Annotated in this window: 58 protein-coding genes and 2 pseudogenes (1 of these 60 cut by a window edge); 43 read left to right on the top strand and 17 right to left on the bottom strand. The window is 63.2% G+C overall.

What is annotated here, in order from left to right; genetic code table 11:
* Both AB4Z24_RS08095 and AB4Z24_RS08100 read right to left on the bottom strand, forming a co-directional pair.
* A pseudogene (locus tag AB4Z24_RS08095) lies at nucleotides 1-1,218 on the bottom strand (recombinase family protein) (its annotated part extends 423 nt beyond the left edge of the window); the annotation flags it as partial.
* 450 nt (nucleotides 1,219-1,668) lie between these two features.
* Entirely contained in the window at nucleotides 1,669-2,721 is a 1,053-nt protein-coding gene (locus AB4Z24_RS08100) for a Fic family protein (protein ID WP_441707283.1), read from the bottom strand.
* A gap of 313 nt (nucleotides 2,722-3,034) precedes the next feature.
* Between AB4Z24_RS08100 and AB4Z24_RS08105 the strand changes: the two genes are divergently transcribed.
* Both AB4Z24_RS08105 and AB4Z24_RS08110 read left to right on the top strand, forming a co-directional pair.
* Nucleotides 3,035-3,703 carry a DNA methyltransferase gene (locus AB4Z24_RS08105; protein WP_441707285.1) on the top strand — a complete coding sequence of 223 codons (669 nt, stop codon included), beginning with the start codon at nucleotides 3,035-3,037 and terminating at the stop codon, nucleotides 3,701-3,703.
* Nucleotides 3,704-3,732: 29 nt separating this feature from the next.
* Nucleotides 3,733-4,161 carry a hypothetical protein gene (locus tag AB4Z24_RS08110; RefSeq protein ID WP_441707287.1) on the top strand — a complete coding sequence of 143 codons (429 nt, stop codon included), beginning with the start codon at nucleotides 3,733-3,735 and terminating at the stop codon, nucleotides 4,159-4,161.
* A gap of 162 nt (nucleotides 4,162-4,323) precedes the next feature.
* On the opposite strand, the gene AB4Z24_RS08115 is transcribed toward AB4Z24_RS08110, so the two are convergent.
* Both AB4Z24_RS08115 and AB4Z24_RS08120 read right to left on the bottom strand, forming a co-directional pair.
* On the bottom strand, nucleotides 4,324-5,241 hold the full coding sequence (locus AB4Z24_RS08115) for a LysR substrate-binding domain-containing protein (RefSeq protein WP_441707289.1): 918 nt from the start codon (nucleotides 5,239-5,241) through the stop codon (nucleotides 4,324-4,326).
* 18 nt (nucleotides 5,242-5,259) lie between these two features.
* Nucleotides 5,260-6,495, bottom strand: a complete 1,236-nt coding sequence (locus AB4Z24_RS08120) for an MFS transporter (protein ID WP_441707291.1) — start codon at nucleotides 6,493-6,495, stop codon at nucleotides 5,260-5,262.
* 112 nt (nucleotides 6,496-6,607) lie between these two features.
* Here AB4Z24_RS08120 and AB4Z24_RS08125 point away from each other — a divergent pair, with 112 nt between their 5' ends.
* The 27 genes from AB4Z24_RS08125 (at nucleotide 6,608) to AB4Z24_RS08255 (ending at nucleotide 28,661) form a co-directional block, all read left to right on the top strand.
* Nucleotides 6,608-7,123 carry a winged helix-turn-helix transcriptional regulator gene (locus tag AB4Z24_RS08125; RefSeq protein WP_441707293.1) on the top strand — a complete coding sequence of 172 codons (516 nt, stop codon included), beginning with the start codon at nucleotides 6,608-6,610 and terminating at the stop codon, nucleotides 7,121-7,123.
* Nucleotides 7,116-8,468 (top strand): pyridoxal phosphate-dependent decarboxylase family protein, encoded by a 1,353-nt coding sequence (locus AB4Z24_RS08130; RefSeq protein ID WP_441707295.1) that lies wholly within the window; start codon nucleotides 7,116-7,118, stop codon nucleotides 8,466-8,468. Before AB4Z24_RS08125 ends, AB4Z24_RS08130 begins: the two co-directional genes overlap by 8 nt.
* A gap of 213 nt (nucleotides 8,469-8,681) precedes the next feature.
* Complete coding sequence (locus tag AB4Z24_RS08135; protein ID WP_441707297.1) at nucleotides 8,682-8,942, top strand: helix-turn-helix domain-containing protein; 261 nt, start codon at nucleotides 8,682-8,684, stop codon at nucleotides 8,940-8,942.
* Between the two features lie 104 nt (nucleotides 8,943-9,046).
* On the top strand, nucleotides 9,047-9,310 hold the full coding sequence (locus AB4Z24_RS08140; RefSeq protein ID WP_441707299.1) for a DNA -binding domain-containing protein: 264 nt from the start codon (nucleotides 9,047-9,049) through the stop codon (nucleotides 9,308-9,310).
* 119 nt (nucleotides 9,311-9,429) lie between these two features.
* Nucleotides 9,430-9,741, top strand: a complete 312-nt coding sequence (locus tag AB4Z24_RS08145; protein ID WP_441707301.1) for a transcriptional regulator domain-containing protein — start codon at nucleotides 9,430-9,432, stop codon at nucleotides 9,739-9,741.
* Nucleotides 9,742-9,832: 91 nt separating this feature from the next.
* Entirely contained in the window at nucleotides 9,833-10,177 is a 345-nt protein-coding gene (locus AB4Z24_RS08150; RefSeq protein ID WP_441707303.1) for a DUF2285 domain-containing protein, read from the top strand.
* A 137-nt stretch (nucleotides 10,178-10,314) separates the two neighbouring features.
* Nucleotides 10,315-10,584, top strand: coding sequence for a helix-turn-helix transcriptional regulator (locus tag AB4Z24_RS08155; protein ID WP_441707305.1), 270 nt, complete (start codon nucleotides 10,315-10,317; stop codon nucleotides 10,582-10,584).
* A gap of 11 nt (nucleotides 10,585-10,595) precedes the next feature.
* Nucleotides 10,596-11,480 carry a replication initiator protein A gene (locus tag AB4Z24_RS08160; RefSeq protein WP_441707306.1) on the top strand — a complete coding sequence of 295 codons (885 nt, stop codon included), beginning with the start codon at nucleotides 10,596-10,598 and terminating at the stop codon, nucleotides 11,478-11,480.
* Between the two features lie 208 nt (nucleotides 11,481-11,688).
* A complete protein-coding gene (gene parA, locus AB4Z24_RS08165; protein WP_441707308.1) occupies nucleotides 11,689-12,327 on the top strand; it encodes a ParA family partition ATPase in 639 nt (212 codons plus the stop codon).
* Nucleotides 12,324-12,578: a ribbon-helix-helix protein gene (locus AB4Z24_RS08170; protein ID WP_441707310.1), complete on the top strand. Its 255-nt coding sequence runs from the start codon at nucleotides 12,324-12,326 to the stop codon at nucleotides 12,576-12,578. Before parA ends, AB4Z24_RS08170 begins: the two co-directional genes overlap by 4 nt.
* Complete coding sequence (locus tag AB4Z24_RS08175) at nucleotides 12,575-13,096, top strand: DUF2840 domain-containing protein (RefSeq protein WP_441707311.1); 522 nt, start codon at nucleotides 12,575-12,577, stop codon at nucleotides 13,094-13,096. Before AB4Z24_RS08170 ends, AB4Z24_RS08175 begins: the two co-directional genes overlap by 4 nt.
* On the top strand, nucleotides 13,093-13,662 hold the full coding sequence (locus AB4Z24_RS08180; protein ID WP_441707313.1) for a S26 family signal peptidase: 570 nt from the start codon (nucleotides 13,093-13,095) through the stop codon (nucleotides 13,660-13,662). Before AB4Z24_RS08175 ends, AB4Z24_RS08180 begins: the two co-directional genes overlap by 4 nt.
* A 2-nt stretch (nucleotides 13,663-13,664) precedes the next feature.
* Nucleotides 13,665-14,396: a lytic transglycosylase domain-containing protein gene (locus AB4Z24_RS08185; protein ID WP_441707315.1), complete on the top strand. Its 732-nt coding sequence runs from the start codon at nucleotides 13,665-13,667 to the stop codon at nucleotides 14,394-14,396.
* Between the two features lie 244 nt (nucleotides 14,397-14,640).
* Nucleotides 14,641-16,380 (top strand): relaxase/mobilization nuclease domain-containing protein, encoded by a 1,740-nt coding sequence (locus AB4Z24_RS08190; protein WP_441707317.1) that lies wholly within the window; start codon nucleotides 14,641-14,643, stop codon nucleotides 16,378-16,380.
* 29 nt (nucleotides 16,381-16,409) lie between these two features.
* Nucleotides 16,410-18,395, top strand: coding sequence for a conjugal transfer protein TraG (locus AB4Z24_RS08195; protein WP_441707318.1), 1,986 nt, complete (start codon nucleotides 16,410-16,412; stop codon nucleotides 18,393-18,395).
* A 10-nt stretch (nucleotides 18,396-18,405) separates the two neighbouring features.
* A complete protein-coding gene (locus tag AB4Z24_RS08200; RefSeq protein WP_441707320.1) occupies nucleotides 18,406-18,828 on the top strand; it encodes a CopG family transcriptional regulator in 423 nt (140 codons plus the stop codon).
* A gap of 171 nt (nucleotides 18,829-18,999) precedes the next feature.
* Nucleotides 19,000-19,977 (top strand): P-type conjugative transfer ATPase TrbB, encoded by a 978-nt coding sequence (gene trbB, locus AB4Z24_RS08205; protein ID WP_441707322.1) that lies wholly within the window; start codon nucleotides 19,000-19,002, stop codon nucleotides 19,975-19,977.
* Nucleotides 19,974-20,306 (top strand): TrbC/VirB2 family protein, encoded by a 333-nt coding sequence (locus tag AB4Z24_RS08210; protein WP_441707324.1) that lies wholly within the window; start codon nucleotides 19,974-19,976, stop codon nucleotides 20,304-20,306. The genes trbB and AB4Z24_RS08210 overlap by 4 nt, the downstream gene beginning before the upstream one ends.
* Complete coding sequence (locus tag AB4Z24_RS08215; RefSeq protein WP_441707325.1) at nucleotides 20,306-20,581, top strand: VirB3 family type IV secretion system protein; 276 nt, start codon at nucleotides 20,306-20,308, stop codon at nucleotides 20,579-20,581. The genes AB4Z24_RS08210 and AB4Z24_RS08215 overlap by 1 nt, the downstream gene beginning before the upstream one ends.
* A 10-nt stretch (nucleotides 20,582-20,591) precedes the next feature.
* Nucleotides 20,592-23,030, top strand: coding sequence for a conjugal transfer protein TrbE (trbE, locus tag AB4Z24_RS08220; RefSeq protein ID WP_441707327.1), 2,439 nt, complete (start codon nucleotides 20,592-20,594; stop codon nucleotides 23,028-23,030).
* Nucleotides 23,027-23,785 (top strand): P-type conjugative transfer protein TrbJ, encoded by a 759-nt coding sequence (gene trbJ, locus AB4Z24_RS08225; RefSeq protein WP_441707329.1) that lies wholly within the window; start codon nucleotides 23,027-23,029, stop codon nucleotides 23,783-23,785. Before trbE ends, trbJ begins: the two co-directional genes overlap by 4 nt.
* A gap of 8 nt (nucleotides 23,786-23,793) precedes the next feature.
* Entirely contained in the window at nucleotides 23,794-24,105 is a 312-nt protein-coding gene (gene trbK-alt / locus AB4Z24_RS08230) for a putative entry exclusion protein TrbK-alt (protein WP_441707331.1), read from the top strand.
* A gap of 4 nt (nucleotides 24,106-24,109) precedes the next feature.
* On the top strand, nucleotides 24,110-25,486 hold the full coding sequence (trbL, locus tag AB4Z24_RS08235; protein ID WP_441707332.1) for a P-type conjugative transfer protein TrbL: 1,377 nt from the start codon (nucleotides 24,110-24,112) through the stop codon (nucleotides 25,484-25,486).
* On the top strand, nucleotides 25,486-26,169 hold the full coding sequence (gene trbF, locus AB4Z24_RS08240) for a conjugal transfer protein TrbF (protein WP_441707334.1): 684 nt from the start codon (nucleotides 25,486-25,488) through the stop codon (nucleotides 26,167-26,169). Before trbL ends, trbF begins: the two co-directional genes overlap by 1 nt.
* Nucleotides 26,166-27,215 (top strand): P-type conjugative transfer protein TrbG, encoded by a 1,050-nt coding sequence (gene trbG / locus AB4Z24_RS08245; RefSeq protein WP_441707336.1) that lies wholly within the window; start codon nucleotides 26,166-26,168, stop codon nucleotides 27,213-27,215. Before trbF ends, trbG begins: the two co-directional genes overlap by 4 nt.
* Complete coding sequence (locus AB4Z24_RS08250; RefSeq protein WP_441707338.1) at nucleotides 27,212-28,414, top strand: TrbI/VirB10 family protein; 1,203 nt, start codon at nucleotides 27,212-27,214, stop codon at nucleotides 28,412-28,414. The genes trbG and AB4Z24_RS08250 overlap by 4 nt, the downstream gene beginning before the upstream one ends.
* 1 nt (nucleotide 28,415) lies before the next feature.
* The gene (locus AB4Z24_RS08255; RefSeq protein ID WP_441707340.1) at nucleotides 28,416-28,661 is read left to right on the top strand and encodes a DUF2274 domain-containing protein; all 246 of its coding nucleotides are present in this window, start codon (nucleotides 28,416-28,418) and stop codon (nucleotides 28,659-28,661) included.
* A 13-nt stretch (nucleotides 28,662-28,674) separates the two neighbouring features.
* On the opposite strand, the gene AB4Z24_RS08260 is transcribed toward AB4Z24_RS08255, so the two are convergent.
* Genes AB4Z24_RS08260 through AB4Z24_RS08270 form a run of 3 tightly spaced genes read right to left on the bottom strand, consistent with a single transcriptional unit; the run spans nucleotide 28,675 to nucleotide 32,343 of the window.
* Nucleotides 28,675-29,601, bottom strand: coding sequence for a LysR family transcriptional regulator (locus AB4Z24_RS08260; RefSeq protein WP_441707342.1), 927 nt, complete (start codon nucleotides 29,599-29,601; stop codon nucleotides 28,675-28,677).
* Between the two features lie 15 nt (nucleotides 29,602-29,616).
* Entirely contained in the window at nucleotides 29,617-30,792 is a 1,176-nt protein-coding gene (locus AB4Z24_RS08265) for a multidrug effflux MFS transporter (protein ID WP_441707344.1), read from the bottom strand.
* A gap of 3 nt (nucleotides 30,793-30,795) precedes the next feature.
* Complete coding sequence (locus AB4Z24_RS08270; RefSeq protein ID WP_441707346.1) at nucleotides 30,796-32,343, bottom strand: MFS transporter; 1,548 nt, start codon at nucleotides 32,341-32,343, stop codon at nucleotides 30,796-30,798.
* Between the two features lie 181 nt (nucleotides 32,344-32,524).
* Here AB4Z24_RS08270 and AB4Z24_RS08275 point away from each other — a divergent pair, with 181 nt between their 5' ends.
* Nucleotides 32,525-33,382, top strand: a complete 858-nt coding sequence (locus tag AB4Z24_RS08275) for a LysR substrate-binding domain-containing protein (protein ID WP_441707348.1) — start codon at nucleotides 32,525-32,527, stop codon at nucleotides 33,380-33,382.
* A 177-nt stretch (nucleotides 33,383-33,559) separates the two neighbouring features.
* On the opposite strand, the gene AB4Z24_RS08280 is transcribed toward AB4Z24_RS08275, so the two are convergent.
* Nucleotides 33,560-35,023 carry an MFS transporter gene (locus AB4Z24_RS08280; RefSeq protein WP_441707350.1) on the bottom strand — a complete coding sequence of 488 codons (1,464 nt, stop codon included), beginning with the start codon at nucleotides 35,021-35,023 and terminating at the stop codon, nucleotides 33,560-33,562.
* 75 nt (nucleotides 35,024-35,098) lie between these two features.
* Here AB4Z24_RS08280 and AB4Z24_RS08285 point away from each other — a divergent pair, with 75 nt between their 5' ends.
* Nucleotides 35,099-35,755, top strand: coding sequence for a TetR/AcrR family transcriptional regulator (locus AB4Z24_RS08285; protein WP_441707351.1), 657 nt, complete (start codon nucleotides 35,099-35,101; stop codon nucleotides 35,753-35,755).
* A gap of 4 nt (nucleotides 35,756-35,759) precedes the next feature.
* On the opposite strand, the gene AB4Z24_RS08290 is transcribed toward AB4Z24_RS08285, so the two are convergent.
* Together AB4Z24_RS08290 and AB4Z24_RS08295 are read right to left on the bottom strand one after the other, a co-directional pair.
* Entirely contained in the window at nucleotides 35,760-36,899 is a 1,140-nt protein-coding gene (locus AB4Z24_RS08290; RefSeq protein WP_441707353.1) for an MFS transporter, read from the bottom strand.
* Between the two features lie 20 nt (nucleotides 36,900-36,919).
* A complete protein-coding gene (locus AB4Z24_RS08295) occupies nucleotides 36,920-37,717 on the bottom strand; it encodes an alpha/beta fold hydrolase (protein WP_441707355.1) in 798 nt (265 codons plus the stop codon).
* An 80-nt stretch (nucleotides 37,718-37,797) separates the two neighbouring features.
* On the opposite strand from AB4Z24_RS08295, the gene AB4Z24_RS08300 reads away from it, so the two are divergent.
* The 7 genes and pseudogenes from AB4Z24_RS08300 to AB4Z24_RS08330 all read left to right on the top strand — a co-directional run bounded on the left by AB4Z24_RS08300 (nucleotide 37,798) and on the right by AB4Z24_RS08330 (nucleotide 43,453).
* Entirely contained in the window at nucleotides 37,798-38,175 is a 378-nt protein-coding gene (locus AB4Z24_RS08300) for a MerR family transcriptional regulator (RefSeq protein ID WP_441707357.1), read from the top strand.
* An 84-nt stretch (nucleotides 38,176-38,259) separates the two neighbouring features.
* Nucleotides 38,260-38,727, top strand: coding sequence for an alcohol dehydrogenase catalytic domain-containing protein (locus tag AB4Z24_RS08305; RefSeq protein ID WP_441707359.1), 468 nt, complete (start codon nucleotides 38,260-38,262; stop codon nucleotides 38,725-38,727).
* A gap of 63 nt (nucleotides 38,728-38,790) precedes the next feature.
* Nucleotides 38,791-39,881 (top strand): annotated as a pseudogene (locus AB4Z24_RS08310) (IS3 family transposase); the annotation flags it as partial.
* A 123-nt stretch (nucleotides 39,882-40,004) separates the two neighbouring features.
* The gene (locus tag AB4Z24_RS08315; RefSeq protein ID WP_441707361.1) at nucleotides 40,005-40,586 is read left to right on the top strand and encodes a zinc-dependent alcohol dehydrogenase family protein; all 582 of its coding nucleotides are present in this window, start codon (nucleotides 40,005-40,007) and stop codon (nucleotides 40,584-40,586) included.
* A 227-nt stretch (nucleotides 40,587-40,813) separates the two neighbouring features.
* A complete protein-coding gene (locus tag AB4Z24_RS08320) occupies nucleotides 40,814-41,758 on the top strand; it encodes an alpha/beta fold hydrolase (RefSeq protein WP_441707363.1) in 945 nt (314 codons plus the stop codon).
* Between the two features lie 132 nt (nucleotides 41,759-41,890).
* Nucleotides 41,891-43,075, top strand: coding sequence for an MFS transporter (locus AB4Z24_RS08325; RefSeq protein ID WP_441707365.1), 1,185 nt, complete (start codon nucleotides 41,891-41,893; stop codon nucleotides 43,073-43,075).
* Nucleotides 43,076-43,105: 30 nt separating this feature from the next.
* Nucleotides 43,106-43,453, top strand: a complete 348-nt coding sequence (locus AB4Z24_RS08330) for a GNAT family N-acetyltransferase (protein WP_441707367.1) — start codon at nucleotides 43,106-43,108, stop codon at nucleotides 43,451-43,453.
* Between the two features lie 138 nt (nucleotides 43,454-43,591).
* Here AB4Z24_RS08330 and AB4Z24_RS08335 read toward each other — a convergent pair whose 3' ends face one another.
* The 3 genes from AB4Z24_RS08335 to AB4Z24_RS08345 form a co-directional block, all read right to left on the bottom strand.
* Nucleotides 43,592-44,185, bottom strand: coding sequence for a hypothetical protein (locus AB4Z24_RS08335; RefSeq protein ID WP_441707369.1), 594 nt, complete (start codon nucleotides 44,183-44,185; stop codon nucleotides 43,592-43,594).
* Nucleotides 44,186-44,544: 359 nt separating this feature from the next.
* Nucleotides 44,545-45,411, bottom strand: coding sequence for a protein-L-isoaspartate O-methyltransferase family protein (locus AB4Z24_RS08340; protein ID WP_441707371.1), 867 nt, complete (start codon nucleotides 45,409-45,411; stop codon nucleotides 44,545-44,547).
* Between the two features lie 390 nt (nucleotides 45,412-45,801).
* Entirely contained in the window at nucleotides 45,802-46,809 is a 1,008-nt protein-coding gene (locus tag AB4Z24_RS08345) for a zinc-dependent alcohol dehydrogenase family protein (protein WP_441707373.1), read from the bottom strand.
* Between the two features lie 104 nt (nucleotides 46,810-46,913).
* On the opposite strand from AB4Z24_RS08345, the gene AB4Z24_RS08350 reads away from it, so the two are divergent.
* Nucleotides 46,914-47,867, top strand: a complete 954-nt coding sequence (locus AB4Z24_RS08350; protein ID WP_441707375.1) for an AraC family transcriptional regulator — start codon at nucleotides 46,914-46,916, stop codon at nucleotides 47,865-47,867.
* A gap of 132 nt (nucleotides 47,868-47,999) precedes the next feature.
* Here the strand turns inward: AB4Z24_RS08350 and gstA are convergent, their stop codons facing one another.
* Nucleotides 48,000-48,617: a glutathione transferase GstA gene (gstA, locus tag AB4Z24_RS08355; RefSeq protein ID WP_441707377.1), complete on the bottom strand. Its 618-nt coding sequence runs from the start codon at nucleotides 48,615-48,617 to the stop codon at nucleotides 48,000-48,002.
* On the opposite strand from gstA, the gene AB4Z24_RS08360 reads away from it, so the two are divergent.
* The gene (locus AB4Z24_RS08360; RefSeq protein WP_441707379.1) at nucleotides 48,616-49,611 is read left to right on the top strand and encodes a LysR family transcriptional regulator; all 996 of its coding nucleotides are present in this window, start codon (nucleotides 48,616-48,618) and stop codon (nucleotides 49,609-49,611) included. The genes gstA and AB4Z24_RS08360 overlap by 2 nt on opposite strands.
* Before the next feature lie 296 nt (nucleotides 49,612-49,907).
* Here AB4Z24_RS08360 and AB4Z24_RS08365 read toward each other — a convergent pair whose 3' ends face one another.
* Nucleotides 49,908-50,918: a DUF2891 domain-containing protein gene (locus AB4Z24_RS08365; RefSeq protein WP_441707381.1), complete on the bottom strand. Its 1,011-nt coding sequence runs from the start codon at nucleotides 50,916-50,918 to the stop codon at nucleotides 49,908-49,910.
* A gap of 5 nt (nucleotides 50,919-50,923) precedes the next feature.
* Entirely contained in the window at nucleotides 50,924-52,105 is a 1,182-nt protein-coding gene (locus AB4Z24_RS08370) for an MFS transporter (protein ID WP_441707383.1), read from the bottom strand.
* 95 nt (nucleotides 52,106-52,200) lie between these two features.
* Here AB4Z24_RS08370 and AB4Z24_RS08375 point away from each other — a divergent pair, with 95 nt between their 5' ends.
* The 3 genes from AB4Z24_RS08375 to AB4Z24_RS08385 all read left to right on the top strand — a co-directional run bounded on the left by AB4Z24_RS08375 (nucleotide 52,201) and on the right by AB4Z24_RS08385 (nucleotide 54,019).
* Nucleotides 52,201-53,151, top strand: a complete 951-nt coding sequence (locus AB4Z24_RS08375) for a LysR family transcriptional regulator (protein ID WP_441707385.1) — start codon at nucleotides 52,201-52,203, stop codon at nucleotides 53,149-53,151.
* Between the two features lie 371 nt (nucleotides 53,152-53,522).
* Nucleotides 53,523-53,843: a hypothetical protein gene (locus tag AB4Z24_RS08380; protein ID WP_441707387.1), complete on the top strand. Its 321-nt coding sequence runs from the start codon at nucleotides 53,523-53,525 to the stop codon at nucleotides 53,841-53,843.
* Nucleotides 53,840-54,019 (top strand): hypothetical protein, encoded by a 180-nt coding sequence (locus AB4Z24_RS08385; RefSeq protein ID WP_441707389.1) that lies wholly within the window; start codon nucleotides 53,840-53,842, stop codon nucleotides 54,017-54,019. Before AB4Z24_RS08380 ends, AB4Z24_RS08385 begins: the two co-directional genes overlap by 4 nt.
* Nucleotides 54,020-54,043: 24 nt before the next feature.
* Here the strand turns inward: AB4Z24_RS08385 and AB4Z24_RS08390 are convergent, their stop codons facing one another.
* Nucleotides 54,044-55,003 (bottom strand): hypothetical protein, encoded by a 960-nt coding sequence (locus AB4Z24_RS08390; protein WP_441707390.1) that lies wholly within the window; start codon nucleotides 55,001-55,003, stop codon nucleotides 54,044-54,046.
* Nucleotides 55,004-55,300 lie beyond the last annotated feature (297 nt).

A 55,300-nucleotide genomic window follows, 5' to 3' on the forward strand; every position in this document is an offset into this window, starting at 1 on the left:
TTCGGCCTCGGCCGCCCGCTTGTTCAACTCGGCGATATGCTCCCGGCGGCGCTCAGCATAATCCTGCCGGCGGTCGATGACGGAGGCCAGCACTTCCTCCAGCCGCTCGGGCGCGAGCAGCCGGTCCTCGATATAGCCGGCGACCAGGGTGTCCAGCTTGTCCATCGGGATCGCTTGGCCCACGCAGCCGGTCTCGCCCTGTCGGGCTTTGATCGAGCAGGCATAGTAGCGATAGCGCCCGCTCTTGCCGGTGCGGATGGTCATGGCGCCGTCGCAATGGCCGCAGAAGCAGATGCCGGTGAGCAGCGTCGGGCCGGTGACGACGCGCGGCGGCGCCACCTTCGGATTGCGCGCCTTGAGATGCGCCTGCACCGCATCGAACGTCGCCTGGTCGATCAGCGGCGGCACCTCGACCGTGACGACCTCGCTCTGCGGCTTCAATTCCTTGGCCTTGGAGCGTTTGTTGAACTCGTGCTCGCCGATGTAGGTCCGCCGCGTCAGGATTCGGTAAAGCTGGCCGATGCCCCAGCGCCCGCCGTCGCGCGTGAAGATGCGGTTGCGGTTCAGGTAGCTGACGATGTTCTTGACGCCCATCTGGCCGGCCGTGCCGTCGCCTTCCAGCGCCAAACGATAGATCAACCTCACCGTGTCGGCGTGGAGCGGGTCAATCTCCAGCTTCTTCTTGGTCTTGGCCCCGCGCTGCTCGGCAGCGACGACACGGTAGCCGATCGGCGGCAGCGAGCCGTTCCAGAAGCCTTGGCGGGCATTCTCCTTCAAGGCCCGGATGACGTGCTTGGCGTTCTCCTTCGACTGATATTCGTCGAACAACGCCATGATCTGCCGCATCATGACGTGCATGGGATCGTCGTCGCTCATCTCCTGAGTGATCGACAGCAGCCGGACGCCGTTCTTCGCCAGCCTGCGGACGTAGAACTCCAGCTCGAAGTGATCGCGGAAGAAACGGCTGAACGAGTGGACGATCACCACGTCGAACGGTGCGGGCTTCGACGTGCCCGCCTCGATCATCCGCTGAAACTCGGGGCGGCGATCGTTGGTGGCCGAGGCACCCGGCTCCACATAGGTCTCGACGAGCTGATAGCCGCGCGCGGCGCAATAGGCTTCGCCCTGCTTGCGTTGGTCGGGAATGGAGACGTCATGCTCGGCCTGCCGCGCCGTCGAGACGCGCAGATAGAGGGCGGCGCGCAGCGGCACGGTCATGGCAGCAGTCTCCTTATGGCGTCATTGCTTGGTCCCGAACAGCTCGTCGAAGACATCGCCGAACCATCGCTCGAACAGATCGACCTCGGCCTCGGTGACGGGGATATGCTCCGGCCAGTCGTCGGTGACGGTCCAGCCCGCGAGATCGGCATCGACATCGCGGCGGCGGCGATCACGGCGGGCGAGTGGCGCCGGAAGGCGATAGTCGAAGGGATCGAAGGCCGGAGCGCACGGATCATCGGGCACCCCGTCCGGGCGTCCGCGACGGACGCTGGGGCGTTGGGCGCGTTGTCGAGACATGCGCCAAGGATCGCGCGCATGGGCCGCTTCTGGAACGGCCGAATCCTACGCCACAGCTCCCTTCGTAGCGTGGGATAGAAAGACAGGGCGCAGGTGGCCGTAGCGTGGCGCGGGTTAGCGCAGGTGGCACGTCGGCGTGCCACGAGACGGTCAGACGAGGCCATACCACGCTCCCCGGCCGGCGCCGTGCAGGGTCAGATGACCTTGCTCGACGAGTGCTTTCAGATGGTCCTTGATGGTGTGGCGGCTGGCGCCGCTCACCCTAGCGGCTTCCGCCACCGTCACCCGCCCATGCTCACGCACCAGTTCCAGGATGAGAACCGACAACTCCGGCAGCGCTGCGAGCATGATCCGCTCGCGCTCCATCTTTTTCTCAAGCCGCTGTTTCTGCCGCTGCAAGGCGCGCAGGAAGAATTCCAGCCAGGGATTCCAGTCCGGTTCGGCCGTGCGGATCGTCCCCTGGGTCCGCCGCAGCGACAGGTAATAGCCCTCTTTGCTCTGCTCGATCACGCTTTCCAGCGAGCTGTAGGGCACATAGGAGTAGGCCGCCCGCAGCAGCATCAGCGTGGTTAGGATGCGCGACAGCCGGCCATTGCCGTCCTGAAAGGGATGGATCTCCAGAAACACCACTATGAAGATCGCGACGACCAGCAGCGGGTGCAGGCTCCTGTCCTGCTCCCGCGCGGCCACCCATTCGACCAGCTCGCTCATGCGGCGCGGCGTATCGAAGGGCGTGGCGGTCTCGAACACCACGCCCAGGCTCTTGCCGTCCTCGTCGAAGGCTTCAACGTGATTGGCGAGGGTCTTGTAGGAGCCGCGATGCCGCTCGTCCTTCGACGAGTGAACCAGCAGGTCGCGGTGGAGCTGGCGGATATGATTCTCCGTCAGCGGGATCGCCTCATAGGCATTGAAGATCGTCTCCATGACCTCGGCATAGCCGGCGACCTCCTGCTCATCGCGCGTGGCGAACGAGCCGATGCGGATGCTCGCCAACAGCTTCTCGACCTCCCGGTCGGTGAGCCGGGCACCCTCGATGCGCGTCGAGGAACCGATGCTCTCGATCGTGGCGACGCGGCGCAGGCTGGACAGACGCTCCGGCGCGATCCGGCCAATCGCCCGCCAGGCGCCCTTGAATTCGTCGATCTCCGCGATCAGCGACAGGATTTCCGGCGTGATGCGGAGCGTGGCGGTATTGAGCGTCATCCCGTTGATTCATCCAATTCCATCCAAATCCTTCTGGCATGGCTATAGCCAAATGTCCACCCATTTCCATCTATTTTTAAGCGGACGACCGAGCACCAGTCTCGATCCATTTCCCCTTGATTGAGTGAGGCTTAGGGCTCCGCCCTCGGCGCGCTGCGGAGTGCCTTCCGCCCAGCTTCCTCCGCCTCCGCCGCGCTCCGGCTCCGTGCAGCCGGTTCCCCGCGAAGGTACCCACTCCGCTCGCACACCCGCTGCTCGCCGCGAGGCAGGGTTGCAGCGCAGCGCTGCGAACCCAGCGACAAGGAAGCAAGTCGTGAACATCCAGAACATCGCCAAGACGCCCCGCAACACGATCTTTCAGGGCGATTGTATCGCCACCATGCGGCGCTTCGAGCGGGGATCGGTTGACTTCATCCTGACCGATCCGCCCTACATCACCCATTATCGCGGACGGGACGGCCGCACTGTCGCCAACGACGACAATTCCCGTTGGCTCAAGCCCGCCTTCAACCAGATGCACCGCATCCTGAAACCCAGCGGGTTTTGCGTCAGCTTCTACGGCTGGAACAAGGTTGACCTGTTCATGGACGCTTGGCGCGCGGCCGGTTTCCGCGTCGTCGGCCATCTTGTCTTTCGCAAGCGGTATGCTTCATCCTCGCGCTTTCTCCGTTATGAGCACGAGCAAGCCTATCTGCTGGCGAAGGGTGAAGTAGTGCCGCCAGCCTGTCCGATTCCCGACGTGATAGACTTTGCCTATACTGGCAACAAGCTGCATCCGACACAGAAGCCTGTGCCGGCGTTGCTGCCCTTGATCGAATGTTTCACCCGGCCGGGCGATCTTGTGCTTGACCCGTTTTGCGGATCGGGTTCGACATTGGAGGCAGCCCGACAGCTCGGCCGCGATTGGCTGGGCGTCGAACTGGACGAACGGCATAACGCAACGGCCAGCCGGCGGTTGCTGTCGCCCCTCAAGGCGGCCTGACAAGGGCCGCCGACCGGAAGGAGGAAAGCATGGTCGCGGTGATGTTGATGGGCGTTGCGGCGATCGTGTTTCTCTGCATCGCGGCCTACACGCTGGCGACCTATGCGCTGCCCTTCATGCTCGGCTTGGCGGCGGCGCGCTTTGCTTATCACACCGGCTCCGGCCTGATCGGTGCAGGGTTCGTCGGCCTTCTCGCTGGTGCGGTCGCTTTTGGGGTGCTGGTGTTTCTGTTCGAGACGTTGCGGCCCCCGGTCCTCCGCCTGGCCGTAGCGCTGATCTTCGCCATTCCGGCCGCGATTGCCGGCTATGCGCTGATCCACGGCATCACCCGCGACGCCGTGCCGTCCGAAATCTGGAGGCAAATCTTCTGCGCCATCGGCGGCCTTGTGGTTGGAGTCTCCGCGCTTATGAGGCTGGCCGCACCAGCGGCTGCACAGCCCGCGCAGACGGTCCGCTAATCAGCAAAGCCGCGTTCCCTGAAAGCCGGCAAGCTGGCTCTACGCATTTCCGGTTTTCCGCAATAGCGGCTCTAGTCGAACCGGCGAAGTTTCCCAAGCGGCTCGCGTCAGCGCCATGTTGGCTTTGTCTGGAAAGCGATAGTCGCGCAGGACAATCGCCACCTAACCGAAGGTCGTCGCCTGTTGCTTTGCGAGGGTGCGGGCGGCGCTCATGAACCGACGAAAGGCCGGATTGTCATTGCGAGGCGACCATACGGCGCAGAATGGAAGTTTCTCGGTTTTCAGGAGCTTATAGGTGATACCCGGAAACATAGCTCCGGTGGTCGCCTCGCTGGTCAAGGTCAGTCCACGTCCCAAGGCCACGAGTCGCATAAGATTGTCGCGGCCAACCCCGCATCGTTCAACGCTGGGATGACGCCCTAGCTCGGCCAGGTGCTTGACGAGGTAGTCGTGGATTTCCGGGCCAGGATCAGTGTCGGTAACGAGGAAATGCTCATCCCGGAGATCGTCCCAGTCGATCCGTTCGCAGCGCGCGAGCACATGATCATGTGGGATGACCGCGAAAACCTGCTCATCCCAAAGATGAGTAGTCTCGCAGCCGTATACTATAGGGGCGCCTGTCAGAAACGCCACATCCATCCGATGATGCTGAACGGCGGCAACATGCTGCGCCAGGCCTCCCTCCGTAAAATCGAGACGAACCCGAGGATTCTCCGCCTGATAGGCGTGCAGCAGGTCGGCCAGGAAACCTGAGGCCAGTGACGAGAAGATGCCGATCCTCACCATCCCGACCTCGCCGCGTCCGGCCGCTCCAGCACCCTTCAGGGCGTATTCGATCTGGCCGATCGCTGTGCGCGCATGACCCAGAAACTTCTCACCAGCATTCGTGAGCATCACTCCACCAGAATGGCGGACGAACAGCGCCACACCTATCTCATCTTCCAAATCGCGGATGCCGCGACTGACCGTTGACTCCCATACACCCAACTCAGCAGCCGCTTGCCGGAAGCTGCGCCTATCAGCAGCGACCAGAACGTAGCGCAGATATTGCAGCGCGATCTTGGACAGCACAGGTTTCACGACACCCTGCCGTCCGGCTCATCCGGGTTGTCCGATATGGCGCGTCAACCCCCAGAACAAGAGTCCCGCTCCGCTGAAGATCGCGCCGAGAATGGCGACCCCAGACCAACCGAGGAACGCATAGATCGTCGTTGCGGAGATCGCGCCGAGGCCGCTGCCGATGGAATAAAACACCATATATCCACCGACTAGGCGGCTGCGGGCTTCGGGATGCGCAGCGAAAATGAGGCTCTGGTTGGTGACGTGAACGGCCTGCACGGACAAATCGAGCAAGATAACGCCAACGGCGAGGGCGGTCAGCGAGGAATGCAGGAATGCGATCGGCAACCAGGAACTGGTCAATAGGACGAGAGCGATTCCGGTTGTCCATTGTCCAAGACCGCGATCGGCAAGACGCCCCGCTCCGCTGGCAGCGACAGCGCCTGCCAATCCGGCGAGGCCAAACAAACCGATTTCGGTATGCGATAGAAATAGAGGTGCCCCGCTTAGCGGCAGGACCAGGGCAGTCCATAGCGTACTAAAGCTCGCGAAGATCAGCAATGCGAGGACGGCACGGACTTGGAGAAGCGGATCACGCAGGAACAGCGTGGGTATGGAGCGTAGTGTCGCACCGTAGCTCTCGGGAGCCGGTGGGCTGGAATGCCGTGGCAGGAGCCAGGCGAGCAATGCGCTCATGACGGACATCAGCAGAGCCGAGGTCAGGTAAACAGACCGCCAGCCACCAAGATCGGCAATAACCCCCGAGACGAAGCGCGCCGAAAGAATTCCAGTTACGACGCCGCTCGTGACGAGACCCACCGCGCGGCCACGTTTAGATGCCGTTGCGAGCGTTGCGGTAAAGGCGACAAGCACTTGCACCACCACGGCCAGCAGGCCAACCGCGATCATACCAGCGAACAGCACGCCGACATGATGCGCCGTGCCGACAATGACGAGCGCAACCGCTGACAGAAAGGTTTGAGCAACAACGAGCTTGCGGCGATCGACGAGATCGCCGAGCGGCACAATAAAGAAGAGGCCGAGCGCATAACCTGCCTGTGTGAAGGTAATGACTATACCAACGGTCGCCGGGCTGATCGCGAAGGCGGCGGCCATAGAGTCGAGCAGCGGCTGTGCGTAATAGATATTGGCGACGCTCATCCCGCATGTGACGGCAAACACGAGGAGCAGGGTTTGTGTCAGTCCGTAGGACTGGGCCTGCCGACTCGATCCGGTGCCGATTGTCTCGATGCCCTTGCCCGCTGTTTCCGTCATGGTCTCACCGCAACGCCAATATCGCTTTCTGGTCCTATGACGAGACCACTTGCGGCGCCTGAAGTCTAGTTCTATTTTAGGACCGGATGTGGCGACGCTCGGGAGGCGCCCGATGGTGAAAAGGGTCAGCATGGCAGACGCAGATTGCCCGGTCGCTCGGGCGCTGGATGTCATCGGTGATTGGTGGTCCTTGCTGATCATCCGTGACGCCTTCGACGGCGCGCGCCGCTTCGGCGACTTCCAGTCGGGACTCGGTATCGCCAAAGGCATGTTGGCGACCCGGCTTCGCGATCTTGTCGAGCGCGGCGTCCTTACAACAGAGCCGGCATCAGACGGTAGTGCCTATCGGGATTACGTCCTGACGGAGCGAGGCCGCAGCCTGTTCCTCGTCATCGTCGCGCTTCGCCAATGGGGCGAAGATCAATTGTATCGGCGAGACGAGCGCCACTCCCTGCTTGTGGATACGGCAAAGAGCGAGCCCGTCGCACATCTCGAACTTCGATCGAAAGACGGGCGCCTTCTTCGTTGGAGCGATACGCGGGTTCAGAAAGCTGATGAAAAGTCCCAATCGCCCGAGCAGACAACCATTCGTCGGACCAAAGGCAAGGATGCCGCACACAATGCGTGAGATTGATCTAGTCGCGGAAGCTGACGTGCGAGCCCGTCAATATCTGACGGAAATTGAGGGTCGGCCGCCTTTTCCGACGCTCGCCGCCCGCGAGGCGTTGACGGCTTTTTCGGAGGATCTGCCTTCGCAGGGAGCCGACCCCTTCGAAACACTGAACATGCTTGATGTCTACGGCTCACCCGCGACGACGGCATCGAACGGCCCGCGCTATTTCGGATTCGTCATTGGCGCAGCGTTGCCGGGAGCAGCGGCCGTCGAACGGCTGATGCTGGCCTGGGACCAATGCGCTTCGTCCTACGATAATTCACCCGTCGCCGCGACAATTGAGAAGGTCGCGGCAAGCTGGCTGCTCGATATTTTGGACCTGCCGCGAGAGAGCGCGGTCGGTTTCGGCACCAGCGCCACCGCCTGCACGCTGTCCTGCCTTTCGGCGGCCCGCCGCTCGCTGCTCGGCCGCCTTGGCTGGGATTTCGACCAAGATGGCCTCATAGGAGCGCCCGAGATAAAGGTGGTCGTGTCCGAAACCGTCCACATCACCGTGCGCAAGGCATTGCGCCTTCTCGGCTTTGGAATGGCGCGTCTCATCGAGGCGCCAGTGGATCAGTATGGCCGGATCGACCCACGCCGGCTCCCGGCGCTTGACGAACGCACGATCCTTTGCCTTCAGGCCGGGGAAGTAAACACAGGCGAATTCGATCCCTTCGCTGAGCTGATCCCGGTAGCTCGCGCGGCGGGCGCCTGGGTGCATGTCGATGGCGCCTTTGGCCTTTGGGCTCGGGCTTCATCGCGCCGCTCGCTGACGGATGGTGTGGACACAGCCGACAGTTGGACGACCGACGGTCATAAATGGCTCAACACGCCCTATGATGGGGCAATGTCGATATGCCGCGACGCGGACGCGCTGGCACAAGCCATGAATAGCGATGCTGCTTATGCAACGGCGTCTAAAGACGCTCAGAAGAATCTGACCCTGGAGTTCTCGCGCCGCGCGCGCGGTATCCCGATTTGGGCCGCACTGCGCACGCTCGGAAAAGCGGGCGTGGCCGAGATGGTGGACAGACATTGTGAACAGGCCGCCTATTTGGCCGATCGCCTGCGAAACAGCAGCCTCACCGTGCTCAATCGCGTGGTTCTTAATCAGATTCTGGTTCGAGGTGCCACTGACAATGAAACCGCGCGCGTGCGGGAAGCTGTAATAGCCTCCCACGACGGATGGTTCGGCCCTTCGATATGGCGAGGCCAGACGGCCTTCCGTCTCAGCCTGTCGTCCTGGCGCACGACCAATACGGATGTCGCCAGACTTGCGGATCGGCTCATTGCGATTGCAAGAGGCCAGAACGACTGAGCCGGTAGGTTAGGTCCGCCAAGTTCCCGAAAGCTCTGGCCTCACGTGGCTTGCTGGTTTTCGGCGATTCGCACGAACGACCGAATCAGTTTCGCGTACTTAGGGCGATAGGCCGCCCTTAACGCGCTTTTATCCCTCGCCAAGTCGACCAAAGGCGACTATTTTAGTCGTTTTCATGGCGCGAGCGTCGTCGTCCGTAGGAGGTGATCATGCATGATCACCGCCCGACAGACGCGGGCCGCTCGCGCGTTGCTTGGCTGGTCACAGGAGACGCTCGCTGACAAGGCCCTGGTATCGCTGACCGCGCTCAAGCGCCTGGAGTCGCAAAACGACCTCAAGGTGCATGAATCCACGCGTGATCAGATACGCCGGACCTTCGAGGATAACGGCGTCGTCTTCCTGTCGTCCGACCAGGGTGAAGGAGTCATGCTTGTCCGACGCGCGTTGCATCATCATCGGGAGAAAAGCCGGTAGCAGCCTATTTGCGCATCGGCGTATCAACACCGCTCATACGCCCGACATCATCGGCCTCTATCATGCATGAGCGTCTGTACGCGCACGGCATGAGGACGCGCAACATGGGCAAACCCGGTTTTTCCGACGCACCGCCGACCAGCGAGACGATCACAGACTATGATCGGCAGCATCTCGCGACCTATCTGCGCCTCTTGGACGCCGAAGCCGATGGCGCCGAATGGCAGGAAGTTGTGCGCATCATTTTCGGGATCGACGCGAACCAAGACCCCGATCGCGCGGAGCGCGTCCACGCCAGTCATCTCGCTCGCGCGCATTGGATGACCGCGCATGGGTATGACGCTCTGCTTCGTTCAAGCTATCACTGACGCTAGGCGCGATGCGTAGCGCGCATCGCCTTATGTTTCCCGTCTCGTTCCAGAATGAGGGCAAAACGGCAAACGTAACTCCCTTGTTGCTCACGCCATCATGACTGGGGAGGATAGGAATGCCCGGCAAAGGCCAATGGCGGAACGAATCCGCCTACGACTATATCGACGACCTCGATCCCGCTGCGCTCGCCTGGGAGTTTCTGCGGCGCAATCGCGACTACCGGAAGGAATATGCAAGGGTGATGCGCGGAAGCGGGATCGACGCCGCCGCAGCATCCGGCCTGGCCGAGCATTGGGGGTTGCGATTTTGCCCTGAATCCAGAGATGGCCGCGCGGCCTGGCGCGATCCTCTGGAACCCCTTGGCGGACCCCGCGACGATCCTCCTGCTACCGTCCCCGTTCCTGCCCGCAAATCCGACCATCACTGAAGCGTCGCACCGCGACGCGCTTTTCCGGTCGGTTTGGGAGACGGGGGACACGATCTTTTCCCTACTTGTCGTGTCGGAACCGGCGAGCGGCGTGCCGCTTGCCGCCGTGGTCCTGCTCGACGATGACACGCCCGACAGACTTGAGGCCGTGACCCGTTTCTGGACGGGACTGCAACACCGACCCGCACCGCAGGACGACCGCATCACGCCCCAGCGCAGGCGACGCCTCCGCCAGATGCTGCGCGTCGTGGACGCACGGGACGAAGACGAAACCTATCGCATGATCGCAGAGGTGATGTTTCCTCAGCATCACATCGAGGCCGCATCCTGGGTCGGCAACCCTGTTCGGGAGACCACCATCCGCCTTGCGCGCGACGGCGCGAAGCTGGTGCGGGGCGGCTATCGGATGCTGCTGCGTCATCCCCGCAGGTCATAGCCAGGCACCGCCCGACCAGGGATGTCGATTTTAGCGCGCTAAGTTCGACATCGTGAAGACCACCCCCTCCACGCCACCGTTTCCTCCGCCGCCCGACAGTATCCGGCGGCATCCGGCAAGCACACGGAGGCCACCTCATGTCCGATACAACCACCGCTATTCCGCCACGCTACCTTTGCACGCCTGAAGCTGCGCGTTTTCTTGGGCTTTCCTATCGCACGCTTGAGAAGCATCGTTCCTACGGCACCGGCCCGACCTATCTCAAACTCGGCGGCCGGGTCGTCTATTCGATCGACGACTTGCGGGCCTGGGCCAGCCGGGGCGCGAAAACTTCGACCTCCGACCCCGGCCGGATCCTGCCGCCCAAGCCCCGTAACGACACCCGCGCCGCCTCGCGCTCTCGCTGACAGGCCGCGCGATGTCGTCCCGCCGCCAGGTTAACGAGCGCAATCAGCTCGACCTCTTCCACGCGCTGCCCGGCGATCTCGCTCCGCGCGACGCGCAGGACTTGATGGCCTATCCGTTCTTTTCGCTCGCCAAATCCAGGCGTCTCGCGCCGATCGACTTCAAGGCTGGCTCGATCCTGATCCGCGTGGAAGCCGTGCCCGAGCACGGCATGGCGACGATATGGGATGCCGATGTCCTCATCTGGGCGGCCTCGCAGATCGTCGAGGCGCGCGACGCCGGACTGCGGCCCTCCCGGCTCATGGCGGCGACACCCTACGAGATACTGACCTTCATCGGGCGTGGTGTGGGCTTACGCGATTACGACCGCCTGAAAGCGGCGCTCGACCGCCTGCAATCCACCACCATCGCCACGTCGATCCGGCAAGCGACCGAGCGGCGGCTGCATCGCTTCTCATGGATCAACGAGTGGCAAGAACGAGCCGATCAGCGCGGACGGCCGCTCGGTCTGGAACTGATCCTGCCGGACTGGTTCTACGCTGCCGTCCTCGACGACGCGCTCGTGCTGACCATCGACCGCGCCTATTTCAGCCTGACCGGCGGGCTCGAACGCTGGCTCTATCGCCTCGTGCGCAAGCATGGCGGCCGACAGGAACATGGCTGGAGCTTCGACCTCGGCCACCTTCACGCCAAGTCGGGCAGCCTCTCGCCGCTCAAGCATTTCGCCTACGACCTGCGCGAAATCGTCCGCCGACAACCGCTGCCGGGCTACCGCCTCGCCATCGAGCAGCCGGCTGATAGCTCCGAACGCCTGTCCTTCGCGCCGGTCGATCCACTGCCATTCCCGCGCGCGTCGCGACAGCGCCGTTTCACCGTTCACCCTGGGGATAAGCTGTGAATCGCCTCGTGCTATCGGGGACCGCCCTTATCGTGCCATCGGGGACGCGATCCTCGTGCTATCGGGGACCGGAATCGTCGATTCCGCTTTCTGAATCAGCGGCTTGTGGCGCCCGTAACTTCTCTAACCAGAATTACTACGTAATTCTTCTAACGGACCCCGCTTTTCGACCCGCTGCGGATAACTTGCCGGCAGCCAGGAGCGCGTCATGATCGTGACGCTCCTGAACCAGAAAGGTGGTGTCGGCAAAACGACATTGGCGTTGCACCTGGCCGGCGAATGGGCGCGGCAGGGAAAGCGCGTCACGCTGATCGACGCCGACCCGCAGGGCTCCGCGCTCGACTGGTCGCAGCAACGCATCCGTGAAGGGCTGCCGCGCCTGTTCGGCGTTATCGGTCTGGCGCGCGACACGCTGCACCGAGAAGCGCCCGAGCTGGCGCGCGATGCCGATCATGTCGTCATCGACGGCCCGCCGCGCGTTGCCAGTCTGATGCGTTCGGCGCTGCTCGCCGCCGACATCGTGCTGATCCCGGTGCAGCCGTCGCCATTGGACGGCTGGGCATCCGCCGAAATACTCGCCTTGCTCCGCGAAGCGCGCATCTACCGGCCCCAACTCGCCGCCCGCTTCATCCTCAATCGCTGCGCCGCGCGCACCATCATCGCTCGTGAGACGGCCGAGCTGCTGGCCGATCACGATCCGCCGGTTTTGCGTTCGACCATCGGCCAGCGCGTCGTCTTCGCCGATGCAGCGCAGTCCGGCCGGCTCGCCGCCGAGATCGACGAAGCCTGCCCGGCCGCGCGCGAGATCGCCGCGCTGGCCGCCGACATCGAACGGATCGCGCCATGACGGAGCGATCCATCAAACGCGGTTTCGCGTCCCGTCCGGCCGATCCCGAAAGCTGGATCAAGTCGGCCGAGGCGCCGCCCCAACGCGAAGTCGATGCCAGCGACTACACCGCCCGACTGACGATCGACATCACCCCCGCCTTGCGAGGGCGGATCAAGATCGCCGCCTTCCAACGCGGCGTCACCGTCGCGGACATGCTGCGCACGCTGCTCGCGCGCGAATTCCCACCTACCGAAGGAGAAACACCATGACCGGCAGCGCGGCACGCCCGCCGCGCGGCGGCCCGACGCCGACCGCGCTCCCACCCGACAGCCTCACCCATGTCGAACTGACCTGGGTGGAGAAGAAGATCGAGCACTGGATCAGGTTCGGCCACGAGGCGCACGACCAGATTCTCGACCGCCGCCGCCGCATCGTTTCCTTCCGGCCCGGCGCCGTCTTCGCCTTCGTCAGATGGGCGTCCAACGACTTCGGCACGATCATCTCGCGCATCGACATCGTGCGCGCGGTCTGCGTAGGCGAACCCTATCAGACGCTCCCGTTCGTGCGGCCCGGCGGCGCCATCGTGTTGCGCCTCGACGGCTGGCCGAAGGTCGAACGGGTGCTGAAGGTGATCGACGGGATCGAGGCGCTCGGCATCGACCCGGCGGAGATCGCACCGGAGCACTGGCGGCATATTCACAACCGGCTGACCACCGGGCACGAACCGCGTGCCTACGGCCGGGCGCAGCATAGCGCGTGGCTGCTGCGCCGAAAGGCCGAGTCATGACCCGCTTCGGCTACGTCATGGCGACGTATTTCACCACGCTCGGCATCGCCGGCCTCTCCTTCGTCCACGTCACGACGAAACTCATCTGGAACGCCTCGGCCAGCGCGCCGATCGGCCTTTATGCGATCCGGCCGGCACGGCATCTGGACGTGACGGAGCTGGTCGCGGTTGATCCGCCCGAACCGCTCGCCGGTTTCCTGGCGGAGCGCGGCTATCTCCCACGCGGAGTCGCGCTCATGAAGCGCATCGTGGCGTTGCCGGGCCAGGAGGTGTGCCGCACCGACCGCACCGTCACCATCGATGGTATCGCAATGGGCGATGCGCTGGAGCGCGACGGGCTCGGCCGCCCGCTGCCGGCCTGGCAGGGCTGTCGCCGCATCACGGCCGGCCAGGTTTTCCTCATGAACTGGCAGGTCCGCGACAGCCTGGACGGCCGCTATTTCGGCCCGATCCCGGCGAGCAGGATCATCGGCCGTGCGGTCCCGCTGTGGACCGACGAGGCTGGAGACGGCCGGTACGAGTGGCGCGCGCCGACATGGCAGGCCGCGCAGCAAGGGCGGGATTGACCATGCACATCCGCCGCCGTCACTCCGCCATCCTTCTCCTTTCCGGCTGCGCCCTTGCTGCTGCTTGGCCCACCGTCACGATGGCGCAGGACATGCCGCCGACGCGACAGCAACAGGCCGGCTCCTATGCCGACTTCATCGCCGAGGCATCTCGCCGCTTCGGCATCCCGGTCGCCTGGATACGCGCCGTCATGCGTGCCGAAAGCGCCGAGGCGGTGCGCGCGATCTCGCCTGCCGGCGCGATGGGGCTGATGCAGATCATGCCCGACACATGGGCGGATTTGCGCATCCGCTATCATCTCGGCGGCGGCCCTTACGATCCGCACGATAACATCCAGGCAGGTGCGGCCTATCTCCGCGAACTGCACGATCGCTACGGAGCGCCGGGCTTCCTTGCCGCCTACAATGCCGGGCCGCGCCGCTACGACGAATATCTCACGGCGGGACGACCATTGCCCGCCGAGACACGCGCCTACCTGGCCGCGCTCGCGCCGGTAGTCGGCGGCGGCGAGATGGCCGATCCGGTCATCGCCGCTGCCGCCGATCCGCTGTCATGGACCCGCGCACCGCTGTTCGTCGCGCGAAGGGATACTCCATCCAATGCCGATCCCGTGCAGATCGCCGCGCGCCCGAACGACACGCCGACCGCACCGTCAGTGCGCGAGATTCCCGCCGACACGCCGCGTCAGGATGGCCTCTTCGTCACACGCACCGATGCCGGGAGGCCGCGATAATGGCGGGGGCCTCAGATCGTGCTCTGGCGTGGCATGTCGTGCTCTGGAGGGCAGAAAGGACGGAGACAGCAAACACAACCGACCGATGGCAGGATAAAGGGCCGCGATGTGCGGCCTTGGGCGGTTGTGGTTTTTCAAGGGCTTACGCGACGATTTCGCGAGGTACGCCCGAGGGGCGCAGCCTGCGCCCTCGGCGCTTTCGCAGCTATTTCAACGTCATCGCGCGATGTGCGGGGTCCCGGCCATGACTGGCGAGGACGATTTCCGCATCCGGCTTGGCCGCATCCGCTCCACCCACGCGCAGCAAGCCAGGCCGTTCATCGCCCAGGCGCTCGCTGCCGCGCAAAGGGCCGGCGGAACGGTCTCGCGGAAAGGCACGATCAGCTCCGGCCATCGCTCCCGCTTCGGCCGAGGCCAGCGCGCGTCCGTGCAGGCCAACCGGCTTATCACCTCGCGCTCGCGTGGCGCCGTCGTGAAGGCGCGCGTCGTCCGCAACAACGGACGCAGTGCGCCGCTCGCCACCCATCTCAACTATCTCCGCCGCGAAGGCGTGACCCGCGATGGAGAAAAGGCCCGGCTATTCGGGCCGGAGACCGAGAATGCGGACGCGCGCAGCTTCGCCGAGCGGTGCGATGACGACCGCCACCATTTCCGGTTCATCGTGTCGCCGGACGATGCGGTGGAGATGGCGGACCTCAAATCCTTCACCCGCGATCTGGTCGGGCAGATGGAGAAGGATCTCGGGACCGAACTGGATTGGGTCGCCGTCGATCACTGGAACACCGAACATCCCCACGTTCATCTGATCGTGCGAGGCGTCCGCGACGACGGCGAGAACCTCGTCATCTCGCGCGACTATATCAAGGAAGGAATGCGCGACCGGGCGCGCGACCTCATCACCCAGGAACTCGGCCCGCGCACCGATCAGGAAATTCGCCGCGCGATCGAGAGCCAGGTCGAAACCGAACGCTGGACCAATCTCGACCGCCAGCTCGCGCGCGACGGCTATCGCACCGGCGTCATCGATATGGCGCCGCATCCCGATAGGCAGCCTGACGAATTCCATGCCCTCAAAGTCGGTCGGTTGCGCAAGCTCGAATCCCTCGGCCTTGCCGACCCGATCGGTCCCGGCCAATGGGCGCTGTCGGAGAAGGCCGAAGCAACCTTGCGCGAGCTGGGTGAACGCGGCGACATTATCAAGCGCATGCATCGTGGTCTCACCGAGCGCGGCATCGAGCAAGGTGCCGCGAACTATGTACTGGCGGGTGAGAGCCTCGACGATCCCATCGTCGGCCGGTTGGTGGATCGTGGCCTTGACGACGAGCTGAAGGGCACGGCCTACGCCGTGGTCGATGGTGTGGACGGGCGCACCCACCACATCAAGTTTCCCGATCTCGACGCTGCCGGCGACAGCGCGCCAGGCTCCATCGTCGAGCTGCGCAAGTTCGACGACGCGCAGGGCCGGCGACGGGTGGCGCTCGCCGTCCGCTCCGACCTCGACATTGAGGCGCAGGTTACGGCGTCGGGCGCCACCTGGCTCGACCGCCAGGCCATCGCGCGCGAGCCGGCCACGCTAGGCGAAGCCGGCTTCGGTGCCGAGGTACGCATGGCGATGGAGCGCCGCGCCGAGCGCCTGATCGAACAGGGCTTCGCCGAACGGCATGGCCGCAGCGTAATCTTCAGCCGCAACCTGATCGACACCTTGCGGCGGCGCGAGATGGAAACGCTCGGCGAAAAGCTCGCCGCAGAGACCGGACGCTCGTTCACCCAATCCGCCGCCGGTGAATATGTCGCCGGCACCTATAGCCGACGCTTCGCCCTCAGCTCGGGCCGCTTCGCCATGATCGACGACGGTCTTGGCTTCGAGCTCGTGCCCTGGACGCCCTCGCTCGACAAGCAGCTCGGCCGCCACGTCTCGGGCGTCGCGCGCGGCGACGGCGGCATCGATTGGGGCTTCGGACGAAAGCGCGGACTCGGCCTGTAGCGCCGCTTTCAGAAAAGGAGTTCACGACCATGCCTGCCACGAAAATCCTTTGGGGTCCGATCATCGTCGTCTCGTTGATCGTCCTGTTCACGACCTGGGGCGCGACGCAATGGACGGCCTGGGAACTCGGCTTCCAGACACAGCTTGGAGCGCCGTGGTTCCGGCTGCTCGGAATGCCCGTCTATTACCCGCCTGCCTTCTTCTGGTGGTGGTATTTCTATGACGCCTATGCACCCGCGATCTTCGTTCACGGAGCCTATATCGCGGCGTCGGGCGGATTCCTGTCGATCGCTGCTGCGATTACCATGTCGGTCTGGCGGGCGCGCGAGGCGAAGACTGTCGAGACCTACGGCTCGGCGCGCTGGGCGCAGCCCGACGAGGTGAATGATGTCGGCCTGCTGGGGCCGGACGGGGTGCTGCTTGGCAAGCTGGAGCGCGCCTATCTGCGCCATGACGGTCCTGAGCATGTGCTGTGTTTCGCGCCGACGAGATCGGGCAAGGGCGTGGGCCTCGTGATCCCATCGCTGCTCACCTGGCCGGGCAGCGCCATCGTGCATGACATCAAGGGCGAGAACTGGCAGCTCACCGCCGGTTTCCGCTCACGGCACGGCCGCGTGCTGCTGTTCGATCCGACCAACCGGAAGTCCGCCGCCTACAATCCGTTGCTGGAGGTGCGGCGCGGCGAATGGGAGGTGCGCGACGTGCAGAATATCGCGGATATTCTCGTCGATCCAGAAGGGTCGTTAGAGAAAAGAAACCATTGGGAAAAAACCAGCCACGCGCTGCTCGTCGGCGCGATCCTCCACGTCCTCTATGCGGGCGAAGACAAGACGCTGGCGGGCGTCGCCGCTTTCCTGTCGGACCCGAAGCGCCCGATCGAATCCACGCTGGCGGCAATGATGAAAACGCCCCATCTCGGCGAGGCCGGCGTCCATCCCGTCGTCGCCTCGGCCGCGCGCGAGCTGCTCAACAAATCCGACAACGAGCGGAGCGGCGTGCTCAGCACCGCCATGTCGTTCCTGGGATTGTATCGCGATCCTGTCGTCGCCGAGGTGACACGCCGCTGCGACTGGCGGATCACCGATCTTGTCGGCGGCGCGCGCCCGGCGACGCTCTACCTCGTCGTGCCGCCCAGCGACATCAACAGGACGAAGCCGCTGATCCGGCTCCTCCTCAATCAGATCGGGCGCAGGCTCACGGAAGATTTGCAGGCCAAGGCGGGACGCCATCGCCTGCTGCTCATGCTGGACGAGTTTCCGGCGCTCGGCCGGCTCGACTTCTTCGAGTCGGCATTGGCCTTCATGGCGGGCTACGGAATCAAATCCTTTCTGATCTCGCAGTCGCTGAACCAGATCGAAAAGGCTTACGGCCCGAACAATTCGATCCTCGACAATTGTCATGTGCGCGTCAGCTTTGCCACCAATGATGAAAGGACGGCGAAAAGGGTGAGCGACGCGTTGGGCACCGCGACCGAGATGAAGGCGATGAAGAATTATGCCGGCCATCGCCTCTCGCCCTGGCTCGGCCATTTGATGGTGTCGCGCTCGGAGACCGCCCGCCCGCTGCTTACCCCCGGCGAGGTGATGCAGCTCCCGCCAGCCGACGAGATCGTCATGGTTGCGGGCTTGGCTCCGATCCGGGCAAAGAAGGCGCGCTATTACGAAGACCCACGCTTTCAGGAACGTATCCTGCCGCCGCCAGCGCCGACCCGGCCGGACAAGCCACGGCCCGACGATTGGAGCGCGCTGCCGATGCCCCCGGCGCCGGAATTGCCCGCTGCCGATCGAGCCACGCAGCAAGACGACGATGATCCGACCGGATCGGAACGCCGCCGGCAACCTGAGTTGAACCACATGGAAACCGTCGAGAAGAAGGAGCCGCTCGACAACCAATTTGCAGCCGACCTCGATGACGACGAGCCGGACGATGCCGCCCGCGTCGGTCGGATGCGCGAGATCATGCAGAGCGTCGCGCGCCAGGCTCCGCTGGATCGCGGCGACGGACTGGATATGTGAGGCGCGGCCGATGAAGAAGCAGCGCCTTTCCGTCTATCTGGACTCCGACGTGATGAAATCGCTCGCGGACTATGCCGCGCGCCGCGACCAGTCTCGTTCGCTGATCGCCGAGGCCGCGATTGCATCCTTCCTGTCGCCCGATGCCGCCGAGCGGCAGGAAGCGGCCACGGCCAAACGCCTCGACCAGCTTGATCGCCGCATGACCCGCATGGAACGCGATCTCGGCATCGCCGTCGAAACGCTGGCCGTTTTCGTGCGGTTCTGGCTGACCACGAATCCCCCCTTGCCGGAGCCGGCCCAGGCCGCCGCGCGCGCCAAGGCCGGCGAACGCTATGACGCTTTCGTCAATGCGCTCGGTCGCCGACTCGCCAAGGGGCCGAAGCTGCGCCAGGAGATTTCCGAGGACATATCGGGCGCACCCGCACCCGAATAAGCGTCCGGGCGTCGATCTCAAGTATCGACCGATTCCACCTACAGCCTGTTTTTCTACGCTACACTACGACGATCACATTCCGGTTGTTGCCTCGCCCCATTTCTTGCCTCTTCTACTCATCCCCGACCCAGGGCCGTCCTCGCGCGGTCCCGAACAAGGAACGGGGACGAGATGGTTTCTCACCAGAATTCGGAGGCGATGAACCGGGGCGCGCGCATGTTGCGCACGGCCCTCGGCCCGGCCATCGCCCGGTTCCTGGAAGACGCCAAAGTCGTCGAGGTGATGCTCAACCCCGATGGGCGGCTCTGGATCGACCGGCTCTCCGAAGGGCTCGCCGACACGGGTGAGCGGCTGTCACCGGCCGATGGCGAACGTATCATCCGCCTGGTCGCGCACCATGTCGGCGCCGAGGTTCACGCGGGTAGTCCGCGCGTGTCAGCCGAGTTGCCGGGCACCGGCGAACGGTTCGAGGGCTTGCTGCCGCCCGTCGTCACGGCGGCGACCTTCGCCATCCGCAAGCCCGCCGTCGCTGTCTTCACCCTGCTGGATTACGTGGCCGCCGGCATCATGTCGGCGGAGCAATCCGATATCCTCCGCCGCGCCGTCGCATCCCGCGCCAACATTCTCGTCGCGGGCGGCACCTCGACCGGCAAGACCACGCTCACTAATGCCTTGCTGGCGGAAGTGGCGACGACCGGCGATCGCGTCGTCATCATCGAGGATACGCGCGAGCTGCAATGCACCGCGCCCAACCTCGTCGCCATGCGGACCAAGGATGGCGTCGCCTCGTTGTCCGATCTTGTCCGCTCCTCGCTTCGCCTGCGCCCCGACCGCATCCCGATCGGCGAGGTGCGAGGCAGCGAAGCCCTCGATCTCCTGAAAGCCTGGGGCACCGGCCATCCCGGCGGCATCGGTACCATCCACGCCGGCAGCGCCATCGGCGCGCTGCGCCGGCTCGAACAGCTCATCCAGGAAGCCGTCGTCACGGTCCCGCGCGCGCTGATCGCGGAAACCATCGACCTCGTGGCGGTCCTCGCCGGCCGTGGCTCCGCCCGCCGCCTCGCCGAACTCGCGCGCGTCGAAGGGCTCGGCGGCGATGGCGATTACCGCGTCACCCCCGCAGTCCCAGCCACAGGAGACCCCGCATGATCCACCGCCTGTCCACTCTGCGCCGCAGGATCGCGACCACAATATCCGCCGCCGCGCTCAGCATCCTGCTCGCTCCGGCCGCCTACGCTTCCGGCTCGTCGATGCCGTGGGAACAGCCGCTCCAGCAGATCGAGCAGTCGATCGAGGGGCCGGTCGCCAAGGTTGTGGCCGTCATCATCATTATCGTGACGGGCCTGACCCTGGCTTTCGGCGATACCAGCGGCGGCTTCCGCCGGCTGATCCAGATCGTGTTCGGCCTGTCGATCGCGTTCGCCGCCAGCTCGTTCTTCCTCTCGTTCTTCAGCTTCGGCGGCGGGGCGCTGGTGTGATGGCCGGCGCGCTCGACGAGACCATCCCCGGCTTCACCGTGCCGGTGCATCGCGCGCTGACCGAGCACATTCTGCTCGGCGGCGCCCCGCGCTCCGTCGCCATCCTGAACGGCACGATCGCCGCGGCGCTGGGCCTCGGCCTGCGCCTCTGGCTGGTCGGGATCGGCATCGGCGCGATTGGGCATTTCGCCGCCGTGTGGGCCGCCAAGCGCGACCCGCAATTCGTCGATGTCGTGCGCCGGCATCTGCGCATCCCCAGCCACTTGTCGGTCTGAAGGTGCGGCCATGATGAACCTTGCCGAATATCGCCGCGCCTCGTCCCGCCTCGCGGATTTCCTGCCGTGGGCCGCCCTCGTCGGCGAGGGCGTCGTGCTCAACAAGGATGGTTCGCTGCAAAGGACGGCGCGGTTTCGCGGTCCCGATCTCGACAGCGCCGTCGCGGCCGAGCTGATCGCCGTCGCCGGCCGGCTCAACAATGCCTTCCGCAGATTGGGGAGCGGCTGGGCGATCTTCGTGGAGGCGCAGCGCGAGGGCGTCGGCGCCTATCCCGCGAGCCGTTTTCCCGACGCCGCGTCCGCCCTGGTCGATGCTGAGCGCAAGGCGGATTTCGAGGAAGAAGGCGCCCATTTCGAGTCCCGTTATTTCCTGACCTTCACCTATCTGCCGCCGGCCGAGGACGCCGCCCGCGCCGAAAGCTGGCTCTACGAGGGCAAGGCGTCACAGGGCGTCGATGCCTATGAGATTCTGCATGGCTTCACCGACCGCACCGGCCGCATCCTCCAGCTCATCGAGAGCTTCATGCCGGAGTGCGCCTGGCTCGACGACGCCGAGACTCTGACCTATCTGCACTCGACCGTCTCGACCAACCGCCAGCGCGTGCGCGTCCCCGAGACGCCGATGTATCTCGACGCGCTGCTTGCCGATCAGCCGTTCACAGGTGGACTCGAACCACGCCTCGGCAACGCGCATCTGCGCATCCTCACCATCGTCGGCTTCCCGACAGTGACGACGCCGGGGCTGCTCGACGATCTCAACCGGCTCGCTTTTCCCTATCGCTGGAGCACGCGCGCGATCCTGCTCGACAAGACCGACGCGATCCGCCTGCTCACCAGGATCAGGCGGCAATGGTTCGCCAAGCGCAAGTCGATCGCCGCGATCCTGAAGGAGGTGATGACCAACGAGGCGTCGGTGCTGGTCGATACCGACGCCTCCAACAAGGCTGCCGATGCCGACCTCGCCCTTCAGGAATTGGGCGCCGACTATGCCGGCCAAGCCTATGTGACGGCGACCGTCACCGTCTGGGACGACGATCCGCGTGTCGCGGCCGAGAAGCTGCGGATGGTCGAGAAGGTCATCCAGGGCCGCGACTTCACGGCCATGCCGGAGACCGTCAACGCGGCCGACGCCTGGCTCGGCAGCTTGCCGGGCCACGTTTACGCGAATGTCCGGCAGCCGCCGGTCAGCACGCTCAATCTCGCCCACATGATCCCGCTCTCGGCGGTGTGGGCGGGCGCGGCGCGGGACGAGCATTTCGGTGAGCCCCCCTTGCTCTACGGCAAGGCCGAAGGCTCCACCCCGTTCCGGTTTTCCATTCATGTCGGGGACGTCGGGCATCAACTCATCGCCGGACCGACCGGCTCCGGCAAATCCGTGCTGCTCGCGCTGATGGCGCTCCAGTTCCGCCGCTATCGCGGCTCTCACGTCTTCGCCTTCGACTTCGGCGGCTCGATCCGTGCCGCCGCGTTGGCGATGGGCGGCGACTGGCACGATCTCGGCGGCGGCCTGACCGAAGGCTCCGAGACCTCCGTCGCGCTCCAGCCGCTCGCGCGCATCCATGACACCTATGAGCGGGCCTGGGCCGCCGACTGGATCGTCGCGATCCTCGTGCGCGAAGGCGTGACGATCACGCCGGAGGTGAAGGAGCATGTCTGGACGGCGCTGACCTCGCTCGCCAGCGCGCCCGCGAGCGAGCGGACGATCACCGGCTTCACCGTCCTGCTCCAGTCGAACGATCTGAAACAGGCGCTGCGGCCCTATTGCGTCGGCGGTCCCTACGGACGGCTGCTCGACGCCGAGGACGAACATCTCGGCGAGGCGTCCGTCCAGGCGTTCGAGATCGAGGGCCTTGTCGGCACCGGCGCCGCGCCCGCCGTGCTGGCCTATCTGTTCCACCGCATCGACGATCGGCTCGACGGCTCGCCCACCTTGCTCATCATCGACGAGGGATGGCTGGCGCTCGACGACGACGACTTCGCCGGCCAGCTCCGCGAATGGCTGAAGACCCTCAGGAAAAAGAACGCCTCGGTCATCTTCGCCACGCAGAGCCTGTCGGACATCGAGGGGAGTCCGATTGCGCCCGCGATCATCGAGAGCTGCCAGACGCGCATCCTCCTCCCCAACGAGCGGGCGATCGAGCCGCAGATCACCCGCATCTATCGGCAGTTCGGCCTCAACGACCGCCAGATCGAGATCATCGCGCGGGCCATGCCCAAACGCGATTACTACTGCCAGAGCCGCAGGGGCAATCGCCTGTTCGAGTTGGGCCTGTCGGACGTGGCGCTGGCGCTGTGCGCCGCCTCGTCGAAGACCGACCAGGCCGATATCGCCCGCATCCTCGCCGAGCATGGCCGCGATGGATTCCTCGCGGCCTGGCTCCGCCACCGGCAGGTCGATTGGGCCGCCGACCTCATTCCCGATCTCACCAACCTGGAGATACCGTCATGATTGTCCGTCGCTCGCGTGGAGCGTTGCTCGCCGCGTCCATACTCGCCGTTCCCGTCGCGCTGTCACCGATGCTGGCGACGCCGGCCGCCGCGCAATGGACGGTGTTCGACCCGACCAACTATGTGCAGAACGTGCTGACCGCCGCGCGCGAGCTTCAGCAGATCAACAATCAGATTCAACAGATCGAGAACCAGACCCAATCCCTGGTCAATCAGGCCCGAAACCTCGCGAGTATGCCCTATTCGCTGGTCTCGACCATCACCAGCCAGATTCAGCGCACCGAGCAGCTCATCAGCCAGGCCCAGCGCATCGCCTACAGCGTCTCGTCGATCGACCAGGCGTTCACCCAGAATTACGGCGCGATCAATCTCAACCTCAGCCAGCAGCAGATGATCGCACAGGCGCAGCAGCGTTGGCAGACATCCGTTTCGGGCTTGCAGGACGCGATGCGGATGCAGGCCACGGTGGTCGGCAACATCACGACCAACCGCGCCACGGTGACGACGCTCGGGGCGTCCAGCCAGTCCGCGACGGGAGCGTTGCAAGCCGCTCAGGTGAACAACCAGCTTCTCGTTCAAATCTCGCAGCAGCTCTCCGACCTCATCGCCCTGGAGGCAGCGAACGGTCGCGCCCGTGCGCTCATCGACGCAGCCAAGGCCACCAACCAGAACCAGGGGGCGACGCAGCTCTCCACCTTCCTCACGCCCGGCGTCGGCTACCAGCCCGGCAACGTCCAGATGTTCCACGGCAACTGAGGCTGGCGATGGACGGGAAAACGCTTGCCCGGCTGGGCGCTGTGATCTTCGTCGCGCTCGCGATCACCGCGACCGTGATCGACATGACCCGCAAGGGGACGGCGCCGACCGAGGCGAGCGTGCCGTCCGCTGTTGAACCCAACACCGATCCGCTGCGCGACGAGCTGATCCGCTGCCAGCTCCTCGGCGAAGCCGGCGCACACGACGCTGCCTGCCTGCGCGCCTGGGCCGAGAACCGGGGCCGCTTCCTCGCGCCCGATGCGCGCCCCGAGGCCAGGCTGCCCGAGCCGATCGCCCCCGCCAAGCCGGAGGCTCGATAGAACCATGCACGGCACCGGCGTCATCGACCAGTTCCTCAACACCTTCACGACCTATATCGACAGCGGCTTCGGCCTTCTCAGAGGCGAGGTCGGCTTCATCGCCACGACGTTGATCGTCATCGACGTGACGCTCGCGGCGCTGTTCTGGTCCTGGGGCGCGGACGACGACATCATCGCACGCCTGGTCAAGAAGACGCTGTTCGTCGGCGTGTTCGCCTACATCATTTCCAACTGGAACAATCTCGCCCAGATCATCTTCGAGTCCTTTTCCGGCCTCGGCCTGAAAGCCGCCGGATCGAGCCTCTCGGCCGCCGACTTCCTCCGGCCCGGTCGCATCGCGCAGGTCGGACTCGATGCGGGCCGGCCGTTGCTCGCTTCGATCTCCGGCCTGATGGGCTATGTCTCCTTCTTCGAGAATTTCATCCAGATCGCGGCGCTGCTGTTCGCCTGGGTGATGGTGCTGCTCGCCTTCTTCATCCTTGCCATCCAGCTCTTCGTGACGCTCATCGAATTCAAGCTGAGCACGCTCGCGGGCTTCGTCCTCATCCCCTTCGGCCTGTTCGGCAAGTCCGCCTTCATGGCCGAGCGCGTGCTCGGCAACGTCATCAGTTCCGGCATCAAGGTGCTGGTGCTGGCCGTGATCGTCGGGATCGGATCGACGCTGTTCTCGCAATTCACCACCGCGAACGGCACGCACTTCAGCATCGACGACGCAATGACGATCGTGCTTGCGGCCTTGTCGCTGCTCGGCCTTGGCATCTTCGGTCCCGGCATCGCCAACGGCCTGGTGTCGGGCGGCCCGCAACTCGGCGCGGGCGCCGCTATCGGTGTCGGCATGGCGGCCGGCGGTGTTGTCGCGGCTGGCGCCGCTGCCGCTGGTGCTGCGGCCTCTGGCGGAGCTGCCCTTGTCGGCGGAGCTGCCGCCGCAGCGCGTGCCGGCGCCTCGATGGCGGGCGGCGCCTCGACCGCCTACAGCCTGGGCGCAGCCGGCCAGTCGGGCGCGGCCGGCGTCGCCTCCGGCCTTGGAGGGGTTGCACGCGCCGGTTTCGGTAGCGCCACCTCGCCGCTGCGCCGCGCGGTGGGCCGCGCCGCCGACAGCATGAAATCGAGCTTCGCCGAAGGCGCCCGATCGGCGGCCGGAGACACGGGCGGCGCCTCGACGATGGGCACGGTCGGCGGCGAAGCCGAGGCCGCCAGCAATACATCCGCCACCGGCACATCGACCGACGGGTCATCCGCCGCCGGTACGCCCGCCTGGGCGAAGCGCATGAAGCGCTCCCAGCAGATCACGCATGGCGTCCAGACCGCCGCCCATGCCGTCCGTTCCGGTGACGGACACAGCGGCGGCTCTTCCGTCAATCTTTCCGGAGGCGACCGCTGATGTTCAAACGACCCGCCGCGCATTACGGCAAGACACCCCAGCCCGAGACACCCTATCAGCGGGCCGCCCAAGCCTGGGACGACCGCATCGGCTCGGCCCGCGTGCAGGCCCGCAACTGGCGCTTCATGGCGTTCGGCTCGCTCGCCTTGTCGGCCGGCTTCGCCGCCGCGCTGGTCTGGGAGACGGCGCGCGGCACGGTCGTCCCCTGGGTCGTGCAGGTCGATCGTCTCGGTCAGGCGCAAGCCGTGGCGCCGGCACAAGCCGGCTACACGCCGAGCGACCCGCAGATCGCCTTCTACCTTGCGCGCTTCGTCGAGGAAGTGCGCAGCATCCCAGCCGATCCGGTCATCGTGCGCCAGGACTGGCTGCGCGCCTACGACTTCACGACCTCGACCGGCGCCGTCGCGCTCAACGAATATGCCCGCGCCAACGACCCCTTCGCCAAGGTCGGCCGGCAGCAGATCGCGGTCGATGTCTCCAGCGTCATCCGGGCGTCGCCCGGCTCGTTCCGCGTCGCCTGGACCGAGCGCCGCTATCAGGACGGCGCGCTCGCCGACACCGCGCGCTGGACCGCGATCATCTCCGTCGTCGTCCAGACACCCGGCGACGCCGACACGCTGCGGAAGAACCCGCTCGGAATCTACGTCAACGCCATCAACTGGTCACGGGAGCTTGGGCAATGAAGCCGTCTTGTCCGATTGCCGGAAACCCGGCTTTGCTTACAATCGCATATCCGCGTTTCCGCATCTCCGCGCTGCCGCTTGTGCTGCTTTCCGCATCCGCGCTTGCCGGCTGCGCCATGGCGCACCAGCCGCCGGAGATCTCCTACGACAATGCGGCGCCCGCCGTCCTGGCCGCCGATCCCCCGGCGCCTGTGCAGGTGGTGGAATTGCCGAAGCCGCTGCCGCTGCCCGGCCAGTTGAAGCCGGTCGAGCGGGGCAAGCTGCCGCCGGAGCCGGCCGACCCTGCCGCGCGCATCAACCAGGCGAACGCCGCCGCGCGCGTGCAGCCGGTGCGCGATGGCTTCATCAACGCCATGCAGGTCTATCCCTTCACCGATGGCGCGCTCTATCAGGTTTATTGCGCCGTGGGCGAGATCACCGACATCGCGCTCCAGCCGGGCGAGCAACTCGTCGGCTCCGGCCCGGTGGCGGCCGGCGACACGGTGCGCTGGATCATCGGCGACACACAGAGCGGGACCGGGGCGACCACCCAGGTCCACATCCTGGCCAAGCCCACACGGCCCGAGCTGGTGACGAACCTCATCATCAACACCGACCGGCGCACCTACCACATGGAGCTGCGCGCGGGCGAGAAGACCTACATGGCGTCGGTTTCCTGGCAATATCCGCAGGATCAGCTCATCGCGCTCCGCCGGCAGAATGTCGAAGCTCAGGCCGCGCAGCCAGTCGCCACGGGCGTCGATCTCGCCCGCATCAATTTCCGCTACGCGATCGAGGGCGACCGCGCGCCCTGGCGGCCGCTGCGCGCCTTCGACGATGGACGGCAGGTCTATATCGAGTTTCCGACCGGCATCGCCCAGGGCGAGATGCCTCCGCTGTTCGTGGTCGGCTCCTCCGGCAAGACATCCGAGCTGGTGAACTACCGCGTGCGCGCCAACTACATGATCGTCGATCGGCTGTTCGCCGCCGCCGAACTCCGGTTCGGCGACAAGGAGTCCGAGAAGCGCGTGCGGATCGTCCGTAACGATGGAAGGCCGGCGTCATGAGCGAAGCCGAACCTCACGAGCAGGAGGAAGCCGCACCGCCCGCCGACGCCGCTACCCCGATGCGGCTTCGTGGCGCGACGCCGCGCGTCACCCGCCTCTCGCGCAAGGCGCTGGCCGGGATCGGTCTGGTCGCCAGCGTCGGCATCGGCGGCGCGTTGATCTATGCCCTTCAGACGAACCACACCGGCAAGTCGGGGCAGGAACTCTACTCGACCGACAACCGCGCGACGGCGGATGGTCTCGCGGGCCTGCCGCACGACTATACAGGCGTGCCGCAGCTCGGCCCGCCACTGCCCGGCGATCTCGGGCGCCCGATCCTCAATGCGCAGAACCGGGGCCAGGACGTGCCGGCGCCCGCGATCGGCGCCCCGAATCCCGGCCTGAGTGCCGAGGAACAGCGGCGGCTTCAGGAACTCGAAGCCGCGCGAACCAGCAAGCTGTTCTCGGGCGCCGAGGGACGCACCGCAACGGCGGGCATCAGTTCCGCACCCAATCCGCAGCCCGCGGCCACGCTCGCCAATCTCGGGCTTGCGCCGTCCACAGCGACGCCCACGGCGCAGGATCGACAAACCGCCTTCCTGACGGCCGACCCCGACCGCAAGACGGTGGCGCCCGACCGCGTGAAGGCGCCGGCTTCGCGGAATATCCTCCAGGCTGGCGCGGTCATTCCCGCCGCGATGATCACCGGCATCCGCTCCGATCTTCCCGGCCAGATCACGGCCCAGGTGACTGAGAATGTCTATGACAGCCCGACCGGCCATATTCTCGTCGTGCCCCAGGGCACCCGCGTCATCGGCCAATACGACAACAATATTGGCTTCGGGCAAAGCCGCGTGCTGCTCGTCTGGAACCGGCTGATCTTCCCCAATGGCCGCTCGATCGTTCTCGAGCGCCAGCCCGGCGCCGACGCCGAGGGCTACGCCGGTCTCGAGGATGGCGTCGATTATCATTGGGGCGAGTTGTTCAAGGCTGCCTTGCTCAGCACTATCCTCAGCGTGGGATCGGAAGCCGGCTATTCCGGCAATGAAAGCGACATTGCCCGCGCGCTACAGCAGGGCGCGTCCAACAGCACTAGCCAGATCGGCCAGCAGATCGTCGGCCGCCAGCTCAGTATCGCGCCGACGCTTACGATCCGGCCTGGGTTCCCGGTTCGGATCGTTGTTACACACGATCTTGTCCTCGAGTCTTACGGAGGCTGACATGACCAAGCTGAAACTCGGGCCGATCGTCGATCAGAAGCCGGTGAAGGTATCGGTGGATCTTCCGGCCGTGCTGCATCGGAATTTAGTTTTGTATGGCGAGGTGCTCGGTCGTGACAGCAACCAGCCACCCGTTGATCCGGTGCGCCTGATTGTGCCTATGTTGGAGCGGTTTCTCGCGACCGATCGAGGGTTTGCAAAGTCCAAGCGTCCCATCCAAACGGCCCGCGACGGTACAGGCCCTTGACGGGCTCATAGCATCATTTCGCAGCTCTGGCGACCGCCGCTTTCTTCGAGAGGGTCCGCGCCATGCTCAGAAAGCGACGGAAAGCGGGATTGTCATTGCGCACCGACCACACTGCGCTGAAGGGTAATCGCTCCCCTGTGAGCGGCCGATAGACGACGCCAGGAAATGCGGCGCCGGTCGTCGCCTCGCTGGTGAGGGTCAGTCCCCGGCCGAGAGTGACGAGCTTCATGAGGTTGTCCCTGCCGACGCCGCACCGCTCCACGGTCGGATGGCGGCCCAGTTCGGCCAGGTGCTTCACGAGATAGTCGTGAATTTCGGCGCCGGGATTCGTCTCGCTGACGATGAAATGTTCATCACGCAGATCGTCCCAACAGATTTCTTCGCGTCCGGCCAAGTCATGATCCTGTGGGAGTACAGCGAAGACCCGTTCCTCCCATAGACGTGCCGCTTCGCAGCCATAAGCCGCAGGCTCGCCCGTGAGGAACGCCACATCCATCCGATGATGCTGGACGGCAGCCACGTGCTCCGCTGGCCCGCCCTCGGCAAAATCGAGATGAACGAAGTGGTTTTCCGCCTGATAGGCTTGCAGCAGATCGGCGAGAAAACCCGACGCTAGCGACGAGAAGATGCCGATCCGCACCATACCGACCTCGCCGCGCCCAGCCGCTCCGGCATCCTTCAACGCATATTCGATTCGCCCCACCGCCGGGCGGGCATGGTTCAAGAACCTGCTGCCCGCGTTGGTGAGCGTCACGCCGCCTGGGTGACGGATGAACAGCGCAACGCCGATCTCATCTTCCAGATCGCGTATGCCCCGGCTGATCGTCGATTCCCAAACCCCAAGCTCGACCGCCGCTTGCCGGAAGCTACGCTTCTCGGCGGCAACCAGGACATAGCGCAAATATTGCAGTACGACCTTGGAAGTGGACGATGCGGCCATACTGCGGACCCGAGTCTACGATCGAGTTCTTGGCGGTGCTTGGGTCATGCGAGTGGCCATTGCCACCGCCGCGATCAACGCAAGCATGAAGATCATCGTCGCGAGAATTCCCCGACTCATTCCGAACACGGCGCTCGTGCCGAATGCGGCAGCGGACGAGCTGGCGATCTGGAAGAATCCGATCAGCCCCGACGCCACGGCCGAACGGCCGTGCTCGCTCGCGATCGCCCCGGCTATGGCGAGCGACATCGACGAGCCGTTCGCCAAACTCACGAGCAGCATGGGCAGCACGACGGCGCCCGCGCCCATATCGGGCCATGCCAGTGTCAGCAGGAAAGCGCATCCTCCGGCTACGAAAGACGCCACGCCGAGGGTAATGATGGCATCGTACGGCAGACGGTCGAGCAAAAGCCGGGAAATCCGGTTGGCGCCTATGATGCCGCAGGTCAGCGGCAGATAGAGCCAGCCGATACTGGTCTCCGATAGGCCCAGCCTATCGAAGACGAAGGACGACTGCGTCAGATACACAAACCATGCGCTGTAGATCGCGCACACCACCAGCGTGTATTGCAGAAACTTCCGGTCCTTCAGGACCGCTGGAAACCCGTCAAAGGGGGATCTGGCCGCCGATCCCGCCGGTCGCGTTTCCGGTAGCAGCGCCATGGTGAGGATCAAAGCCAGAAGGCCAAACGCGCCAACAAACAGGAAGTCGGCGCGCCATCCGAACGCCCTCGCCAGATAGGCCCCGATCGCGGGCGCGATGGCCGGCGACAGCGAGACCAGCGGATAGACGATATTGTAGACTTTCGCCGCCGCCGTCCTATCGCAGGTATCGGCGATGATGGCTCGTCCGAGCACGAGGCCGGACGCCGCTCCGCAGCCTTGCAGCATTCGCCATGCCAGAAAGCTGCCGAAGCCCGCGGTCGAGGCGCAGCCAATCGAGCCGATGATGTAGAGCAAGATGCCGATCACAAGGACGGGCTTGCGCCCCCAGCGATCGGACAAGGGGCCGTAAAAGAGCTGGGATACGGCGAGCGCGATCAGATAGGCCGAGACGGTTTGCGGCATTTGCCAGTTCGCGATGCCGAAGCCCAAGGTCATCGCCGGCATTGCGGGAACGTAGACATCCGAGGCGAGCAGCCCGAATGAGCTGAGGATAGCGATGACGAGAATCAGCGAGGGAGAAAGCATGGCTCACCCTCGCTCTGCGAGAGATGCTTCAGCCGCCCGCTTCGCTTTCCCGCCGAAGATGAGAAAGCTCGACAAGGCCAAAATCCAAACGGTGATACCACCGTAGAGCATCACCAACCTGAAGCCATGCACGAGCGCCGACTGTAGAACGGCGTCCGCCCCCGGCAGGGCATTCAGCTCCGGGAAGTCGGATGCATGGGCGGCCCCGCCTACGATCCGTTCCGCGAGATGTTGCAGATGGGCGGCATCGAGTACCCCTGGCAGGGCGTTGCTCAGCCAAGCGGATATGCCCGCGATCAGAATGAAGCCCATCAACGCGATGTTGATCGCCAGCGAAATCATCCTGGCGCTCATATCGATGCCCGACGCCATGCCGGCGCGCGTGCTCGACACCGATCCGGTCGTCGTGTTGGTGACGGGTGTATTGGTCAGGCCGAGTCCAGTGCCTGCCAGCAAGCACCCCGGCAGCAACGTCAGCCAATTGGCATGTTCGGCTCCACTACCGGCCCACATCAGCATGAAGCCGAGGCCGATGAAGAAAAGTCCCGTCGGAATAGCGGTTCTGGCGCCGAAACGCAGCAGCATCCGCTCACCGAGCGGCGGCACCACGAGCGTCGGCAGCGTATAGGCGAGCAGCGTCAGGCCGGCTGCGACATTGCCATAGCCAAGTGCGCTTCTGAAGTAGATCGGCAAGTAGATCATGAAGGGCCAGAAGCTGAAGTTCATGCCCATTGACCCCAGCAAGGCGCCAGAAAAGCGTCGCACGCGGAATACCGAGAAATCGAACATCGGGCGGGCGCTGCGGGTCTCCGCCAGCACGAAGGCCGCGAAGCTCAGGATGGCGATGACGATGATCGCAAGAGCGGTCGGGCCGGAAAAGCCAAGATCAGGGCCTTGCGTGATGTAGAAGGCCACGCAGAACACCGCTACGGAGAGCGTCACGATCCCGGCTATGTCGAGGTGCTTTGCATCGGGATCGCGCGACTCCTGCACGCCCGCCACGGCGAGGCCAGTAGTGACGATTGCGATGACGACGTGGACGAGGAACACCCATTGCCAGTCGGAGATCGCGACGATCGCCGCGCCAATGATGGGGCCGAAGCCGAGACCGATCCCGAAGATGATCCCCCAGGCAGCGAAGGCCCGCGCGCGCTCCGGCCCCTCGCGAAACTGGTGCGAAAGAACGGCGACCTGGCAGATCAGCATCGCGCCGCCGCTCATCCCCTGGAGAAAGCGGCTCACGATGAGAAGGACGGCACCTTGCGCGAGGCCGCAGATCAGCGAGGCCAAGCCGAAGACGACAATACTGGCGACGAATACCCGCTTTCGACCATAGCGATCCGCCAGCGTGCCCGTCGCCATCAGGACGGTCGTGACCGCGATCGTATAGGCATTCATGATCCATTGGAGCTGCTGGAAGTCGGCCGGCAGCACCTTCTCCAGCGTCGGCAGGATGGTCGGCACGCTGGAAATTTCCAGCCCGAACATGAGGGATGCGAGGCAGACCGCCGCCAGGGCAACCCTGTTCCAGCCTGTTGTTGAAACCATCATAGCTTTTACCTCCAAGCCTGGTGTCGATTGCCGATGCACAGGCAGGAGGTTCGCTGGATCGAAGAAACTCGGGTCTCTAGTTCGCCGCCTCGCATCGGATGCCGGACGAACATAGGAGGGTCTTGACCGCAACAGAATGGTATCAATATAGATTTCAGAGACAACAAATGCGGATGATGAGATGCTCACGCTTGATGTGGACGCTGTAAGAGCCTTCGTGATGGTGGCCGATTTCCAGAGCTTCACGCGCGCCGCCGAGGCGCTGGGCACCACACAAGGCGCGATCAGCGTGAAGCTCAAGCGGCTTGAGGATCGCATCGGGTATCGGCTGGTCGAACGCACGCCTCGATCGGTGCGGTTATCCGGCCAAGGCGCGTCCTTTTTGGAGGGTGCGCGGAACTTCATCGCGGCGCACGAGCGCGCCCTTGTCGGGCTGAATGCCGCGCCGAGACATTTTGGCCTCGGCATCGCCGCCCACGTCGCGGGGCCGGAGGTTCCGACCTTGCTCGCGCGGCTGCACACCCATGATCCCAATCTGACGATCGAAGTGCAGCTCGACAACTCGCGAAAACTTCTGGACCTGTTCGACCATGGGCGGCTCGATGCCGCGATCATCCAACGCGAGGATGATCGGCGGGATGGCGAGACGCTGGCGCATGAGCGCTTCGGCTGGTTCGCGTCGCAGGGCTTCGAGCATAGGCAGGGAGAGCCGTTACGTCTGGCCGCGCTGGCGCCGACCTGCGGTGTCCGCAACATCGCGACGCACGCACTCGACGCAGCAGGAATAAGGTGGACCGAAGTGTTCCTCGGGGGTGGTTCTTCGGCTGTCCATGCCGCCGTCTCGGCCGGACTGGCGGTGGCCCCTCTGTCGTATCGGATCGCGCCCGCCGGCACCGTCGATGTCGGCGAGCGGCTGGGGCTTCCGCCGCTTCCCTCGTCCGAGGTGGTGCTCCATTCGTCTTTGACGGACCAACGATCCCGCGCGGCGCTGCGAGCATTGGCCGCCGCATTTCGGGAGCACCGCGCGCCGCTTTCGTGAGAGTGTCGTGCCGCCGTCAATCTTGCGCCTTTGTCATAACAGCTCGGGATACCTGCGTCGCCAGAGCGACACAGGCGCTGACACCGATCCCAAGATTGAACGTCACAACGCAGAGAGCCGAAGCGGCGTTGGGTTGCTCGGGCGCATGTTCGAGCATCCATCCGCCCACCCACGTTCTTACTCTCGCGTCACCAGGAAGAAGCCGACGAAACTCAGAGTCACGACCACGACATTGTAGACGGTCGCCTGTGCAAGCGCATGACCGTAGGTTCGCGTGGCCGTCACCAATTCACCGGCCTGATGAATCACTGAGAAGAACAGGACACCCACGATCGCGACGCCGACCGACGTGCCGACGATCTGCATGGTGCTGACCATCCCGGACCCCATGCCCGCCTGATCCTCACGCACGCGGCTGAGCGTGGCGTTGAGCGCCAGCGGAATAACGAGACCCTGGCCGGCGCCGTTGAGGATGAGGGAGACGATCAGAAGCGGTAGATTGTCCGGTGATGTAGCGCCGATCCCGATCGCCAGCGCCATCGCTGTCCAGAAGATGGTCACACCCAGCAGCAGCGCCTTTCGCCCGATCCATCCAGCCAGCTTCGGACCGATCAGCGAGGCCGCAAAGAAGGCGATCGCAGACGGCGTGAACACCGCGCCGGCCGCGAGCGGCGAAAGGCCGAGGCCAGGTTGCAACAGCATCGTGAGCGAGAGGAAGAACGAACTGATCGCCGAGTAGAACAGGAAGATCGCGACGACCCCGGCGACGAAACGGTGATTCGCGAACAGCGCCACGTCAATGATCGGCACACCGCCTCGCGCGGAGAGCTTTCGCTCATAGGACAGGAAATAACCGAACACGGGAACGGAGAGCAGCGGCAGCACGACCGACCACCACGGCCAACCATGATCCTGCCCTTCCATGAACGGCACCAGCAGCAGCGCGAGGCCGAGGGCGCCGATCACTGCGCCCCGTAGATCGAGCTTCGCCGGAACGGGAGCGCGGGTCTCCACGATCAGCAGCCTGCCCGCAACCAGGGCGGCAAGACCAATCGGCAGATTCACTAGGAAAACCCAGCGCCAGCCGAGCCCGGCCATGCCATATTCTATGAGGACACCGCCAGCGAGTTGGGAAATGGAGGCGGCGACCCCCTGGACCGCCCCCATGATGCCGAAGGCCCGGCGCCTCTGGTCACCCTCGAACAGCACCCGTAGCGAGGCGAACACCTGCGGCATCAACAATGCCGCCCCCAATCCCTGAAGCGCTCTGGCGGCGATAAGCCATGCCGGCGTCAGCGCCGCGCCGCAGAGGCCCGATGCGGCGGTGAACAGGGCCATGCCGATGAGAAAGATGCGGCGGCGTCCATAGAGATCGCCGAGCCGCGCGCCGTTCAGCAGCATGACGCCATAGGGTGCGCTGTAACCCACCATGAACAAGGCGACATCGGCCGGGCTGGCATGAAGGTCTTTCTGGATGCTGCCGAGCGCCACGTTGACGATGAACAGGTCGAGGATCGTCACGAAGTTACCAACCAGCAGTACCGCCATCGACTGCCATCGCCGACGTTCTCCGGCCTGACGGCCGCTTGCTGGCTCGATATGGAGCTGATTGCTCTCCGCTTTGGTACTCTGGATTGACATGATCGCTGACTTCCAATTATATACATACGACCATATAGATAGTTGTTCGCGAAAAGAGTCAACGGGGATGCCGCGATGAAGCGACCCCTTGCAGCAGGCGAGAGCATGGCGAAGGTGGAACAGACGGACGGCAGGCGGCTGCGAGGTGACCGCGCGAGAGCGCAGATCCTCGCCCGTGCCGTGACAATCTCTTCGACCGAGGGCCTTGAAGGGCTGTCGATCGGGCGTGTCGCGGCCGAAGCCGGCGTCGGCAAAGGTAACATCCAGGTTCTGTTTGGCGACAAGGAGGCGCTTCAGCTCGCGACCCTCGATAGCGCCGCCGAACTTTACCGGACAAACGTCATCGTTCCTGCGATGGAGCAGCCAACGCCACTGAAGCGCTTGCTGGCCCTCGTGGATGGTTGGTTCTGTTTTGTTGAGCAACGGACCTTGCCTGGCGGTTGCTTCGTCAACGCCGTCAGCAACGAATATCGGGCGCGTCCGGGGCGCATCCGCGATCGGATTAACGCGCACCGCGCCGCGACCCGCGAGCGCTTTCGCAATCTGATCCGGGAGGCGGTGGAAGTTGGAGAACTGCGGCCCGAAGTGGATGTCGATCAGCTTGTGTTCGAGTTGGTCGCCTGTCAGGCGGCTGCCAACGTCGCCGCGCTCATGAATGACAGGGACGAGTTTATTCGAGCGTGGCGAATGTCGCTCGATCGCGTCCGCATGGGAGTCACAGCGTCGATTTAGCTGGCTAGTCACCTTCATTGCACTCCCTCAGGTCTCTCTTGGGGAATGTCCGCGATACCAATGCTCCCAGGGCGATACTGGCCGCTGCCCCAAGCATGATCCCCGTCCACAACACGGCCCGCTCGCCTGCTACCGGCAGAACCAATCCGCCGACCAACGCACCCGAGCCGATCCCGAAGTTGAAAGCGGCGACATAGAGGGCCGAGGCGGCATCGGGTTGAGCGRGAGCAAGTTCGAGTACCCAGCCTTGTAGCCCGATGATCAGGACGGAGACTGATGCGCCCCACAGAATCATGTTCAGCCATGCGAACATTGGGAACGGTGGCGCGAGCGCCATCACCGCTTCGCCGGTCACGATTCCGATCGCAGCCAGAAGGGCCAAGGCAGCCGGGCGACAGCCGGTCCATCCGGCAAGAGCGGCTCCGGCCACTCCAGCAATCCCGAACAGGAACAGGAGCATGGGAATGCTGGCCGATGGCACACCAGCCACACGACCCAGCAGCGGGACGATATAGGTGTATCCGCAGAAATGGGAGGCGACGATCAATCCCGTGATGAGGACCGCGACGGTGAGCTGGCCATTGTCGTGCGGCCATGCTCCGCCCGCGTGCAGCGCTTCAGCCTTGAGCGATGGCAGCCGCCAGGCGCCCAAAGCGATGACCACGAAGCCGAGCAAAGCGAAGGCACCGAAGGCGGCGCGCCAGCCGGCATATTGGCCGATGGCCGTTGCGGAAGGAACGCCGGCGACGATCGCCAGAGAGATGCCGCCGAACGCCCACGCCAATGCCCGGCTGGCGGGCATCTCCGGCGCGGTCCGTGTTGCGAGGGAGGCCAGAATCGACCAGAAAACGCCGTGCGTCAGCGCGGTAACGACGCGCATCAAGGCCAGCACGGCATAGTTCGGCGAGAGCGCCGCCGCGATATTCGCCAGCGAGATCACGCCGAGCAGACCGAGAAACAGCCAGCGTCGATCGAGCCGACTGGTCGCCAGTGTCAGAGGAACGGCTGTCACCGCCGCCAGCCAAGCATAGCCGGTTACGAGGGCGCCGACCGCGCTTTCCGACACCCGGAGATTCCGGCCGATCTCCGGCAGCAATCCGATCGGCAGGTATTCGGCGGTCTGCGCCACGAAGGCGCCCAGCATTACAATCAGCAGCCTCCCCATCAGCCGTGATCGTCCGCCAGGAAATCGAGCACGAGACGCGCGAATTCTTCCGGCTGTTCCAGCGGCGCGAGATGGCCAGTCTCCATCTCTACATAGCGGGCATTGGGAATGAGGGCCGCCAATTCCCGCGCACGGGCGGAGGGCACCATGTGGTCGTGGACGCAGCCGATCACCAGCGCTGGCCTTGCGATACGCTGCGCCTGGTCCCGCACGTCAATCGTCAGATCCAATTCGACCTGCCGCGCCATGCCGTCCCAATTGTTGTTGGCAACGATCTCATCGACCGCCTCGCTGATCGCGGCTCGACTCAGCCCCGACAGGAAATCCGGGCTGAAGCCGGTGATCAGAATGAAGCGGGCCATCGCCCGGCGGTCGGTGCGGATCAGATCGCGCCATAGCTCGAATTGCATCGCCTGACGCGCGTCCGTGCTCGATACGAACCCGGCTAGCAGGACGACCGAGCGCACAAGGTTGGGATATTCCGCCGCGATATAGGTCGCGACCGCCGCGCCGAGGGAGAAGCCGACGAGATCGAACGGCGTTGCGCCGGCCTGTTCAGCGGCCGCCACGACTTGGGCAGCCAACACGGCGACGGTCAGCGGCCCACCATCGTCGATCGTCTCACCGGACCCCGAATAATCCGGCCGAACGACTGTCCGGCTCTCCGGGAGCCGTCCGACTAGTTGGCTCCAATTGGTCTCTGAATTACCGCCCGTGCCATGCACGAGCACGAGGCCCGGCCCCGATCCATCGACCCGAAACGCGACCTTCGCCCCATCCACTTCAACAACTGGCATTCCACAGCTCCCGATCTCTTCAAATGAGTCGGGCAGGACGCTAAAGTCTCACAGCGCTGTCAGGGTCAAGGAGTTTTAGAATGCAGATTGGAGAATTGTCGCGCCGTACAGGCGTCAGCGTGCGGATGCTGCGCTACTATGAGGACGAGGGAATATTGCAGCCGGCTCGGCGGGACTCCGGCTACCGGGATTTCGGCCCAGCCGAGGAACGGCTGGTGCGGCGCATCCGCATGTTCAGCGATGCTGGCCTCAAACTAGACACGATCCGCACCCTGCTGCCCTGTGTGCTCAACGATCGCCCGGAACTCGAACTCTGCGACGAGGTTCGTGCGACCTTGGCCCGCGAGATTGGCGGCATCGAGGAACGCATCGCTTGCCTTGCATCCAGCCGGGATATTCTTGCCGGATATCTACAGCAGGATACAAAGCGCGCGGCCCAAATCACAAGCGAGGGGTAAGGACATTTGCCCGTGAACCCCTCTTGACCCTTACAGCGCTGTCAGAGCCTACGAGTCGTTTCTCAACGTTCCGAGGGACCCGTGATGCCGACAATGCAACTGTACCGTCTGACGCGCCAACCCGATGGCGTGAAACTCATATTGACCGAAGCGCCAGCCCCTGAACCTGGTCCTGGCGAGGTGCGCGTGCGCATCGAAGCCGCGAGTCTCAATTATCGTGATCTTCTCGTCCTCGATGGAGTCAGCCGCAACGGGGTTGATGGCCGAATTCCATTGTCGGATGGCGCGGGCCACATCGAAGCTCTCGGGCCGGGCGCGACCCGTTGGCGGGAAGGCGACCGCGTCGCCGCGAGCTTCTTTCGCGACTGGATCTCCGGCCCATTCCATTCGCGCTACATGGCGTCATCGCTTGGCGGCAATGCCACGGACGGCGTGCTGGCTGAGTTCGTCGTCCTGCCCGAAACGGCACTGGTCGCGACGCCCGCTCATCTGACATCCATCGAAGCATCGACCTTGCCATGCGCGGCCGTCACGGCCTGGCAGGCGCTCTGAGGTGGCGCCGGAAATTCGGACATAAGGCTAAGGTTGGTTCGCCCTCTTGGAAGGACGGACTTTATGACTGGGAAGCGGAAACGGTACTCGGCTGATTTCAAGGCGAAGGTGGCGCTGGAGGCGTTGAAGGGGGAGCTGACCCTGTCGCAGCTGGCGGCGAAACACGGCGTCCATCAGACGATGATCGCGGCGTGGCGGAAGCAGGCGGTGGAGGGGCTGGCCGGGGTGTTCTCGGGCAAGGCCGAGGCCGCCGAAGGCGCCCGCGAGGGGGAGATCGACAAGCTGCACGCCAAGATCGGCCAGCTGGTCGTGGAGCGGGATTTTTTGTCCAAGGCCTTCGGTCGCTGAGCCTGGACCGGAGGCGCCAGATGATCGAGCCCGACCACCCTCGGCTGTCGATCCAGCGGCAGTGCGCGCTGGTGTCGATCAGCCGCTCGGGTTTCTACTATCAGCCGGCCAGCGAGACCCCGCTGAACCTGGCGCTGATGCGGCTGATCGACGAGGCGTTCCTGGAGACGCCCTGGTACGGCTCACGCCAGATGGCCCGGCATCTTCGCCGCCAGGGCTACATGGTCGGCCGGATGCGGGTGCGGCGGCTGATGGCCAAGATGGGCCTGGCGCCGATCTACCAGAAGCCGCGGACCACGATCCCGCACCCGGAGCACCGGGCCTACAAATACCCGCTGCGCGGGCTGGTCATCGACCGGCCCAACCAGGTCTGGTGCGCCGACATCACCTACATCCCGATGCGCCGGGGCTTTCTGTACCTGGTGGCGGTGATGGACTGGGCGACGCGGAAGGTGCTGGCCTGGCGGCTGTCCAACAGCATGGACGTGGAGTTTTGCCTCGCCGCCCTGGAGGAGGCGCTGGCCCGCTACGGCTCGCCGGAGATCTTCAACACCGACCAGGGCAGCCAGTTCACCTCGCCGCGCTTCGTCGACCTGCTGAAGGATGCCGGGGTGCGGGTCTCCATGGATGGCCGCGGCCGCTGGATGGACAACGTCTTCATCGAACGGCTCTGGCGCAGCCTCAAGTACGAGTGCGTCTACATCCATGCCTTCGAGACCGGATCGGAGCTGCGCGCCGGCCTGACCCGGTGGATCGGCTACTACAACACCACCCGGCCGCACTCGGCGCTTGCCGGCGCCACCCCGACGAGGCCTATGGGAAAATCCAGGTGCCGCCCGATCCGGGGCTCGCCCCGGATCGGGCGAACACCGAGCACAAACTGGCGGCGTGATCTGAACCTGAACCGACCTTAGCCAAGCCGCCAGGCTGTGCGGAGAACCGGCGCCACCTCACTCTTCGCGCGTAGCACGCTCGGCCAAGATGACATCCTGCTCGTGCAGGGCACTGGCGGCGTCGCGCTCTTCGGACTGCAATTCGCCAAGGCGGCCGGCGCGCGGGCCATCGTGCTCTCATCGTCGGAAGACAAGCTGGCGAGGGCAAAGGCCATGGGGGCCGATATCTTGATAAACTACCGATCTATTCCCGATTGGGATCGCGAGGTTCTGGAGCGAACGGGTGGTGAAGGCGCGACGCTTATTCTGGAATTGGGCGGGCCTGACACGTACCAGCGGTCCATCAATGCCGTCGCCGCCGGCGGAAAGATCGCGCAGATCGGTGTCCTGACCGGCTTCGGTCCCAAACCCGATTTGGGGCGGCTGCAAAGCATGAACGCCGATATTCTCGGAATCACGGTCGGTTCGCGAGAGCATTTCGAGGTGATGAACGGGTTCATTGCCAAACATCAGCTCAAACCCATGAACGACCAAACCTTCCCGTTTGACGCGGCGTCCGCCGCCTATGACCATTTGCGGAGTGCGCGGCACTTTGGAAAGATCGTGATCGCCTTATAGGTGACCAGGGAACCTCAACGGCGGCCACCACTGAATTGAGAGACCATATTCGCGCACTTACACGCCAAACTCTAAAACCTCTCCATCGTTTGGGATACGAAGCCTCTCGGCGGCGATATCTTGTGTCTGCGCGTGCTGCCGCAGATCGGCTCAGCTGCCGCGATCGATGAGCGGGTTGAGGCAGCACGCCCCCATGTCGTACATGAAAACGGCCATGGGGAATGAAATTGACGAATGCCATTCTCGACGAGCAGGTTACTTTCGAACAGTTCCGAGGACGAGATATGGATTACAGACGTCAGATTGTATTTGGTCGTGCTGTGCTGGCGGCGCAGGTCGTCGGCCAAGGTCACCCCGTCGTCTTTCTGCACGCTAATGTCTGTGATAGCCGCATGTGGCGAGCTCAACTTGATGCTGTTGGCATCGGCAACATGGCTATCGCTTATGATCGACGAGGTTTCGGAGAGACGAACGCCCAGAAGGACGATTTCTCGTCAGTTGCGGATCTGATGGCCGTGATTGACGCGGTGGCAAACGACCAACCCGTGATCCTGGTCGGGTGTTCGCAGGGTGGAAAGATCGCGATCGATGCTGCTCTTCGGCACCCGTCGCTTATCAGCGGATTGGTGCTTATCGCGCCCAGCGTCGGTGGAGCACCCGAACCTGCGTATTCGCCGGAGATCAAGGCGATGCTGGCCCAGCAAAAGATCGCCGAGGATGCGGGCGACTTGGATCAGGTGAACGCGATCAAGGCGCGCCTCTGGTTGGATGGCCCCCTGGCGCCCGAAGGGCGCGTCAAAGGCCAAACTCGCCAGCTATTCCTCGACATGAATGGCATCGCGCTCCGCTCCCCGCCGGTCGGGTCGAGCCTTGATGGCGCGCCCGCTTTCAGCCGCTTGCGGGAGATCGGTGTACCTTCGCTCGTGATCTGGGGTGACCTCGATTTTCCCCATATCCAAGATCGGTGTCGCTATATCGCGAAGGAAATACCAAACGGATCAAGCTACGAACTAACTGGCGTCGCTCATTTGCCGAGTCTTGAGCAACCGGCGTCCATCACCGACCCGCTTATTTCCTTCATAGAGCGACTATCGAATCATCGTTCTTGCGCTGAGAGTCTGGCTCGGAACTCATACGGAACGCGCGATGCGGCCGACGAGGAGCACGGCTGAATTTGCATAGATGAAGGCGATTGTAGGTAAGCTTCTTTCCTCAAGCCGGTACATTCCGGTTGGCATCGGTCGCTTCATCTCGTTCTCGGCCCGAAGGCCCCGCCTATTCCGTCCTCCACCAAGGGCATCTGTGTGAGAGCAAACCGATCTCTTTTGGCGATCATCTCGTTTCTGTCGTTCCTGTTCGTCGGATTCGGCATCGTCCTGCCGTCCTGGGTGGCCTTTCATGTAGGTGGATCACGACTGGTAGGGCTTGTCCTGATGTCGTCCAGCGTCACCGGCCTGGTTCTGGCGCCGTTTACGGGTCATACCGTCGATCGGTTCGACAGGCGGCGCGTCGCCATGGTCGGGCAGGCTATCCGCGCTAGCGCCCTACTGCTCATCGCGCCTGCAGCACTCGTCGGAAGCGGCGCGGGAAGCATCCTGCTGGTCGCAGCCGGCGGGCTGGGCGCACTCGGTTACACCCTGCACGATGGCGCTCTGTCCGGATTGCTGCAATCCGCCGTGGCGTCCGAAGAGCGCATCGCCTTCGTGATGAGGCTCTCCATCGCCCGTCAGATCGGGATCGCGGCCGGGACCGGCCTTGCCGGCCTCGCCATTGCGCAGCTCGGCGCTCCCACAAGCGCCCTATGTTTCGGGGGCGTGGCCGTCATCAGCGTGGTTCCCGTGTGTTTGATCAAGTCGGCCGGCACCGAGGTCAAGACCTTGCACGAGCGAAGCATTCTTGCCTCGTCGCGCGAAGCGCTGGTCTATTTGATGGCGAACCCGACATGCCTCGTCGCTTCCGCCACCGTTGGTGTGTCCTTCGCGGTCATAAAGATCACCAATCTCCTGCTGCCCGGCTTCGTCGTCCGTGCGCTCGGTGCCGGCAGCGACCTGTTCGGCGCGCTCGAGATGATCGCGGCCATCTGTGGGACAATGGCGGTCGCGCTCGCGAGCTTGCCCCGTTTCGTCCGGTATATTGAAGCGCACACATTGGCGCTGCTCTGCGTAACGGGGCTTTCCCTGGTGGCCTTCTCCTTCGCCGGCAACCCGCCCATCGCCATGATCGCTTACGGTTTTGCCGGCATGGCCTGGAGCGTCACGCGTTCGGCCGCGAACGGGCGCCTTCTGACCGTTGTGGATTCGGCGGTCGTGGGGCGGGTTCAGGCTTTCACCACCCTCTTGACCGGCCTGTTCGGGATCGTGATCTTCCTCATGCCGACCGCATTTCCGCAAACGCCAGAAGCGATCCTCTATCTGATCTGCGGCATCGCCGTCGTGACTGCCGCCCTTGGATTGCGGCTGGTGATGGTACGTCGCGCTCCAGGACATTGAAGCATTGATTGAAAACAGCGATGTGAGGGCGTGCAATTGGTCCAGATTCGGCGATTTGTTGAAGGCGATGCTGACGCCATATGGTCACTGCACCGGTGCGCCCTAACTCTTGTTGGCGCTTCGGGGCCGACCGGGAGCGGGGAAGATGATCTCCGGGATATCCCACGTTTTTATCTCTCAAGCCGCGATTTCCTCGCTTGTGCGGCCGACGATGTCGTGGTGGCCATGGGCGGTTGGCGGCACCTCTCCCCGACCCATGCAGAGCTGAAGCGAATGAGGGTGGAACCGTCACTTCAAGGACGGGGTTTTGGACGCCGAACGCTCGAAGCGCTTGACGAATCTGCCCGCATCACGGGGGATCGAGATGTTGGAGTTTGAGACCACCACGGCACAAGCGGAGCACAGCGCCTATACGCTGCCGCGGGCTATCGGGTGTCGGGCTCCGGCAGCGCACACGGCTATCATGTCGATCGCTATGTCAAAGATTTTAAGAGCTGACGGTACCCCACAATTCAATCAGACTTCCGAGGCCAGTTCGCTGGCAAGTTCCTCTACGACCCGGTCCAGTTGCAGGGCCTCGGCAGCGTCCACCAGACGTAATCCGAACCGATCGGCGGCACGAACGATCTCCATATCGTCGCGCAGCGACCGCGCTATGAACTTATCTATGAGTAGCTTGGTCCGGTCATCCCCTTGCGAATAGCCGCTAGCCGCTTCCATTCGCTCACGCAGGAAATCCCGATCCGCGTAAAGCCCAATGGTCAGGACCTTCTGGCGATCCAGCTCTGCGATATATTCGGGGCGTAGTGCGGTGCCCTCAACGATCAAGCCTTGGCCGGCGTGGCAGGCCTCGACGATTTTCTGCCGGAGGGCTGGCCACATGTTCTCATGGTGCGCGCGCAAGAACCAGTAGATGGTCTCGTCCGAGAGGCTGGAATAATATTCCGCGACCGGCTCCTTCACCTGTGGCCAGGGTCGCCCTGGATGTCGCGCCAGGGAATCGGTCGAAACGAGCGGCCAACTCGTCGCTTCGGTAATCCGGCCCGCGAGCGTCGATTTGCCGACATGCGATGTTCCAAAGATCAACACTACGGACGGACGCACCGCCATCGACACTTTCCCCTATAATCGAGTGGAGCCAGCTCCATTTTTATATCTATGCTGAGGGAACGGTCTTGGCGACGTCGCTGTTCGTCCCATCGCGACCAGTGTCCTTCCCGACATATGCGCAGTAGTGCTTGCGTTTGTCCTCCCCCTCTGGCGGACTCAGACCACGCCGTAGAATGCCACGCCGTCGCCCAATCGATCAGCCCCGATTACCACATCAGTCGTGGCCACGACGAAGCGCACCGCGACAATTGTGATTGATCCCTTTGCATACCTCGCGCTGCAAAGCGCTCATGCTTCAAGCGGCGAGATACGGTGTCGTCTTGCGAATTCGGGCGTTATTGGTTGACTGTCGCGAAACTTTAGGAATTTCGCGAGAGATCGGCGGTTGAAAACCATAAATCGGGGAAAATCGCTACCGCAGTTTCGTCGGGTTTTTGATCACCTGTCAGCCAGACTGATCGAATGGCTTGTGCTTCGAGGATGTTCGGCGCTCTGGTGCATTGACCGTTGTCTGATGCCCCGATGCAAGGGATAAACCGTGCGGACATCAAAGGCCGGACGGTGAACGTGGAGTCCGCTCGCGTCACCAGCATGGCGAGCCCGATCCCTTCGACGGGTTGCCAAGGAAAAATCATGCGCCCGCCCGGTTTGAGCGCGTTCAGCCACGAGGCCGGAGGCGCGACGACACCGGCATTGACATAAATCAGATCGGCCGCGGGAAGGGGCATGGCGGTTGCATCGCCATGCGTCACGGAAACACTCTCGAAAGGCTCCAGGTTTTTCCGCGCCCGACGGACAAGATTCTCATCGATTTCGAAAGCGTAGACGCTTCCGTTCGGCAATACGAGCTTGGACAAAAGCGCTGTATAGTACCCCGTCCCCGCGCCTATGTGGCATATCGTGTCGCCAGCTTTCGGCGCGGCTGCGCCAATCCATCCGGCGTGCAGAAAGGGCTCGCCATTGTTGATCCCTTTGGCCGCGTCAAGGGCGACGACCACGTTTTGATACAAATGGATAGGGTCAGCGCTGGGCGTTTCAAGATAGCTGAGATTATAGCCCATGATCCGCCAAGGTCCCGGCCCACAAAAGATCTCGCGCGGCACCAGTTCAAAGATGCGCTCGAGGCGTTCATCGGTGGAAATGCTGGCCGCGGCCATCATCTTTGCGTGAAAACTTCGCACTTCTTCCAGGGTCGCGCGAGCGAGGATATTCATGCCGTCTTTCATCCTTTTTTCTGACAGTTCATGCGACATAAGCCTCAGTGCTGCACGAAACAACGCGATTCAGTGTTGAATCTCCGCTCTGCTGATCGAAATAATGCCGCGGTTCGCTCATAGACCATGATACCCAATGATTGACCACGCAGTGATTGGGCTATGCCGCGCCTGCGGCGTCGATAGTGCACAGTCGCGCCTTGAAAATATCTTGAACCGCCAAGGACGGTTCCTCGTTTAAAGGCGGGCTCGATCCCGCAAGGGATTTCGTTCGTGATGACGTTGAGCCATTCCTGACGCCGGCACGTTCCAATATGCCGTTGGGTGGGGCGAGACCTGTGGCAGGCTTGAGATCGGTTAGGACTGAACAATCGCCAGGCTTCGCAGTCCCGGCGCGCTTCGTCAGCCGTCGTGCCGGATGACGACCTTACCGAAGTGAGACCGGCTCTGGAAGTGACGATAGGCCTGGCGCGCCTCGACAAACGGAAAGATCCGATCGATGACAGGATGTAAGTGCTGGACCGCGATGGCACGGTTCATCGCCTCGAAATCGCCGCGGCTTCCGACCGATGCCCACCGCATCGTCACAATGTTCCGCGCGAAGGCTGCCGCGTCGAGACTGCCGCCACCGGCGAGCGTGCCGATCAGTTCGATGTGGCCCGCCATCGCTGTCGCCTGGATCGAGCGCTCCAAGGTGCCGACACCGCCGATCTCGATGACATGATCAACGCCGCGACCACTGGTCGCCTCCCGCACGGCCAGATGCCATTCGGGTTGACGTTGATAGTTCACGACCTCATCGGCGCCGAGTGCTTTTAGTCGTTCTGCTTTCTCGTCGCTGGAGGTGATTGCGATCACGCGTGCTCCGGCGCTCTTGGCGAACAGGAGCGCGAACAACGATACTCCACCCGTTCCCTGGACCAACACGGTCTCGCCAGGGCGAACGTGCTCCACAGCGACCCAGGCGGTGACGGCAGCGCCAGGAAGTGTCGCCGCTTCTTCGAATGACAAGGGTTCCGGCAGCGCGACAAGTGCATCCTCATGCACGATCTTCAAATCGGAAAGGACACCGGGGCGGTTTGCGCCCGGCTGATCGATCAGAATTTCCGGCGTTATCTTTCCCGCCAGCCAGCATGGCAAAGCCGTCAGCACCACGCGGTCGCCAGAACGAAAGCGCGTGACGCCTTCTCCGACGGCGATCACCTCGCCGGAGCCGTCCGAGAGCGGAATCAGCCCCGGGATGAACGGCACTCGCCCGTAGCGGCCTTCGAGAATCATGATGTCGCGATAATTAAGCGACGAGGCCCGCACCCTGACCAGAACCTCACCTTTGGTGGGCGTCGGATCAGTATCGGTTTCAAGTTCAAGGCTGTCGATGTCGCCTTGCCGACGAAGATGAAAAGCCTGCATGGCAATGCTCCCGTTGTTTGTCGCCGGATATAAGAGCTTTGGATTGGACGAATGATGGCTTATCGTCCATGAATTAAGTTCAATCGTCCAAGACGGACCGGCGTGTGGATTTTCTCACCAGCATCATCTCCGCGATGCATTTGCGGAGCGCGCTCTACGCACGGTTCGAGGTTCGCGCGCCTTGGGCGGTCGAGTTCGCGCCGGGAAGGGAACGAGCCCGCTTCGGCCTCGTCACGGAGGGCAAGTGCTGGCTCAAGCGGCCGTCGCATCCTCCGCTGCAACTGCACGCCGGCGATCTTTTCCTGATCCTTGATCCAGGCGCCTTTGCGCTTGGCGACGCGAGCGACACGCCGACAAGAACCTGCGCCAGCTTGATGAAGGAAGCCGGTGCAGATGACGGCGCCATTCGGTTCGGCGGATTAGGCGCTGGCTCGTGCTTCATCACCGGTTGGTTCGGCTTCAATGCGTCGAGCGGTCAGCCGCTGGTGGAGTTGCTGCCGGACCTTCTTCATTTCCGGCTGGATGAAGATCGGCACGCAGCGCTTCGGGCGACATTCGATCTGTTGGCGCGGGAGACGACCCAGAGGGATGCCGGAAGCGATGTGGTTATTCGTGGTCTCGCCGATGTCCTCTTTGTTCAGGCTATGCGCGCCTATTTGGCGTCTGCGCCTGAGCCAAGACAAGGGCTGCTCGCGGCGTTGGCGGACCTTCGGCTCAGTCGAGCCATTCACGCCATGCATTCGGCGCCCGAGAAGCCTTGGAAAGTCGAAAGCCTTGCGTCAGCCGCGGGCATGTCGCGCTCCGCCTTCGCGGCGGCATTCCGCTCGACCCTTGAACAAACTCCGCTCGACTATTTAGCGCGATGGCGGGTGCATGTCGCCAAGCGAATGCTTCTGGAGACGGAGCAACCGCTTGCCATGATTTCACACGACCTCGGCTACGCCAGCGATAACGCGTTCGCCAAGGTTTTTCATCGGATCGTCGGCGTCACACCTGCCGTGTTCCGGCGGCGGGAACGAAATGCTGATCACCGACGAGCACTGGCTACCGCCCCGTGATGAAACAGGTTCTCCGCCTGATCGTTGATTCCGAAGGCCCAGCTCAGCCGGAGTTTGTCGAAAGCCGCGCTTCTCTGCAGCGATCAAGCATAGCGCAGATGTTGCAGGCGCCCTCGGGAGTGGACAATCTGGTCACTCGACGGAAGGGATTGCAGCCTCCCTTTCCAGCGCAGCCACCACCGAAGGACGCGCAGCAATCCGCTCTGCATAGGCGGCGATTTGCGGCCAGTCGTCGAGGTTTATGCTGAAGCCTTTCATCCAGCCGAGCACAGTCAACAGATACGCATCGGCCACCGTGAAGCCGTCGCCTGCAACATAGGTGTGCTTTACGAGATGTGTTTCGATAAGGTCGAAGCGCCGGAATAGCCGCGACTTGAAAATATCTCGTACCGCCTTGGGCAATTCCTTGTTGAAGAGTGGGCTCGATCCCGCATGAATTTCACTCGTGATGAAGTTGAGCCATTCCTGCAGCCTGACACGCTCCAACGTGCCATTCGGCGGAGCGAGACCAGCATCAGGCTTGAGATCGGCGAGGTACTGGACGATCGCCGGGCCCTCAGTCAGCACCTCTCCGTTATCGAGCGAAAGCGCCGCCACATATCCTTTCGGGTTCACCACGAGGAAATCGCCGCCCTCCGAGGTCCGTTTCGTCCGGTTGTTCACCCGGACGAGATCGTAAGGCAGCGCCAGTTCCTGAAGCACGATGTGCGGCGAGAAGGAGCAGGTGTCAGGCGCAAAATAGAGTTTCATGGGCAAGGCTCCGCCGTCGATGAGGATAATCGCCACATTGACGCAGGCCGAGAAAGAAGGAAAATTAACGCTACAGAAATTTGATATAAGTTCTGCTACTATGAACCTCACGCAGCTCCGTAGCCTGATCGCGGTCGCAGAGGCGGGCAGCTTCACCGCTGCCGCGGCAACCATCGGCGTCACGCAGTCTGGCATGAGCCAGGCGCTCGCCGCCCTGGAAGCGAGTCTGGGAGTGAAGCTGCTTGTGCGCCAGCGTCACGGCGTTGAGCTTACGGCATTCGGCGAACAGGCGCTTAATCATGCCCGCGCGGCTTTTGCCCATCTGGATGCAATCCGGTGCGACGCGGCGACCGTGACCAGGGAGCAATCTGGCTCGGTTCGGATCGCGGCTTTTCCCAGCGTCTTCGCAACCGTGCTGCCGACACTCCTGCGGCGCTTTCGCACTCTTCATCCAGGCATCGAGCTGGTAGCGCTCGAAACCGACGATCTAGAGGTGGAAACCTGGCTAGCCGCAGGCACTGTCGATCTTGGTGTCGTGCTAAACCCGGCGCCAGATGCCAACGCCGTCCCCATCGGACAGGACGCATGGATCGCCATTCTGCCGGCATCCCACCATTTAGCACGGCGGGCGACGCTCTCTTTCGCTGAACTCGCCTCAGAGCCCTTTGTGCTTGCAACTGGCGGATGCCATGTCAATGCACGCTCCCTCGCCGATGCTGCTGGGGTGGCGCTCACGGATGTTCGCATGGAAGTACGGGACTGGACGAGCGCGACCGCCCTGGTTCGAGCGGGCGCGGGCGTCAGCCTCGTGCCGGAGTCGACACTTCCCGAAAGAAGGAAAGGCATGCGGACGGCGCCACTTGATCCGCCGCTGTTCCGACGTTTTGGCCTGATCGCCTCGCCGGCCCGTCAGCGTACAAGGGTGGCAAGCTTGTTCATAGAGTTGGCGGCGGAGCGGCAACCGCGAAACGGTCAAGACGATCGGTCGCGCTAGATCGTAGTGGAAGAGAGCTATAGCTATGGAGTGCCTAGGTGGTTATGGCGTAGCCGTAGTGCCCATCTTCATTGTTCTCGTCCCGAAGCCTACGCCACAGTATCCGGTAGTCCTCTATCGTGACCGGCACCGTCCGGCGGTTCGCCACGCATCCGCCCACTGATGACAACGAACAACTCGTCCTCCTGCTCATGGTGGTGCCAGTCGAATGGGCCGGAGAATTTTGCGAGCTTCACCAGTGAGTCATTGCCGCGAGATAGGCGCTCTCTCAGAGAGTGTAGAAGATGCCTACACCGCTAGACTCGGACGTCAAGGGCGAGCACTGCGAAGGTCGCGAGCCAGTGCTCGCCCATATAATCGCTGGCAATGTGTGATAGGCCAGCCGTTAAGTGATGGGTCGCCGCTGTTTCCGCAACGGACCGACGCAGATCGTTGGTGGGAAGCGCCCGTGCGAGAGACCGCCAGCACCAGGCACGGCTTAAATTCAATCCATCGAGATGAGCGATCTTCCCGTCCGTGCGATCCGTAACGGTAACGGGCTGGAACAGCGTCACGGGTTCACCTTGCGCAATGTGGGGAAGGAAGCGATCGAACCAGGGAAGGAACTCATGTTCCGGCAGAATGCGTCGCATACATTCGGCTTCGATCAGCGCCGAAGACTGAAAGTCGTCCAGACTTGGCTCGCCCCAGGCCGGACAATCGGTGTCCTCACCATACCAGTGCCGGGCGGTGTCCAACAGCAGAGATGCAAATCCGGAGTCTTGCACAGCCTCGGCATAATCTGCCGCCAGACGGACCGCGAACGCCGTATTGAAATGCGTGCCGACGCGAACCGAATAGACGGCGTGGGGCAAGAAGTCCTGAAAGCGTTTCTCAATCGCTTCAGCCAAAGGTGCGAGGGTGCGCGACCACGACTGTTCCCCATGATTGATCAACTCGGCTCTCAACTTGAGAAGCCACGCCCAACCATAGGGGCGTTTGAACCCGCGTGCGGTCGGCCTCTCAAAATACGCAGATTCCGCCGCGACCTTCTCCACGACAAACTGGGCATCGAACAAGGCACGGATATCCGCAGCCGGTGCGAAACCGGGGAAACGGCGCAGCAAATAGGCTAGCATCCAGTAGCTGTGAACGCAGGAATGCCAGTCATAGCTGCCATAGAAGATCGGATGCAGGTCGCTCGGCGTTCGGGCGTCTGCCGGTTCGGCCAGAGCGTGATCGAGATTGTTGGGATATTCGCGTGTGACATGACCGAGCGCGATTCGGGCGAAGCGGACGGCCAAGTCTTCTGTGAGCACATGCGGCATCGGGATCACTCTTGACGGGCTGAGATGAGAATACGCTTGGGGCGTAGCAGGAACGGCAAAGTGGCGATCAGCGCCGCCACGGCGCCCATCGCAAAAGGGCCGGCGTTCAAGGTTCCGGCGACCAGTCCACCGAGTGGGCCACCTGCGGCAAGCCCCAGATCCCAGGCAGACGTGACCGCGCCCAATGCGGCGGTGCGTTCGCGCGGATCAGCCGCCTCCGTCACCAGGCTCGCCAGGCATGGATACAGCATGGAAAGCCCCGCGCCGGTCAGCGCCGTGCAGGCAAATGCTGGTAATGTCGTCTGCACGAGAGCCAACCCGCCAAGTCCCGCAGCCTCAACGAGGAAGACAATCAGGATCACGCGCCGCGCCCCGAAGCGATCAACTGACGGGCTGCCGGCGAACCGCGTGAGCATGAAGGCAATGCCGAAGACGGCGAGCGCGAGGTCTTGTCCCGCAAGGTGGAGAGCCGCGAATCGGGGCACCAGGAAGGCAGCGATCGCGCCATAGCCAACGCTGGCGAAAATGTTTGAAGCGCCGGGTATCCATGCAGCCCTGGGCAACAGCGAGCGACGGACGCTCAAATTTGTGGGCAAGCCTGCATGCCGGCGCGGGGTTCGAGCGACCAGCATCCAGGCGAGCGCCGGTAGGATGCTCGCGGCGATCCACACGCCGTGATAGGTGCTCACGGCAAGGATCGCGGCCCCGAGTACAGGCCCGGCCGCAAGGCCGATCCACATCGACAGGCCGAAATGGCCGGCAATCTTGCCTCGCCGAGAGGATTCCGCTTGTGCCAAAACCCAACCAATGGACGCCGTGAACAGCGCCCCTTCACCCGCCCCCAAAGCAAGGCGGGCGAGGATTAGCACCGGCAGCGTGGTTGCAACGAGGTGTCCGAGCCCGCCGACCAGGCCGAGAACTGAGCCCGCCATGACCACGCCGCGCCCGCCACACTGGTCCGCCAGCCTCCCGGCGATCGGGCGACTGATCATGGTGGCGAGCGAGCCGATCGTCACAGCCATACCGGCGGCAACGGCTCCGGCCCCCAAGCGGTCATGGGCATAAGAAGGCATGACCTGGATGGTCATGCCGATCGCGCCATAGCCGAGGAAGCAGGCGGTCCATAGCGACCAGTACGGAACGGCCTCATCGGCTGTCGGGGGCGCAGAATGATCGGGAACTCTCATCGAATCATCGGACCAACATATTATCTGAAGACAGTATGCGGATTCGTTGATATGACTCAATTCAGTTATCCTCATTCAGAATATGCGGATATCGCATGAACACGCGAGACCTAGAAGCCTTCCTGGCGGTGGTGGAAACCGGCTCGATCGTCGGCGCGTCCGCGCGGCTTCATTTGACGCAGCCAGGCGTCAGCCGCCGAATCCAGACCCTGGAGCAACTGCTCGGCGTCGCCTTGCTCGATCGGCAGTCGAAGCCTCTCAAACCAACGGTGGCCGGGCGGGAGACCTACGAGCACGGCCGGCGTATGCTTCGGGTACTGGACGATCTCAGGACTGGGTTGGCGCCGGACGGAACCGTTGGCGGCGAATTCCGGCTCGGCATCACTCCCTACCTCTCGGAGGTCGCGATGACGACGCCGCTCGATCGGCTTCGCGGCGCCTTTCCCGATCTTGTCTTGCGCATCACCACAGGGTGGCCGGAACAGCTCCTGGAGCAGCTTCGTCGTGGCGAGATCGACGCGGCCGCATTCTGTCTCCCGGACGGGCTCGGTCCGCCAGCCGAGGTCGAAGGCGAGAATCTCGATCTTCAGCCGCTGTTTGTCGTGGCGGCGCAGGCATCTGCTTTACCGTCTCCCGCGACACTGCAAGATCTGTCGCGACTACCGTGGATCATCAATCAGGACGGATGCGGCTTTCGCAGCATCCTTCAGCGGCGGTTTGAGCAGGAACGTCTAGCGCTGCGAGTTGGCGTCGAAGCGCTCAGTTCGGACCTACGGCTTTCCCTGGTTGCACGCGGGGTCGGCATCACCTTGGCAACCAAAGCCGCGATTGAAGCCAGTCACCTGGGAGACAGGCTCAAAATTGTCGGCGTGAGCGATTTCGAACCAAAGGTCAGGGCATGGCTTGTTCATCGCCCGCCTGCCGGACGCCTGACAAGGCCGTTAGAATGCCTCAGCGATGCCCTGAAAGCCGCACTTGAAGCGCGGAGTCCGGACCCGGCCCAAGTGCCGATCCTCAGAGATATGGAAAGCTGTAGCGCAGGCTAGGCGGTTATGGCGTAGGAGTAGTGCCCATCTTCATTGTTCTCGGCCCGCCAACCGCGTTATAAGACATTGATTTCATTAGAGAAATCAGTGCGATTTCCGCTGGGCATAAGATGGGCATAAAGCGCCCCTTCAACCCTTTCTAATCCCTCGATCTTTGTGCCTGTAGATAACTTTCAAACCGGATACGGATGCTCCGCGCACGTCGCAAACTGAGTTGACGGGCTCAAGATTCGTCCGTGTTTTCCGCGATTCGCCGACGCGCATCGGCGGAGGCGCGCGGATTCGAATGTGCCTCTTCTGACGGATATATCCGTTGACGGATGATCTCTTCGTGGCTAGGGCGGATTCGCACTTTCCGAAGGGAATTATGTGTGAGCGAGTCGAAGAATGAAACGACCGATGAGGACATTGTCGAGGTGCTGCGGTTGAGTGGCAGCACCGTGGGAGTAGGCGCCGTAAGGCGCCATCTCAAGACAGAGGGCATCGCCGAATTGTATTGGCTGCACGCCCGGACCATCGCCAAGCTACGGATCGCGGTCGAGGCCCTTTCCTCCATTCACGACGGTCGCTGCGTTTCTGATTGGTGCGATCGGCCTCACATAGAAATGCAGGACGCGGCAACCTTCGCGCTTATGCAAATTGAAGGCGCCGACGCCATGATAGCCGAGCGGGCGAAAGGGGGTGCGGCGTGACCGGACAGATCGCTAGCTTCATCGCCGCCAATGATCGCAGTCCTGTCGTCGAGGGTAATGTTCGTAACGGCGGAGCGATCTTCCACCTCAAGAGCGGAATCGTATTTTTACTCACTCCCGATGAGCGTCGCGCCCTCCCGGAAGGGTATCCGAAGTGGGATTTGCCAAAAAACTGAGTGCCACAAATAGCTTCTTGATCTTCATGCGTTCGGTTGCCCGATTATGGACGGTAGCGAAAGAGGCGTAGCGTGATCAAGGCTGCTCAGTGCTTGAGGGCGCCGCCATTTCAGATATGTCCAGTAAACGCGTCGCTTGAACCGAAACCAACGTGTTCGCTTCTGCGGGCGCTCGCGTTTGTAACCCGTCCAATCATTGAATCCCTCAAACGGCGGCATCAAGCCCTTCTCTTCCGCTGGCGCGAAGCTGGCGTAGTGAACATTTTTGATTTTCTGCCAGGGCCAACGGCGCAGGGATCGCGCAATTGACTTTGAGTGTCGGGAAAGATCGCGACAAAGAAGCCATGAGAAAAACATAGCGCAATCGTTCTCGAAATACATCGCTTCGACTGCGTTCGGATAGTTCTCGTCAGTGTTCCCATCTGCGTCGCGAAACCCAAAGTAACGCTCAATAACCTGCTGCTTACTCAGTTCACGAAATCCGGCGATAAGTTCATTTCTGCGGGAACATGATATTTTGAGTTCTTCGACCTGAAGCATCAACATGCTGGCAAGCTGTATTCCCCTGCCGGTAATAGTAATTCGTTCGAAGACGATGCTGCGCAGGCGGTCGATCGGCATGGACGGTAGCGAGATGGTTCGCATGTCGAAGCGAACATCGAATGGCTGTTGCTGGTCTTTCGGAATCCTGCGCTGAAATTCAACGGCGCGTTTTGTCAAATGAAAGTTACCGCGCAGGCACGCAATATGTTGCTCTTTCATATTCGTGAGGACTGAAAAAACCGTCGCCGCAAGGGCCACTGCCGCATTCGTCTCGCGGAGTTCCGCCGTTAAATCAACGTGTCGCTTTCGACGTTCGGCAATGTTTTGCGCGCCCCAGGCGCCAGCGAATGCAGCGGCAAAGGCAATGGCGAAATCTTTGATGATGGCTCGGTCGGGCGCGTGACTTTCGACCGCCGAGAGCAAGTCGAGGATGGACGTCATAGGCTCATGAGATTCATCGGCAGCAAAAATTGCTGAACGCGCAGAATGAGGAGTGCAAATGACCGGAGCAATGACGCGTCAACGGTCATCCACAACAAAGGGCGATATTTCCCAGGGTTTCGATCGAGAGTCCGCCGACGTTCGCCGACGAAATCACCCCGATCCCAGGCATAAGATGGGCATAAGATCGGCCGCCGCTTGAGGCCCTAGGAAACTCAAGGCTTTTCGTTGAAAATCTCGATAAGCCTTTGAAACCCAAAACGTCTGCGGACATACGTCAACGAACACGGACACTAG

The sequence above is a fragment of the Hyphomicrobium sp. 2TAF46 genome, assembly GCF_052114865.1.
GTDB lineage: Bacteria > Pseudomonadota > Alphaproteobacteria > Rhizobiales > Hyphomicrobiaceae > Hyphomicrobium_B.

Coding starts and splice junctions, on each gene's coding strand:
- AB4Z24_RS08100 (WP_441707283.1), bottom strand. CDS start 2,721: ATGACGCTCAATACCGCCACGCTCCGCATCACGCCGGAAATCCTGTCG.
- AB4Z24_RS08110 (WP_441707287.1), top strand. CDS start 3,733: ATGGTCGCGGTGATGTTGATGGGCGTTGCGGCGATCGTGTTTCTCTGC.
- AB4Z24_RS08120 (WP_441707291.1), bottom strand. CDS start 6,495: ATGACGGAAACAGCGGGCAAGGGCATCGAGACAATCGGCACCGGATCG.
- AB4Z24_RS08125 (WP_441707293.1), top strand. CDS start 6,608: ATGGTGAAAAGGGTCAGCATGGCAGACGCAGATTGCCCGGTCGCTCGG.
- AB4Z24_RS08130 (WP_441707295.1), top strand. CDS start 7,116: ATGCGTGAGATTGATCTAGTCGCGGAAGCTGACGTGCGAGCCCGTCAA.
- AB4Z24_RS08135 (WP_441707297.1), top strand. CDS start 8,682: ATGATCACCGCCCGACAGACGCGGGCCGCTCGCGCGTTGCTTGGCTGG.
- AB4Z24_RS08140 (WP_441707299.1), top strand. CDS start 9,047: ATGGGCAAACCCGGTTTTTCCGACGCACCGCCGACCAGCGAGACGATC.
- AB4Z24_RS08145 (WP_441707301.1), top strand. CDS start 9,430: ATGCCCGGCAAAGGCCAATGGCGGAACGAATCCGCCTACGACTATATC.
- AB4Z24_RS08155 (WP_441707305.1), top strand. CDS start 10,315: ATGTCCGATACAACCACCGCTATTCCGCCACGCTACCTTTGCACGCCT.
- AB4Z24_RS08160 (WP_441707306.1), top strand. CDS start 10,596: ATGTCGTCCCGCCGCCAGGTTAACGAGCGCAATCAGCTCGACCTCTTC.
- parA (WP_441707308.1), top strand. CDS start 11,689: ATGATCGTGACGCTCCTGAACCAGAAAGGTGGTGTCGGCAAAACGACA.
- AB4Z24_RS08170 (WP_441707310.1), top strand. CDS start 12,324: ATGACGGAGCGATCCATCAAACGCGGTTTCGCGTCCCGTCCGGCCGAT.
- AB4Z24_RS08175 (WP_441707311.1), top strand. CDS start 12,575: ATGACCGGCAGCGCGGCACGCCCGCCGCGCGGCGGCCCGACGCCGACC.
- AB4Z24_RS08180 (WP_441707313.1), top strand. CDS start 13,093: ATGACCCGCTTCGGCTACGTCATGGCGACGTATTTCACCACGCTCGGC.
- AB4Z24_RS08185 (WP_441707315.1), top strand. CDS start 13,665: ATGCACATCCGCCGCCGTCACTCCGCCATCCTTCTCCTTTCCGGCTGC.
- AB4Z24_RS08190 (WP_441707317.1), top strand. CDS start 14,641: ATGACTGGCGAGGACGATTTCCGCATCCGGCTTGGCCGCATCCGCTCC.
- AB4Z24_RS08195 (WP_441707318.1), top strand. CDS start 16,410: ATGCCTGCCACGAAAATCCTTTGGGGTCCGATCATCGTCGTCTCGTTG.
- AB4Z24_RS08200 (WP_441707320.1), top strand. CDS start 18,406: ATGAAGAAGCAGCGCCTTTCCGTCTATCTGGACTCCGACGTGATGAAA.
- trbB (WP_441707322.1), top strand. CDS start 19,000: ATGGTTTCTCACCAGAATTCGGAGGCGATGAACCGGGGCGCGCGCATG.
- AB4Z24_RS08210 (WP_441707324.1), top strand. CDS start 19,974: ATGATCCACCGCCTGTCCACTCTGCGCCGCAGGATCGCGACCACAATA.
- AB4Z24_RS08215 (WP_441707325.1), top strand. CDS start 20,306: ATGGCCGGCGCGCTCGACGAGACCATCCCCGGCTTCACCGTGCCGGTG.
- trbE (WP_441707327.1), top strand. CDS start 20,592: ATGATGAACCTTGCCGAATATCGCCGCGCCTCGTCCCGCCTCGCGGAT.
- trbJ (WP_441707329.1), top strand. CDS start 23,027: ATGATTGTCCGTCGCTCGCGTGGAGCGTTGCTCGCCGCGTCCATACTC.
- trbK-alt (WP_441707331.1), top strand. CDS start 23,794: ATGGACGGGAAAACGCTTGCCCGGCTGGGCGCTGTGATCTTCGTCGCG.
- trbL (WP_441707332.1), top strand. CDS start 24,110: ATGCACGGCACCGGCGTCATCGACCAGTTCCTCAACACCTTCACGACC.
- trbF (WP_441707334.1), top strand. CDS start 25,486: ATGTTCAAACGACCCGCCGCGCATTACGGCAAGACACCCCAGCCCGAG.
- trbG (WP_441707336.1), top strand. CDS start 26,166: ATGAAGCCGTCTTGTCCGATTGCCGGAAACCCGGCTTTGCTTACAATC.
- AB4Z24_RS08250 (WP_441707338.1), top strand. CDS start 27,212: ATGAGCGAAGCCGAACCTCACGAGCAGGAGGAAGCCGCACCGCCCGCC.
- AB4Z24_RS08255 (WP_441707340.1), top strand. CDS start 28,416: ATGACCAAGCTGAAACTCGGGCCGATCGTCGATCAGAAGCCGGTGAAG.
- AB4Z24_RS08260 (WP_441707342.1), bottom strand. CDS start 29,601: ATGGCCGCATCGTCCACTTCCAAGGTCGTACTGCAATATTTGCGCTAT.
- AB4Z24_RS08265 (WP_441707344.1), bottom strand. CDS start 30,792: ATGCTTTCTCCCTCGCTGATTCTCGTCATCGCTATCCTCAGCTCATTC.
- AB4Z24_RS08270 (WP_441707346.1), bottom strand. CDS start 32,343: ATGATGGTTTCAACAACAGGCTGGAACAGGGTTGCCCTGGCGGCGGTC.
- AB4Z24_RS08275 (WP_441707348.1), top strand. CDS start 32,525: ATGCTCACGCTTGATGTGGACGCTGTAAGAGCCTTCGTGATGGTGGCC.
- AB4Z24_RS08280 (WP_441707350.1), bottom strand. CDS start 35,023: ATGTCAATCCAGAGTACCAAAGCGGAGAGCAATCAGCTCCATATCGAG.
- AB4Z24_RS08285 (WP_441707351.1), top strand. CDS start 35,099: ATGAAGCGACCCCTTGCAGCAGGCGAGAGCATGGCGAAGGTGGAACAG.
- AB4Z24_RS08295 (WP_441707355.1), bottom strand. CDS start 37,717: ATGCCAGTTGTTGAAGTGGATGGGGCGAAGGTCGCGTTTCGGGTCGAT.
- AB4Z24_RS08300 (WP_441707357.1), top strand. CDS start 37,798: ATGCAGATTGGAGAATTGTCGCGCCGTACAGGCGTCAGCGTGCGGATG.
- AB4Z24_RS08305 (WP_441707359.1), top strand. CDS start 38,260: ATGCCGACAATGCAACTGTACCGTCTGACGCGCCAACCCGATGGCGTG.
- AB4Z24_RS08335 (WP_441707369.1), bottom strand. CDS start 44,185: ATGGCGGTGCGTCCGTCCGTAGTGTTGATCTTTGGAACATCGCATGTC.
- AB4Z24_RS08340 (WP_441707371.1), bottom strand. CDS start 45,411: ATGAAAGACGGCATGAATATCCTCGCTCGCGCGACCCTGGAAGAAGTG.
- AB4Z24_RS08345 (WP_441707373.1), bottom strand. CDS start 46,809: ATGCAGGCTTTTCATCTTCGTCGGCAAGGCGACATCGACAGCCTTGAA.
- AB4Z24_RS08360 (WP_441707379.1), top strand. CDS start 48,616: ATGGGCAAGGCTCCGCCGTCGATGAGGATAATCGCCACATTGACGCAG.
- gstA (WP_441707377.1), bottom strand. CDS start 48,617: ATGAAACTCTATTTTGCGCCTGACACCTGCTCCTTCTCGCCGCACATC.
- AB4Z24_RS08365 (WP_441707381.1), bottom strand. CDS start 50,918: ATGCCGCATGTGCTCACAGAAGACTTGGCCGTCCGCTTCGCCCGAATC.
- AB4Z24_RS08370 (WP_441707383.1), bottom strand. CDS start 52,105: ATGAGAGTTCCCGATCATTCTGCGCCCCCGACAGCCGATGAGGCCGTT.
- AB4Z24_RS08375 (WP_441707385.1), top strand. CDS start 52,201: ATGAACACGCGAGACCTAGAAGCCTTCCTGGCGGTGGTGGAAACCGGC.
- AB4Z24_RS08390 (WP_441707390.1), bottom strand. CDS start 55,003: ATGACGTCCATCCTCGACTTGCTCTCGGCGGTCGAAAGTCACGCGCCC.